The sequence below is a fragment of the Catellatospora coxensis genome (assembly GCF_016862635.1).
Taxonomy (GTDB): domain Bacteria; phylum Actinomycetota; class Actinomycetes; order Mycobacteriales; family Micromonosporaceae; genus Catellatospora; species Catellatospora coxensis.
Window position 1 is genome coordinate 113,215 of the sequence record NZ_BONI01000008.1, and the last position, 56,849, is coordinate 170,063.

The 56,849-nt window shown below is 72.2% G+C and carries 55 protein-coding genes and 1 pseudogene (2 of these 56 only partly in view); 48 read left to right on the forward strand and 8 right to left on the reverse strand.

What is annotated here, in order from left to right:
• From mltG (Cco03nite_RS06940) to aroQ, 9 genes are all read left to right on the forward strand, one after another.
• Positions 1-981: the 3' portion of an endolytic transglycosylase MltG gene (gene mltG, locus Cco03nite_RS06940; protein ID WP_203689935.1), read on the forward strand. The gene continues 264 nt to the left of window position 1, outside the view; only the last 981 of its 1,245 coding nucleotides appear in the window; its start codon lies beyond the left edge, outside the window; it ends in the stop codon at positions 979-981.
• Complete coding sequence (locus Cco03nite_RS06945) at positions 981-1,787, forward strand: shikimate dehydrogenase (RefSeq protein WP_203689936.1); 807 nt, start codon at positions 981-983, stop codon at positions 1,785-1,787. The genes mltG (Cco03nite_RS06940) and Cco03nite_RS06945 overlap by 1 nt, the downstream gene beginning before the upstream one ends.
• Before the next feature lie 37 nt (positions 1,788-1,824).
• Positions 1,825-3,042 (forward strand): endolytic transglycosylase MltG, encoded by a 1,218-nt coding sequence (mltG, locus tag Cco03nite_RS06950; RefSeq protein ID WP_203689938.1) that lies wholly within the window; start codon positions 1,825-1,827, stop codon positions 3,040-3,042.
• Between the two features lie 115 nt (positions 3,043-3,157).
• Positions 3,158-4,276, forward strand: coding sequence for a glycerophosphodiester phosphodiesterase (locus tag Cco03nite_RS06955; RefSeq protein ID WP_203689940.1), 1,119 nt, complete (start codon positions 3,158-3,160; stop codon positions 4,274-4,276).
• A gap of 143 nt (positions 4,277-4,419) precedes the next feature.
• Entirely contained in the window at positions 4,420-6,501 is a 2,082-nt protein-coding gene (locus Cco03nite_RS06960; protein WP_203689942.1) for a PQQ-dependent sugar dehydrogenase, read from the forward strand.
• A gap of 115 nt (positions 6,502-6,616) precedes the next feature.
• Positions 6,617-7,795: a chorismate synthase gene (gene aroC / locus Cco03nite_RS06965; protein WP_203689948.1), complete on the forward strand. Its 1,179-nt coding sequence runs from the start codon at positions 6,617-6,619 to the stop codon at positions 7,793-7,795.
• A gap of 43 nt (positions 7,796-7,838) precedes the next feature.
• A complete protein-coding gene (locus Cco03nite_RS06970) occupies positions 7,839-8,345 on the forward strand; it encodes a shikimate kinase (protein WP_239167173.1) in 507 nt (168 codons plus the stop codon).
• Between the two features lies 1 nt (position 8,346).
• Positions 8,347-9,423 (forward strand): 3-dehydroquinate synthase, encoded by a 1,077-nt coding sequence (aroB, locus tag Cco03nite_RS06975; protein WP_203689958.1) that lies wholly within the window; start codon positions 8,347-8,349, stop codon positions 9,421-9,423.
• Between the two features lie 11 nt (positions 9,424-9,434).
• Entirely contained in the window at positions 9,435-9,869 is a 435-nt protein-coding gene (aroQ, locus tag Cco03nite_RS06980; protein ID WP_203689959.1) for a type II 3-dehydroquinate dehydratase, read from the forward strand.
• Between the two features lie 111 nt (positions 9,870-9,980).
• Here aroQ and Cco03nite_RS06985 read toward each other — a convergent pair whose 3' ends face one another.
• Together Cco03nite_RS06985 and Cco03nite_RS06990 are read right to left on the reverse strand one after the other, a co-directional pair.
• The gene (locus tag Cco03nite_RS06985; RefSeq protein ID WP_203689960.1) at positions 9,981-10,631 is read right to left on the reverse strand and encodes a hypothetical protein; all 651 of its coding nucleotides are present in this window, start codon (positions 10,629-10,631) and stop codon (positions 9,981-9,983) included.
• Positions 10,632-10,654: 23 nt separating this feature from the next.
• Positions 10,655-11,806 (reverse strand): branched-chain amino acid ABC transporter substrate-binding protein, encoded by a 1,152-nt coding sequence (locus Cco03nite_RS06990; protein ID WP_239167174.1) that lies wholly within the window; start codon positions 11,804-11,806, stop codon positions 10,655-10,657.
• A gap of 58 nt (positions 11,807-11,864) precedes the next feature.
• Between Cco03nite_RS06990 and Cco03nite_RS06995 the strand changes: the two genes are divergently transcribed.
• Positions 11,865-12,386 carry a hypothetical protein gene (locus tag Cco03nite_RS06995; RefSeq protein WP_239167175.1) on the forward strand — a complete coding sequence of 174 codons (522 nt, stop codon included), beginning with the start codon at positions 11,865-11,867 and terminating at the stop codon, positions 12,384-12,386.
• Positions 12,387-12,485: 99 nt separating this feature from the next.
• On the opposite strand, the gene Cco03nite_RS07000 is transcribed toward Cco03nite_RS06995, so the two are convergent.
• Together Cco03nite_RS07000 and Cco03nite_RS07005 are read right to left on the reverse strand one after the other, a co-directional pair.
• Positions 12,486-13,757: a sensor histidine kinase gene (locus tag Cco03nite_RS07000; RefSeq protein ID WP_203689962.1), complete on the reverse strand. Its 1,272-nt coding sequence runs from the start codon at positions 13,755-13,757 to the stop codon at positions 12,486-12,488.
• Between the two features lie 13 nt (positions 13,758-13,770).
• Positions 13,771-14,439: a response regulator transcription factor gene (locus Cco03nite_RS07005; RefSeq protein WP_203689963.1), complete on the reverse strand. Its 669-nt coding sequence runs from the start codon at positions 14,437-14,439 to the stop codon at positions 13,771-13,773.
• A gap of 183 nt (positions 14,440-14,622) precedes the next feature.
• On the opposite strand from Cco03nite_RS07005, the gene efp reads away from it, so the two are divergent.
• Positions 14,623-15,180: an elongation factor P gene (efp, locus tag Cco03nite_RS07010; protein ID WP_203689964.1), complete on the forward strand. Its 558-nt coding sequence runs from the start codon at positions 14,623-14,625 to the stop codon at positions 15,178-15,180.
• A gap of 54 nt (positions 15,181-15,234) precedes the next feature.
• Positions 15,235-15,648, forward strand: coding sequence for a transcription antitermination factor NusB (nusB, locus tag Cco03nite_RS07015; protein ID WP_203690101.1), 414 nt, complete (start codon positions 15,235-15,237; stop codon positions 15,646-15,648).
• A 71-nt stretch (positions 15,649-15,719) separates the two neighbouring features.
• Here the strand turns inward: nusB and bldD are convergent, their stop codons facing one another.
• A complete protein-coding gene (gene bldD, locus Cco03nite_RS07020; RefSeq protein WP_203689965.1) occupies positions 15,720-16,208 on the reverse strand; it encodes a transcriptional regulator BldD in 489 nt (162 codons plus the stop codon).
• Between the two features lie 325 nt (positions 16,209-16,533).
• On the opposite strand from bldD, the gene pyrR reads away from it, so the two are divergent.
• The 24 genes and pseudogenes from pyrR to Cco03nite_RS07140 all read left to right on the forward strand — a co-directional run bounded on the left by pyrR (position 16,534) and on the right by Cco03nite_RS07140 (position 43,561).
• Positions 16,534-17,124, forward strand: coding sequence for a bifunctional pyr operon transcriptional regulator/uracil phosphoribosyltransferase PyrR (gene pyrR, locus Cco03nite_RS07025; protein WP_203689966.1), 591 nt, complete (start codon positions 16,534-16,536; stop codon positions 17,122-17,124).
• Positions 17,121-18,029, forward strand: a complete 909-nt coding sequence (locus Cco03nite_RS07030) for an aspartate carbamoyltransferase catalytic subunit (RefSeq protein ID WP_203689967.1) — start codon at positions 17,121-17,123, stop codon at positions 18,027-18,029. Before pyrR ends, Cco03nite_RS07030 begins: the two co-directional genes overlap by 4 nt.
• Before the next feature lie 20 nt (positions 18,030-18,049).
• On the forward strand, positions 18,050-19,348 hold the full coding sequence (locus Cco03nite_RS07035) for a dihydroorotase (protein WP_373314217.1): 1,299 nt from the start codon (positions 18,050-18,052) through the stop codon (positions 19,346-19,348).
• Positions 19,345-20,484 carry a glutamine-hydrolyzing carbamoyl-phosphate synthase small subunit gene (gene carA, locus Cco03nite_RS07040; protein ID WP_203689973.1) on the forward strand — a complete coding sequence of 380 codons (1,140 nt, stop codon included), beginning with the start codon at positions 19,345-19,347 and terminating at the stop codon, positions 20,482-20,484. Before Cco03nite_RS07035 ends, carA begins: the two co-directional genes overlap by 4 nt.
• Before the next feature lies 1 nt (position 20,485).
• Positions 20,486-23,824, forward strand: coding sequence for a carbamoyl-phosphate synthase large subunit (gene carB, locus Cco03nite_RS07045; RefSeq protein ID WP_203689981.1), 3,339 nt, complete (start codon positions 20,486-20,488; stop codon positions 23,822-23,824).
• Positions 23,825-23,939: 115 nt separating this feature from the next.
• Positions 23,940-25,049, forward strand: a complete 1,110-nt coding sequence (locus tag Cco03nite_RS07050; RefSeq protein ID WP_203689983.1) for a quinone-dependent dihydroorotate dehydrogenase — start codon at positions 23,940-23,942, stop codon at positions 25,047-25,049.
• Positions 25,050-25,117: 68 nt separating this feature from the next.
• Positions 25,118-26,377 carry an adenosylmethionine--8-amino-7-oxononanoate transaminase gene (locus tag Cco03nite_RS07055; protein ID WP_203690103.1) on the forward strand — a complete coding sequence of 420 codons (1,260 nt, stop codon included), beginning with the start codon at positions 25,118-25,120 and terminating at the stop codon, positions 26,375-26,377.
• Positions 26,378-26,452: 75 nt separating this feature from the next.
• Positions 26,453-27,298, forward strand: a complete 846-nt coding sequence (gene pyrF / locus Cco03nite_RS07060; protein WP_203689985.1) for an orotidine-5'-phosphate decarboxylase — start codon at positions 26,453-26,455, stop codon at positions 27,296-27,298.
• Between the two features lie 212 nt (positions 27,299-27,510).
• The gene (mihF, locus tag Cco03nite_RS07065) at positions 27,511-27,825 is read left to right on the forward strand and encodes an integration host factor, actinobacterial type (RefSeq protein WP_120320109.1); all 315 of its coding nucleotides are present in this window, start codon (positions 27,511-27,513) and stop codon (positions 27,823-27,825) included.
• 390 nt (positions 27,826-28,215) lie between these two features.
• Positions 28,216-28,830 (forward strand): guanylate kinase, encoded by a 615-nt coding sequence (gmk, locus tag Cco03nite_RS07070; RefSeq protein WP_203689988.1) that lies wholly within the window; start codon positions 28,216-28,218, stop codon positions 28,828-28,830.
• A gap of 34 nt (positions 28,831-28,864) precedes the next feature.
• On the forward strand, positions 28,865-29,131 hold the full coding sequence (gene rpoZ / locus Cco03nite_RS07075) for a DNA-directed RNA polymerase subunit omega (RefSeq protein ID WP_203689990.1): 267 nt from the start codon (positions 28,865-28,867) through the stop codon (positions 29,129-29,131).
• 10 nt (positions 29,132-29,141) lie between these two features.
• Positions 29,142-30,335, forward strand: a complete 1,194-nt coding sequence (coaBC, locus tag Cco03nite_RS07080; RefSeq protein ID WP_203689999.1) for a bifunctional phosphopantothenoylcysteine decarboxylase/phosphopantothenate--cysteine ligase CoaBC — start codon at positions 29,142-29,144, stop codon at positions 30,333-30,335.
• 133 nt (positions 30,336-30,468) lie between these two features.
• On the forward strand, positions 30,469-31,659 hold the full coding sequence (gene metK / locus Cco03nite_RS07085) for a methionine adenosyltransferase (RefSeq protein ID WP_155370367.1): 1,191 nt from the start codon (positions 30,469-30,471) through the stop codon (positions 31,657-31,659).
• Positions 31,660-31,934: 275 nt separating this feature from the next.
• Positions 31,935-33,836 (forward strand): primosomal protein N', encoded by a 1,902-nt coding sequence (locus tag Cco03nite_RS07090; protein WP_203690105.1) that lies wholly within the window; start codon positions 31,935-31,937, stop codon positions 33,834-33,836.
• A gap of 165 nt (positions 33,837-34,001) precedes the next feature.
• Positions 34,002-34,559, forward strand: a complete 558-nt coding sequence (gene def, locus Cco03nite_RS07095; RefSeq protein ID WP_203690001.1) for a peptide deformylase — start codon at positions 34,002-34,004, stop codon at positions 34,557-34,559.
• Between the two features lie 3 nt (positions 34,560-34,562).
• Entirely contained in the window at positions 34,563-35,489 is a 927-nt protein-coding gene (fmt, locus tag Cco03nite_RS07100) for a methionyl-tRNA formyltransferase (RefSeq protein ID WP_203690003.1), read from the forward strand.
• Positions 35,486-36,943 (forward strand): RsmB/NOP family class I SAM-dependent RNA methyltransferase, encoded by a 1,458-nt coding sequence (locus tag Cco03nite_RS07105; protein ID WP_203690005.1) that lies wholly within the window; start codon positions 35,486-35,488, stop codon positions 36,941-36,943. Before fmt ends, Cco03nite_RS07105 begins: the two co-directional genes overlap by 4 nt.
• A gap of 143 nt (positions 36,944-37,086) precedes the next feature.
• Positions 37,087-37,794, forward strand: coding sequence for a ribulose-phosphate 3-epimerase (rpe, locus tag Cco03nite_RS07110; protein ID WP_203690007.1), 708 nt, complete (start codon positions 37,087-37,089; stop codon positions 37,792-37,794).
• A pseudogene (locus Cco03nite_RS07115) lies at positions 37,791-38,738 on the forward strand (GGDEF domain-containing response regulator); the annotation flags it as partial. The gene rpe and the pseudogene Cco03nite_RS07115, both read left to right, overlap by 4 nt.
• A 277-nt stretch (positions 38,739-39,015) precedes the next feature.
• A complete protein-coding gene (ribD, locus tag Cco03nite_RS07120) occupies positions 39,016-40,104 on the forward strand; it encodes a bifunctional diaminohydroxyphosphoribosylaminopyrimidine deaminase/5-amino-6-(5-phosphoribosylamino)uracil reductase RibD (protein ID WP_203690009.1) in 1,089 nt (362 codons plus the stop codon).
• A 40-nt stretch (positions 40,105-40,144) separates the two neighbouring features.
• Complete coding sequence (locus Cco03nite_RS07125) at positions 40,145-40,747, forward strand: riboflavin synthase (protein WP_203690010.1); 603 nt, start codon at positions 40,145-40,147, stop codon at positions 40,745-40,747.
• Positions 40,748-40,832: 85 nt separating this feature from the next.
• Positions 40,833-42,065, forward strand: a complete 1,233-nt coding sequence (locus tag Cco03nite_RS07130; protein WP_203690012.1) for a bifunctional 3,4-dihydroxy-2-butanone-4-phosphate synthase/GTP cyclohydrolase II — start codon at positions 40,833-40,835, stop codon at positions 42,063-42,065.
• Positions 42,065-42,538, forward strand: coding sequence for a 6,7-dimethyl-8-ribityllumazine synthase (ribH, locus tag Cco03nite_RS07135; RefSeq protein ID WP_203690014.1), 474 nt, complete (start codon positions 42,065-42,067; stop codon positions 42,536-42,538). Before Cco03nite_RS07130 ends, ribH begins: the two co-directional genes overlap by 1 nt.
• 114 nt (positions 42,539-42,652) lie before the next feature.
• Positions 42,653-43,561, forward strand: coding sequence for a GerMN domain-containing protein (locus Cco03nite_RS07140; protein WP_203690022.1), 909 nt, complete (start codon positions 42,653-42,655; stop codon positions 43,559-43,561).
• A gap of 37 nt (positions 43,562-43,598) precedes the next feature.
• Here Cco03nite_RS07140 and Cco03nite_RS07145 read toward each other — a convergent pair whose 3' ends face one another.
• On the reverse strand, positions 43,599-44,546 hold the full coding sequence (locus tag Cco03nite_RS07145) for an NADP-dependent oxidoreductase (protein ID WP_239167176.1): 948 nt from the start codon (positions 44,544-44,546) through the stop codon (positions 43,599-43,601).
• A gap of 94 nt (positions 44,547-44,640) precedes the next feature.
• Between Cco03nite_RS07145 and Cco03nite_RS07150 the strand changes: the two genes are divergently transcribed.
• From Cco03nite_RS07150 to Cco03nite_RS07205, 12 genes are all read left to right on the forward strand, one after another.
• Positions 44,641-44,904, forward strand: a complete 264-nt coding sequence (locus Cco03nite_RS07150; RefSeq protein WP_275412010.1) for a phosphoribosyl-ATP diphosphatase — start codon at positions 44,641-44,643, stop codon at positions 44,902-44,904.
• A 113-nt stretch (positions 44,905-45,017) separates the two neighbouring features.
• On the forward strand, positions 45,018-45,863 hold the full coding sequence (hisG, locus tag Cco03nite_RS07155; protein ID WP_203690026.1) for an ATP phosphoribosyltransferase: 846 nt from the start codon (positions 45,018-45,020) through the stop codon (positions 45,861-45,863).
• A gap of 206 nt (positions 45,864-46,069) precedes the next feature.
• A complete protein-coding gene (locus tag Cco03nite_RS07160; RefSeq protein WP_203690027.1) occupies positions 46,070-46,534 on the forward strand; it encodes a PH domain-containing protein in 465 nt (154 codons plus the stop codon).
• A gap of 346 nt (positions 46,535-46,880) precedes the next feature.
• Positions 46,881-47,456, forward strand: a complete 576-nt coding sequence (gene infC / locus Cco03nite_RS07165; RefSeq protein WP_203690111.1) for a translation initiation factor IF-3 — start codon at positions 46,881-46,883, stop codon at positions 47,454-47,456.
• Between the two features lie 71 nt (positions 47,457-47,527).
• Positions 47,528-47,722, forward strand: a complete 195-nt coding sequence (rpmI, locus tag Cco03nite_RS07170) for a 50S ribosomal protein L35 (RefSeq protein ID WP_120320124.1) — start codon at positions 47,528-47,530, stop codon at positions 47,720-47,722.
• A gap of 41 nt (positions 47,723-47,763) precedes the next feature.
• Entirely contained in the window at positions 47,764-48,135 is a 372-nt protein-coding gene (rplT, locus tag Cco03nite_RS07175; RefSeq protein ID WP_120320125.1) for a 50S ribosomal protein L20, read from the forward strand.
• Between the two features lie 8 nt (positions 48,136-48,143).
• Complete coding sequence (locus tag Cco03nite_RS07180; RefSeq protein WP_239167177.1) at positions 48,144-48,977, forward strand: TrmH family RNA methyltransferase; 834 nt, start codon at positions 48,144-48,146, stop codon at positions 48,975-48,977.
• 361 nt (positions 48,978-49,338) lie between these two features.
• Positions 49,339-50,430: a phenylalanine--tRNA ligase subunit alpha gene (pheS, locus tag Cco03nite_RS07185; protein WP_203690029.1), complete on the forward strand. Its 1,092-nt coding sequence runs from the start codon at positions 49,339-49,341 to the stop codon at positions 50,428-50,430.
• Positions 50,431-50,432: 2 nt separating this feature from the next.
• Positions 50,433-52,913 carry a phenylalanine--tRNA ligase subunit beta gene (gene pheT / locus Cco03nite_RS07190; protein WP_203690031.1) on the forward strand — a complete coding sequence of 827 codons (2,481 nt, stop codon included), beginning with the start codon at positions 50,433-50,435 and terminating at the stop codon, positions 52,911-52,913.
• A complete protein-coding gene (gene folP / locus Cco03nite_RS07195; RefSeq protein ID WP_203690033.1) occupies positions 52,913-53,803 on the forward strand; it encodes a dihydropteroate synthase in 891 nt (296 codons plus the stop codon). The genes pheT and folP overlap by 1 nt, the downstream gene beginning before the upstream one ends.
• A 9-nt stretch (positions 53,804-53,812) precedes the next feature.
• On the forward strand, positions 53,813-54,526 hold the full coding sequence (locus tag Cco03nite_RS07200; RefSeq protein ID WP_203690035.1) for a pyrimidine reductase family protein: 714 nt from the start codon (positions 53,813-53,815) through the stop codon (positions 54,524-54,526).
• Between the two features lie 155 nt (positions 54,527-54,681).
• Entirely contained in the window at positions 54,682-55,047 is a 366-nt protein-coding gene (locus Cco03nite_RS07205; RefSeq protein ID WP_203690037.1) for a YciI family protein, read from the forward strand.
• A 1-nt stretch (position 55,048) separates the two neighbouring features.
• On the opposite strand, the gene Cco03nite_RS07210 is transcribed toward Cco03nite_RS07205, so the two are convergent.
• Together Cco03nite_RS07210 and Cco03nite_RS07215 are read right to left on the reverse strand one after the other, a co-directional pair.
• Positions 55,049-56,311: an MFS transporter gene (locus tag Cco03nite_RS07210; RefSeq protein WP_203690039.1), complete on the reverse strand. Its 1,263-nt coding sequence runs from the start codon at positions 56,309-56,311 to the stop codon at positions 55,049-55,051.
• Positions 56,308-56,849: the 3' portion of a winged helix-turn-helix domain-containing protein gene (locus Cco03nite_RS07215; protein WP_203690041.1), read on the reverse strand. It continues 64 nt past the right edge of the window; the window shows 542 of its 606 coding nt (coding positions 65-606); its start codon lies beyond the right edge, outside the window; its stop codon occupies positions 56,308-56,310. The genes Cco03nite_RS07210 and Cco03nite_RS07215 overlap by 4 nt, the downstream gene beginning before the upstream one ends.

A 56,849-nucleotide genomic window follows, 5' to 3' on the forward strand; every position in this document is an offset into this window, starting at 1 on the left:
GTCGAGATCAAGCAGGGCTCCCGCGGCCTGGACATGGCCGAGGTGCTCAAGCAGCACGATGTGATCAAGAGCGAGCAGGCGTTCATCGAGGCGTGGGAGCAGAACCCCGATGCCAAGAAGATCCAGCCCGGCCTGTACAAGCTGCGCGTGCAGATCAGCGCCGCCGACGCGATCACGATGCTGCTGGACACCAAGAACCGCCTCGTGAACGGCATCCTCATCGCCGAAGGCATGTCCACCTTCAAGATCTACAAGGTGTTGTCGGAGAAGCTGGGCATCCCCGAGGCCGATTTCAAGGCCGCCGCCAAGGACCCGATCGCGCTCGGCGTGCCGGCGTGGTGGTTCAAGCGGGAGGACGGCAAGAAGGAGAGCCGCTCGATCGAGGGCTTCCTGTTCCCCGACACCTACGAGTTCCCGAAGAACGTGACCGCCAAGTCGGCCCTGTCGATGATGGTCGAGCGGTTCATGAAGGTCACCGGGGACATGGGCTACGCCGACGCGGCCGCGAAGCTGAACATCTCGCCCTACCAGGCGCTGATCGTGGCGTCGCTGGCCCAGGCCGAGGCGGGCAACGCCGACGACCTCGGCAAGGTCGCCCGGGTGTCCTACAACCGCGTGTTCAGTGACAAGGCCGTCGCCGAGATCGGCACCTGCCACTGCCTGCAGTTCGACGTGACCGTCAACTACTCCCGTGAGATCGCCGGCAAGGACCCCAAGCCGTCCAGCGGGCTCACCCAGGCGGAGCTGACCGACCCGAAGAACCCCTACAACCGCAACGCCAAGGGCCTGCCGCCCACCCCGATCAACAACCCGGGGCAGAAGGCGCTGGAAGGTGCGGCCAACCCGCCCAAGGGTGACTGGATCTACTTCGTGGCCATCGACAAGGAGGGCCACTCGGCCTTCTCGGCGACCCACTCCCAGTTCTGCAGGGACAACAACACGGCCGTGAAGAACGGCGTGCTCAAGCAGAGCTCCTGCTGATGCGCGCCGCGGTCCTCGGCAAGCCGGTCAGCCACTCGCTGTCGCCCGTCCTGCACAACGCGGGCTACGCGGCGGCGGGACTGACCGGCTGGTCGTACACCGCGATCGAGTGCGCCGAGGCCGACCTGCCCGCCTTCGTGGCGGGCCTGGGGGCCGAGTGGGCGGGGCTGTCGCTGACCATGCCGCTCAAGGAGGTGGGGCTGACCGTCGCGACGGCGGTCAGCCCGGTCGCCGCCGCGGTCGGAGCCGCCAACACGCTGGTCCACCAGCCGGACGGCAGCTGGCGGGCGGACAACACCGACGTGCCCGGCATGGTCGCCGCGCTGGGCGAAGCGGGCGTGACCACGGCGGCGCGGGTCGCCGTGCTCGGCGCGGGCGGCACCGCACGGGCCGCCGTGGCGGCCGCGGCGCGGCTCGGAGCCGAGTCCGTCATCGTGTACGCCCGCCGTCCCGAGGCGATCGACGAGCTGCGCCCGGTGGCCGACGCGCTCGGCGTGCCGCTGACCGGCGCGGGCTGGGCGGCGGCGGAGGAGTGCGCCGCCGCCGACGTGGTGATCTCGACGGTGCCCAAGGGCGTCGCCGACCACCTGCAGGTGCCATGGCGGCCCAAGACGGTGCTGTTCGACGCGCTCTACGACCCGTGGCCGACCCCCCTGGCCGCCTCGGCGCAGCGCGCCGGCAACCGCATCGTGTCCGGATTGGACCTGCTGCTGAATCAGGCTCTGGGCCAGTTCGAGCAGTTCACGGGGGTTGCCGCGCCGGTCGAGGCGATGCGCGGGGCACTGCGGGATGCCCGTCGCGGTTAGCCTGTCCGGGTCGGTGCGACCCTGGGGAGGCAAGCCGGTGACGGAGGAATTCTTCATCGCGTTCGGTGACGAGCCCGAACCGCGCAGGGCGCGCCGCCCGGCCGGCGGACGCGGGCCGCGCAAGCGCCGAAGGCGCCGCCGCAATCGCGCCGTGCTGGCCGTGATGCTCACCCTGTTCCTGCTCGCCGGCGCCGGAGGCGCGCTGTATCTGGGCTACGACAGGATCAAGGGCTGGTTCGGCACACCGGACTACACCTCCGCCGACGGCACCGCCGAGGTGACCCTGGAGATCCCGGAGAAGGCCACCGGGGTGCAGATGGCCAAGGTGCTGAAGGCCAAGGACGTGATCGCCAGCGAGCAGGCGTTCCTCGACGCGTGGGACAAGAATCCGAAGGCTGCGACGATCCAGGCGGGGCACTACCGGCTGCGGTTGCGGCTCAGCGCCGCCGACGCGATCACGATGCTGCTCGACCCGGCCCGGCGCATCGTCAAGGGTGTCACCGTCCGCGAGGGGATGTCCTCGTTCGGCATCTACCGGCTGCTGGCGGAGAAGCTGGGCATCCCCGAGGCGGACTTCAAGGCCGCAGGCGCGGATCCGGTGAAGCTGGGTGTCCCGGAGTCGTGGTTCGACCGCGACGGCAGGAAGGTCACGAAGTCGGTCGAGGGCTTCCTGTTCCCGGACACGTACGAGTTCCCGCCGGACGTCACCGCCCGGTCCGCGCTGGAGACGATGGTGCGCCGGTTCCTTGCCGTCACCGGCGAGCTGAAGTTCGCCGAGTCGGTGCGCGGCGGGCTGAAGGTCGCCCCGTACGAGATGCTGATCGTCGCCTCGCTGGCCCAGGCGGAGTCGGGCACCGCGGCCGACCTGCCGAAGGTGGCCCGGGTCGCCTACAACCGCATCTTCCAGCCGAAGGCGGGTGTCTGCACCTGCCTGGAGTTCGACGTGACCATCAACTACTGGCGCGAGCTGAAGGGGCTGCCGATCAAGGCCTCGGGGGACATGACCGGGGCGGAGCAGAACGACAAGAAGAACCCGTACAACCACAACGTGCTGCTGCTGCCCACGCCGATCAACAACCCCGGCCGGGCGGCGCTGGCGGGCGCGGCGAAACCGGCGAAGGGCGGCTGGTACTTCTTCGTCGCGATCGACAAGAAGGGCAACTCGGCCTTCTCCACGAACTACGAGCAGTTCTGCCGGGACAACGAGCTCGCCGTGCGCAACAAGGTGCTGCCCCGCAACTCCTGCCGCAACTGAGCAGGGCCGGTGCGGTGACATCGCGCCGAATTCGCCCCGATGTCACCGCGCCGTCGATCACCGGCCGCCCGCGACCGCTGGACTCCTCCGCGAAGCACTCATGGAGGAGCAGACGATGGACCGACGTGACCTTTTCATCGCCGGGGCGCTGGGCGCCGCGGTGGCGACCCCCGCCCTGATCGGCGTGCCCGCGTGGGCGTCCGGCGAGGACCGCGACAATGAGCCGGTGCGTGCTCACGATCGCGACCGGACGCTGGTGGTCGGCCACCGGGGCGCCAGCGGCTACCGGCCCGAGCACACCCTCGCGTCGTACGAGCTGGCGGCCCGGATGGGCGCGGACTTCATCGAGCCCGACCTGGTCAGCACCCTCGACGGGGTGCTGGTGGCTCGGCACGAGAACGAGATCTCCGGCACCACCGACGTGGCCGCGCGACCCGAGTTCACCACCCGCCGGGTCACCAAGACGATCGACGGCGTGGCGGTGACCGGCTGGTTCACCGAGGACTTCACCCTCGCCGAGCTGAAGACGCTGCGCGCGGTGGAGCGGCTGCCCGCGGTGCGCCAGCGCAACATGGTCTACAACGGCCTGTTCGAGGTGCCGACCTTCACCGAGGTGCTGGAGCTGCGCGAGCGGCTGTCCAAGGAGCTGCGCCGGGAGATCGGCGTCTACCCGGAGACCAAGCACCCGACGTACTTCCAGGACGCCGGGCTGCCGCTGGAGCGGCCGCTGGTGGCGGCGCTGCGCCGGTTCGGCCTGGACCGCCGGGACGCGCCGGTGTTCGTGCAGTCCTTCGAGGCGGCGAACCTGCGCGAACTGCGCTCGGCTCACCGTCTCAAGGCCCCGCTGGTGTTCCTGGCCGGGGCGGGCAGCCCGTTCAACGACCCGCGCTCGTACGCCGAGTACCTGAGCCCGGCGGGTCTGCGCGAGCTGGCCGGTGTGATCAACGGGATCGGGCCGGAGAAGGGCCTGGTCATCCCGCGGGCGGCCGACGGCTCGCTGGCCACGCCGACGTCGCTGGTCGCCGACGCGCACCGGCAGGGCCTGAAGGTGCACCCGTACACCTTCCGCGCGGAGAACCAGTTCCTGCCGGTGAACCTGCGCAACGGCGCGGTGCCCGCCGAGTACGGCCGGATCCTCGACGAGCTGGCGGCGTACCTGGCCGCGGGTGTGGACGGCTTCTTCACCGACAACCCGGACCTGGGCGTGCTGGCCCGCGCGCTGCACCGGGCCTGAGCGGCGGCGCACGGCCACCGGACCGGCGAGCGCCGCGGTGGCCGTGCGCATCTTAGCGATATCAGCGTGTTTAGTCCCTAATATCCGATTTTTCCCGATACCCTGGCGCGGTTGTCGTTGCCGAAGCCGATCGGGAGTCGAGGATGAGCGCGCGCAAGGTCGCCATGGCCGGTGAGGTGGCGCTCGCCATCGTGGTGATCGCGGTCGCCGGGCTGCTGTCGTTCGTGAGCCCGGCGAGCCCGGCCGTGGTGGCGTCGATCCCGCCGCTGGCCCCGGAGATCAGCGAGCCGTCCACGGACGGCCAGCTGCTCAACGGGGCCGACGTGCACATGGAGGCGCAGCCGTTCGCCGACGCGGACGTGCGCGACGAGCACGCCTGCAGCGACTGGGAGATCTGGTCGGCCGCGCCCGACCCGGTCGAGCGGGTGTGGGCCGCCGAGTGCGTGCACGGCGCGTCGCGACTGCACACCCACCTGGGCAACGGTAAGTTCACCGGCTCGCTGGCCGGGGCGGCCGAGCTGCCGCCGGGCCGCGCGTTCGAGGTGCGCGCCCGCTTCCGGTCGTCCTCGGCGGACCCGGGCACGCAGTGGAGCCCGTACTCGGTCCGCCCGTTCCGCACCGACGTGCAGCTCGAACCGCTGCCCGGCGCGCCGCAGTGGCGCACCATGCAGGACGGCTACGTGGTGGAGGAGGTCGCGTCCGGGTTCGCGCTGCCGGTCGGCATCGCCATGGCGGCCACCCCGCCCGCCACGCCCGACGCCCCGCGCTTCTACGTCAACGAGCTCTACGGCCAGATCAAGGTGGTCCGCGGCGACTTCAGCGTCGCGACGTACGCCAAGGATCTGCTGAACTTCGACCCGACCGACAAGTTCCCCGGCGACGGCGAGCTGGGCCTCGGCGGCATCACGGTCGAGCCGCAGACCGGCGACCTGTTCGCCGCGATGGTCTACCGGACGGGCGGCAAGCTCTACCCGAAGGTGGTCCGGCTGACCAGCTCCGAGGACGGGATGAGCGCGACCAAGGTCACCACGGTGCTGGACATGAAGGGCGAGGACATGGTGGCCTCGCACCAGATCTCCAACCTCACCATCGGCCCGGACGGCAAGCTGTACGTGCACGTCGCGGACGCGTTCGAGCCGAAGACGGCCCGGGACAAGGACTCCTTCCGCGGCAAGGTGCTGCGGGTGAACCTGGACGGCAGCGCCCCCGCCGACAACCCGTTCTACAAGGCCGGCGGCGGCGACAAAGCCAGGGACTACGTCTACGCCCTGGGCCTGCGCAACCCGTTCGGCGGCGCGTGGCGGGCCGCCGACGGGCAGCACTACTCGGTGGAGAACGGACCCTCGGTGGACCGGTTCGCCCGGGTCACCCGGGGCGCGGACTTCGAGTGGTACGTCGGCGACAGCGCGATGAAGAAGAAGGCGCTCTACAACTGGACCGTGGCGCACGCGCCGGTCGGGGTGACCTTCGTACAGGAGGAGAACAACCAGGGGGCGGGCTTCCCGAAGGAGCTGTACGGCAACGCGTACATCTCCGAGAGCGGCCCCACCTACGCCACCGGCCCGCAGGTGCGCGGCAAGCGCATCGTGATGTTCGCCTTCGACGACAAGGGCAAGGTCACCGGTCCGAAGACCCTGGTGGAGTACAACGGCAACGGCAAGTCGACCATCGCCGGCCTCGCCGCCGGGTCGGACGGGCTGTACTTCAGCGCGCTCTACCCCGACGACGCCAAGCTCGGCCCGTACGCGCCGAAGGCGAAGCTCTACCGGGTGCGGTACGCCGAGCAGGCCGGCGCGGCGCCCAAGAACGCCACGGTGGACAAGAAGCTGTGCACCGACGACGAGTTGAAGATCACCGCGGCGCCCGCGAAGACGACCGTCGCCCGCAAGACCTCGCTCACCATCGGCCTGAAGGTGCAGAACACGTCGAAGCGCTCCTGCCTGCGCGACGTCGGCGCCGATCTGCAGGAGCTGCAGCTGCTACGCGACGGGGAGAAGCTCTGGTCGTCCGACGACTGCGGGCCGCTGCGCGGCAGCCAGGTGGTCCGCCTCGGGCCGGGCCAGTCGCGCAGCTACAGCGCGACCTGGAACGGCAAGGCCAGCAACACGTGCGAGAAGAAGGGCCGCCGGGTGCCGGCCGGGGCGTCGCCCGCCGCGGGGGTGTACGAGATCGTCGCCCGCGTCGGCAGCGACCGCAGCGAACCCGTGACGATCACGCTGAAGTGACCCGGCCCGCCTGGTGGGACTGGACCCGACCAGCTCACGTGACCTACGTCCCGTCTGGTGACACCGGCGGGGCGTGGCGGGCAGGCGGCCCGGCCGCCGTGACAGACTGGTGATCGTGTTGCGTTGGCTGACCGCAGGGGAGTCGCACGGGCAGGCGCTGGTCGCCGTGCTCGACGGCGTGCCCGCCGGAATCGAGATCACCAGTGACGAGATCGGCCACGAGCTGGCCCGCCGCCGCCTCGGCTACGGCCGCGGCGCGCGCATGGCCTTCGAGCGCGACGTGGTGACGATCCTCGGCGGCGTGCGCCACGGGCGCACCCTGGGCAGCCCGGTCGCGATCCAGGTCGGCAACTCCGAGTGGCCCAAGTGGCAGACCGTCATGTCGGCCGACCCGGTCGACCCGGACCTGCTGGCCGCGCAGGCCCGCAACGCGCCGCTGACCCGCCCCCGGCCCGGCCACGCCGACCTCGCCGGCATGCAGAAGTACGGCCACGACGACGCCCGGCCGATCCTGGAGCGCGCCAGCGCCCGGGAGACCGCCGCCCGCGTCGCCGTCGGCACCGTCGCCAAGGCCCTGATCAAGCAGGCGCTGGGCATGGACGTGCTGTCCCACGTGGTCGAGCTCGGCTCCGTGGTCGCCAAGTCCGGCCTGGTGCCGGTGCCCGGCGACACCGAGCGCATCGACGCCGACCCGCTGCGCTGCCTGGACCCGCAGGCCAGCGAGCGCATGGTCGCCGAGGTCGACGCGGCCAAGCGCGACGCCGACACCCTCGGCGGCATCGTCGAGGTGCTGGTCTACGGCGTGCCGCCGGGCCTGGGCACGCACACCCAGTGGGACCGCAAGCTCGACGCCCGCATCGCCACCGCGCTGATGTCCATTCAGGCCATCAAGGGTGTCGAGATCGGTGACGCGTTCACCCAGGCCCGCTCGCGCGGTTCGGTGGCGCACGACGAGATCGTGCCGACGCCCGACGGCGTGAAGCGGGTCACCGACCGGGCCGGCGGCCTGGAAGGCGGCATCACGTCCGGCGAGCCGCTGCGGGTGCGCGCCGCGATGAAGCCGATCTCGTCGCTGAACCGGGCGCTGTCCACCGTGGACGTCACCACCGGCGAGGTCGCCACCGCCATCAACCAGCGCTCCGACGTGTGCGCGGTGCCCGCGGCGGCGGTCGTCGCCGAGGCGATGATGGCGCTGGTGCTGGCCGAGGCGGCGACGGAGAAGTTCGGCGGCGACTCGGTCGCCGAGATCCGCCGCAACGTCGCCGGCTACCTCGACAACCTGCTGATCCGCTGACAGACCGCCGGGTCCGCGCCGCGGACCGGGGGAGGGGAACACCGTGAGCAAGCCGTTGTGCGTCCTGGTCGGGGCGCCCGGGGCCGGCAAGTCGACCGTCGGGCAGCTGCTGGCGCAGGCGTACGGGGTGCCGTTCCGCGACACCGACGCCGACGTCGAGGCCACCGCCGGCAAGCCCATCTCGGAGATCTTCATCGACGAGGGCGAGCCGCACTTCCGGGCCATGGAGACGGCCGCGGTCGCGGCGGCGCTGGCCGAGCACGAGGGCGTGCTGGCGCTGGGCGGCGGCGCGGTGCTCGCCGAGGACAACCGGGCGCTGCTGGCCGGGCACACCGTGGTCTACCTGAGCGTGGACCTGTCCGACGCGGTGTCGCGGGTCGGGCTGGGCCAGGGCCGCCCGCTGCTGAACTTCAACCCGCGGGCCACCCTGCGGTTCCTGCTCGACCAGCGGCGGCCGCTGTACGAGCAGGTCGCGACGCACACCGTGGGCACCGACGGGCGCACCCCGGAGGAGATCACCGCCGAGCTCGTCGAGCTGCTGAAGGGCTGACATGTCGGAGCTGACCCGGATCGCCGTGGGCGGCGACCAGCCGTACGACGTGCTGGTCGGTCCCGGCGTGCTCGCCGAGCTGCCCGCCCTGGTCTCCGGCGCCGACCGGGCCGCGGTGCTGTACGCGCCGCCGGTACGGGCGTACGCCGAGCAGGCCGCCGCGCACCTCGTCGACGCGCGGATCCAGCCGGTGCTGATCGAGGTGCCCGACGCCGAGGCCGGCAAGTCCATCGCCGTCGCCGAGCGCTGCTGGGACGAGCTGGGCCGGGCCTCGTTCACCCGCAACGACGTCGTGGTCGGCGTCGGCGGCGGCGCGGTCACCGACCTGGCCGGCTTCGTCGCCGCCTGCTGGCTGCGCGGGGTGCGCTGGGTGCCCGTCTCCACCAGCATCAACGGCATGGTCGACGCGGCCGTCGGCGGCAAGACCGGGGTGAACACCGCCGCGGGCAAGAACCTGGTCGGCGCGTTCTACCCGCCCGCCGGGGTGCTCTGCGCCACCGAGGCGCTGGCGACGCTGCCCACCGCGCAGCTGCTGGCGGGCATGGCCGAGGTGGTCAAGGGCGGCTTCATCGCCGACCCGGTGATCCTCGACCTGATCGAGCGCGACCCGAAGGCCGCCGTCGACCCGGCCGGCCCGGTGCTGCGCGAGCTGATCGAACGCAAGATCGCGGTGAAGGCCCGGGTCGTCGGCGAGGACCTGCGCGAATCCGGGCTGCGCGAGATCCTCAACTACGGCCACACGCTCGGCCACGCCATCGAGCGCCGCGAGAACTACCGCTGGTCGCACGGGCACGCGGTCAGTGTCGGCCTGGTGTACGCCGCCCGCCTGAGCGTGCTCACCGGCCGCCTCGACGAGGCCGCCGCCGCCCGCCACGCCGCCATCCTGCGCTCGCTGGACCTGCCGGTGTCCTATCCCGCCGACGCCTGGGACGACCTGCGCGCCACCATGTCGGTGGACAAGAAGGCCCGCGGCAAGGCGCTGCGCTTCGTGCTGCTCGACGGCATCGCCGAGCCGGTCACCGTGCCCGTCGACGACGAGGCCCTGCTCGCCGAGGCCTACCTGTCCGTCGCCTCCTGAAGGAGACCGCCATGAAGGTGTACGTGCTCAACGGGGTCAACCTCGGCCGGCTCGGCACCCGCCAGGTCGACGTGTACGGCGTCACCACGTACGCGACGCTGGTGGAGCTGTGCCAGAAGACGGGCGCCCTGCTCGGCCTGGACGTGGAGTGCCGGCAGACCGACCTGGAGGGCGAGCTGGTGGGCTGGCTCCACCAGGCCGCCGACGAAAACGCCGCCGTGGTCCTGAACCCCGGCGCGTGGACCCACTACTCCTACGCCGTCCGCGACGCCTGCGCCATGCTCAACGCCCCCCTCATCGAGGTCCACATCTCGAACATCCACACCCGCGAGGAGTTCCGCCACCACTCGGTCGTCTCCGCCGTAGCCACCGGCGTCATCGCCGGCCTAGGCGTCGACGGCTACCGCCTGGCCCTCGAACACCTCTTCCACCGCCTCACCGACTGACCCCGCTCCCGCCACCCACCGAAGCGGCGATCTTGCGCGAAGTGTGGGTGCGACACGGGTGAAACGGGCGAAAAGGCAACAGTTCGCGCAAGATCGTCGTGATCTTCGGGGTCAGCGCTGGCCGGTGGCTTCGGTGAGGAGTTGGTAGACCTGGGCGCGGCCGGTGACGCGGACCGGGTGGCCGCCCTCGCGGGGGCGGTCGGCGGCGGCGGGCATGCCGAGGATGGCGGCGGCGGTGACCAGGGACTGGGCGGCGGCGGGGGAGCCGGCGCGGACGGTGAGCTGGCCGGCGTGGGCGTCGACGCCGCCGGTGAGCATCGCCATCCGCCACAGGCCGAGCGCCGCCTGCCGCGACTCCGGCAGGGTGGGCGACGCCGCCAGCAGCTGGGTCCGGCTGCGCCAGGCCCCGGTCAGGGCCCGCACGATCCGGTTGTACGCCCCCGCCGACACCTCCACGCGCAGCCCGTCACGTTCGGTGCGGACCACGTTGGCCCAGGTCAGCGTGGACAACAGGCTGGCCAGCCGGGCCGCCGCGGCGGGCGAGGAGGTCGACGCGATGGCGGTCGCCGCCGCGGGGCGGTGCCACCCGGACGGGCGCAGCTCCTGCCAGCCGAAAGCCGCTTCGAGCAGCGGGTACGCCCCCAGCGGGGCCTGGGACAGGGCGCGGTCCAGCGGGGCCATCTCGGCCCGGGAGGTGTCCGCGGGCGCGGTCTCCGCCGGGGCGGCGAGCGGGGGGAGGTCCGTGAGCAGGGTCGCTGACATGGGACGGTCTCCTCTCAGGCAGGTCAGGTGCGGGGGATCTCGCGGTCGGTGACCACGGCGCCGTCGGCGACCCGGTAGGCCCAGACCACGATGGCGTTGTCCACGAGCTCACCCTGCGGGGTGAACTGCAGCCGCCCCGTGACGCCGTCGTGGGCGTACGTGTCCACGAAGGCCTCCATGTCGCGGCGGGTGGTGCGACCGGCCTCGAAGCCGGCCAGGAAGATCGACGCGGCGTCGTACCCCTCCGCGCTGTAGGTGCCGGCGTCCTTGCCGAATCCGGCGCGGTACTGCGCCGGGAAGTCTCGTGCCGCGCGCTCGGGCGGCAGGCAGGCGCAGGTGATGACGGCCCCCTCGGCGGCGCGCACCCCCGCGGCGCGGATGAAGCCCGCGTCCTTGACCCCGTCGCCGCCCACGAACGTGGCGGTCAGCCCCGCATCGCGCATCGCCTTGAGCAGGGCCCCGCCGCTGGCGTAGTAGCCGCCGTAGAAGACGACGTCGGCTCCGGCGGAGCGGATCTGGCTGACCACCGAGGAGAAGTCGACCTGGCGGGGCGGCACCGCGGCCCGCTGCACCACCTTGCCGGACAGCGTCGCGGCGACCTCGTCGGCCAGGCCGCGGCCGTACGCCCCGGTGTCGTCGATGACGAACGCCTTGCGGGCGTGCAGCACGGTGTCGATGTAGCGGGCGGCCGCCGGGCCCTGCGCGGCGTCGTTGCCGATCACGCGGTGGAACGTCGACCAGCCGCGCTGGCTCAGGTTGGTGCGGGTGGCCGACGGGCTGACGATGGTGACGCGGCCCTGGTCGAGCAGCGGCAGGGCGGCCGCGGTCTCGCCGGAGAAGGCCGGCCCGACCACACCCATGATCTTCGGGTCGGCGACTATCGACTGCGCCAGCGCGGTGGCCTGCTTCGGGTCGCTCTGCGAGTCGAAGTCGTGCAGCGTCACCGGGCAGTCGGGATGCCGCCCGTTGTACTGCTCGACCGCCAGCGCGGCGCCGAAGCGGATGTTGGTGCCCAGGTCCGCCGAGGCCCCGCTGAGCGGGCCGATGACGGCGATCTTCAGCCCGCACGGTCCGGCCGGCGGGGCCGCGGTGCCCGCTGTCGCGTCGCAGCCGGGCGTCGCCGCCAGCGCGAGCAGCGCCAGCGTCGTGACAACCCGTGCGTACGGCCCTCGCAACAGCCGACCTCCTCGACGTAGGGTGCGCCTATCCTGCCCGGATGAGCGTGAGGATTGCATGAGTAACCCGGTGGAAACGGCGTGGCCGGCTGCCCGCAAGCGCATGGCGGCCGTGTTTGTGCTGGTCGCGACCCTACTGGGTGCCTGTACCAGCGGCCAGGTGACCGGCCGGCCCACCCTCGCGCCCGCCCCCGGCCGCCCCTCCGACCTGCAACCCGCCCTGTTCGGCATCAGCTCCGACACCCTCGGCTGGATAGTGATCGACGAACAGGGCTACGTCCTCTATCGCAGCGAACTCGACGCCAACCGCCCCTCCCGCACCGCCTGCACCGGCACCTGCACCCAGCAGTGGCTCCCTGTCCCCGCCGCCGACCCCATCCGCGTAGAGGGCATCGACCGCCAACTCATCGGCACCCTCACCCGCCCCGACGGCACCCGCCAACTAACCCTCGCCGGCTGGCCCCTTTACGGCTACACCGGCGACCGCATGCCCGGCGACACCAACGGCCACGGCCTCAACGGCCACTGGTACGCCGTCACCCCCATCGGCACCCGCGCCGGCCCCACCACCCCCGCCTGACCAAGATCGCGTTGATCTTGCGCGGACTGTGGGTACGACACGCGCAAAACGGGCAAAAGAGCAACAGTTCGCGCAAGATCAACGTGATCTTGGGGGGTGTCAGGGGGTGGGGAGGGTGAGGGTGGCTTCGGTGCCGCCGCCTTCGGCGGGGCGCAGGGTGAGGGAGCCGTCGTGGAGGTCGGCTACCCAGCGGGCGATGGCCAGGCCCAGGCCGGTGCCGTTGGGGGAGCCGGGGCGGAAGCGCTCGCCAGCGGCGGTGGGCAGGTCGGCGCCGGGGCCGGGGCCGGCGTCGCGGACGACGACCGAGCCTGGTTCGACGGTGAGGGTGATGGTGGCGGGGGACTCGCCGTCGCGGCCGTGCTGGACGGCGTTGTGGATCAGGTTGCGCAGGGCTATGCGGACCAGGGTGGGGTCACCCAGGGCGACGGCGGCGCGGGTGTACGCCGTGGCGGTGTGCGGGGGCTGCACCGTGTCGGCCAGCACCTCCTCGGCGAGCTGGTCCAGCCGGAACCGCTGGCGCTCCAGGTGGCGCAGGCCCGCGACCAGCCGGGCCCGGGTGAGCAGCGCGGCGACCGCGTCGGTGAGCCGGTCGGTGGCCGCGATGACCCGGCGCAGCGCGTCCGGCTGCCGGGCGGGCGAGTCCAGCGCCGACTCCGACACCGCCCGGATCACCGTCAGCGGGGTACGCAGCTCGTGGGCGGCGTCGGCGACGAAGCGCTCCTGCTGGGTGAGCGCGTCCGCGATGGGCTGGGTGCCGCGGCGGGCCAGCAGGTAGCCGCCGACGCAGGTCATCACCGTGAACGCGGTGCCGCCGACGACCAGCGCGAGGGCCAGCCGCTGGTGTGCGGCCTGCCCCGGCCCCGGGTCGGCGACCGCGACGACGGTGCCCGCGATCGCCCCGGTCTCGGCGTGCCGGAACGGCACCGCGAGCAGGTGTACGACCTCCTGCCGCTCGTCACGCACCGCCTCGCTCAGCTCGCCGCCCACCGAGCGCACCTGCCGCGCGGGCCCGAGCAGCGTCGGCGGCGCGATCACGGCCAGCCGCGCCGGATGCGCGAACACCAGCGTGACATCGGTCCGATCGGCCTCATATACATAGACCGCGGTGGAGCCCTGCGCTATGGCGTTGTCGTACAGCTTGTCCAGCAGCAGCGCACCCGAGTCGTAGTACAGCAACGCCACCGCGGTCCCCGCCGTGCGATGCAGGTCGGCCGCCACCGCCTCCGCCCGCTGCCGCTCATCGACGACGAGCGCCACCGCCCCCATCCCCGCCAACCCGATGATGTTCAGCGCCAACAGCAGCGCCGTCAACCGCATCCGCAACCCCGCCAGCCGCTCCGCGGTCTGCAGCTGCCGCGTCTCCCGCCTCATACCGCTTCCTCGTTCATCGGCCGGCCAGGTCGACGCGGTAGCCGGTGCCGCGGACGGTGGTGATGACGGGAGGGTCGCCCAGTTTGCGGCGGAGTTGGCCTACTACGACGTCTACGACGTTCGAGGTGGGGTCGGCTTGTTCGTCCCAGCAGTGTTCGAAGAGGTCGGCTCGGGTGACGACGGCGGGGCGGCGGACCAGGAGCATCTCCAGGACGGAGAACTCCTTGGGGGTGAGGGTCAGCAGGACGCCGTCGCGGCGGACCTCGCGGCGGGCGGTGTCGACCTCGACGTCGCCGGCGCGCATGACCGGGGGGAGCGTGGTGCCGCGGCGGCGGCAGAGGGCGCGTACCCGGAGCACGAGCTCGGCGGCGACGAAGGGTTTGACGACGTAGTCGTCGGCGCCCGCCTCGAAGCCGGCGACGCGGTCGGTGACGTCGTCCAGGGCGGTCAGCATGAGGGCGGGCACGCCGAGGCCGGCCTCGCGGCGGCGGCGCAGCTGGCCGGCGGAGTCGCCCTCGGGCAGGATGCGGTCCAGGACCAGGCAGTCGTAGTCGTTGACGCTCATGTTGACGTCGGCCTGGCTCCAGTCGGCCGCCTGGTCGACGGCGAAACCGACCGCGCGCAGGGCGGTCACGACCACCCCACGCACCTCAGGATCGTCCTCGACCACCAGCACCCGCACGGCGGCGAGGCTAGCAACCAAGGTGCTCGTCCGGCTAGCGCGGCCGCTGGGAGCGGGTCGCCGGGACCGGCGGTCGTCACAGCGTGTCCCCGGCCACCCGCGCTCCCTGCCTGAGATCACGGGCCGGTAAAGTAGTCAGGTCTGTTCTTTGTCAAGTATCTGATCATGTACGGGAGCCTGGCTGTGGCTAGCACGAACGACCTCAAGAACGGCATGGTGCTCAACCTCGACAAGGAGCTCTGGGCCGTCGTCGAGTTCCAGCACGTGAAGCCCGGCAAGGGTCCGGCCTTCGTGCGGACGACCCTCAAGCACGTGCTCACGGGCAAGGTCGTCGACAAGACCTTCAACGCCGGCACCAAGGTCGAGACCGCGAACGTCGACAAGCGTTCGATGCAGTACCTGTACGTCGACGGCGAGGACTACGTCTTCATGGACCTGGACACCTACGACCAGATCCACGTCAGCGGCGAGACCGTCGGCGACGGTGTGAACTACCTGCTGCCCGAGGCCGAGGTCGTCGTCGCCACGCACGAGGGCGTGCCGCTGTACGTCGAGCTGCCGACCTCGGTGATCGTCAAGGTCACCTACACCGAGCCGGGCCTGCAGGGCGACCGCTCGACCGGCGGCAACAAGCCGGCCACCATCGAGACCGGCGCGACCGTGCAGGTGCCGCTGTTCATCGTCACCGACGAGAAGATCAAGGTCGACACCCGCGACGGCCGTTACCTGGGCCGGGCCTGATGGGCCTCGTGCCCGTCCGGGGGACTGCTCGTGGCTGAGGGACCGAAGTCGCAGATGCCCGCGCGCCGCAAGGCACGCAAGCGGGCGCTCGACGTGCTTTACGAGGCGGATCTGCGCGACCTGCCGGTGCGCACCGTGCTGGCGGCATACCTGGAGCGCATGGAGTCGCCGCGCCCGGAGCACCTGCCGTACGCGGTCTCGCTGGCCGAGGGTGTCAACGAGCACCTGGACGACATCGACGAGACGATCGCCACCTTCGCCGAGGGCTGGACGATCGACCGGATGCCGGTGGTCGACCGCAACCTCGCCCGCATCGCGGTGTACGAGCTGCTCTACGTGCCCGAGATCGACGACCCGGTGGCCATCACCGAGGCGGTCGAGCTGGCCAAGGAGCTGTCCACCGACGATTCGCCGCGCTTCCTCAACGGCCTGCTCGGCCGTATCGCGGACTACGCGCCGCGCCACTGAGCACACACCACGCGAAAGCGGCCTTCCACCCCGGCGGGGGTGAAAGGCCGCTTTCGTCGTGCGGGAGAGTGTCAGCTCGCGAAGAACGCGCGCGGGTCGGCGACGAGCACGCCGTGGTCGGCCAGCCGCTCGATCAGCTCGGAGGGGGTGCAGTCGTAGAAGACGGCCAGCGCCTGCAGGTCGACGGCGCGGATGGAGAGCACCCGGCCGTTGTAGTCGCCGCGCTGCTGCTGGATGGCGCGCGCGTAGCGGGCGACGGAGGCGAGGTCCTCCTTGGCGCCGTCGTAGAGGCGCTCCAGGTCGAGGACGATCTTGCTCGTCGCCTCCTGGCGCGGGGCGGGGCCGTCGGGCAGCAGCTCGCCCACGGGCACCCGGTAGAAGTCGGCCAGCTCGGCCAGTCGGGACACCGTGACAGCACGGTCACCACGCTCGTACGAGCCGACGACCACAGCCTTCCAACGCCCGTTCGACTTCTCCTCCACGCCCTGCAGGGACAGGCCCTGCTGCTGGCGGATGGAGCGCAGTCGCGCACCGAGGGACTTGGCGTAATCAGACGGCATTCCGACACTCCCAGCTATATGCCGGGGCGGGTTCCCCGACGATCGCTACGCAGCGTGACGGTACGGCGCGGAAGACACGCGGTCAAGTGCTCGTTGACCACCAAGTTGAGACAACCTCATCCGACTAGCTTGATCAACTGAACTGATCCGCCAGTGTCAACGGTATGACCTGCGGATTGACTCACCCCCGCGCGTCGCCGCCACTCGCCACGCTGCTAAGTTTACTGATCAGATGGTCGCCGGCCACGGCCGACGATCATGACCTTGACATCCTTTAACGACCCGTCCGGTGAGGCGGGGAAGGAGGTCTGCCTTGGCGCGCCCAATGACAGACGAGTCGCACCAGCAGCAGCCGGCCGGGCCGGCTCCCACGAAGACCGTTCTCTCCGCCGCGGACGTCTCCCGCGTGCTGGACCGCATCGCGCACCAGATCCTGGAGAAGACCTCCGGGGCCTCCGACGTGGTGCTGATGGGCATCGCCACCCGCGGGGTCCCGATCGCCCGCCGCCTCGCCGAGCGCATCCACGCCTTCGAGGGCGTACAGCTGCCGGTCGGCATCCTCGACATCACGCTCTACCGCGACGACCTGCGCAGCAGCTCCGTCCGCGCGGTCGGGCGCACCGAGGAGCCCGCAGGCGGCGTGGACGGCCGCAAGGTCATCCTGGTCGACGACGTGCTCTTCTCCGGCCGCACCATCCGGGCCGCCCTCGACGCCCTGTCCGACCTCGGCCGCCCCGCCGCCGTGCAGCTGGCCGTGCTCGTCGACCGCGGCCACCGGCAGCTGCCGATCCGGGCCGACTATGTCGGCAAGAACATCCCCACCGCCCTGTCCGAGCAGGTCAGAGTAAAGCTGGTGGAGATCGACGGGAACGACGAGGTGGTCCTCGCCACCGGTGGAAAGGGCGGCATCCGATGAAGCACCTGCTGTCGACGGCCGACCTGGACGCGGCCACGGCGACCGAGATCCTGGACATCGCCACCGAGATGGCCAGCGTCTCCGGCCGCGAGATCAAGAAGCTGCCCACCCTGCGCGGCCGCACCGTGGTGAACCTCTTCTACGAGGACTCCACCCGCACCCGGATCTCCTTCGAGGCCGCCGCCAAGCGCCTGTCCGCCGATGTGATCAACTTCTCGGCCAAGGGCTCCAGCGTGGAGAAGGGCGAGAGCCTCAAGGACACCGCCTGGACGCTGCAGGCCATGGGCGCCGACGCGGTCGTCATCCGGCACCCCGCCTCCGGCGCGCCGCACCGGCTGGCCAACTGGGTCAGCGGCAGCGTGCTCAACGCCGGCGACGGCACCCACGAGCACCCGACGCAGGCGCTGCTGGACGCGTACACGATCCGCTCGCGGATGGGCCGCATCGACGGCCTGCACGTCGCGATCGTCGGCGACGTGCTGCACAGCCGGGTGGCCCGGTCCAACGTGCTGCTGCTCAACACCCTCGGCGCGAAGGTGACCCTGGTCGGCCCGCCGACCCTGGTGCCGACCGACCTCAACGCCTCGGTCCAGGTCGCCTACGACCTCGACGCGGTGCTGCCGCAGGCCGACGTGGTGATGATGCTGCGGGTGCAGCGCGAGCGCATGACCGACTCCTACTTCCCCTCGGCGCGGGAGTACTCCCGCCGCTACGGCCTCGACGGCGCGCGGCTGCGCCGCATGCCCGCGCACGCGATCGTCATGCACCCCGGTCCGATGAACCGGGGCATGGAGATCACGCCCGAGGTGGCCGACTCGCCCCGCTCCACCATCGTCGAGCAGGTCACCAACGGCGTCTCCGTGCGCATGGCCTGCCTCTACCTCCTGCTGGGCGGTGCCCGATGACGCAGCCCGCCAGCAGCCCGATGACCGTCCGGAGGACGCCCGTGCCCGACATCCTGATCCGCAACGCCCGCGTGCTCGGCGGCGAGCCGACCGACCTGCTGCTGCGCGACGGCGTGATCGCCGAGATCGGCGCGGGCCTGGCTGCCGACGGTGCCGAGGTGGTCGACGGCACCGGCTTGGTCGCCCTGCCCGGCCTGGTCGACCTGCACACCCACCTGCGCGAACCGGGCCGCGAGGACGCCGAGACGGTGTACACCGGTTCCCGCGCCGCGGCGCTGGGCGGCTACACCGCGGTCTGCGCCATGGCCAACACGTCCCCGGTGGCCGACACCGCGGGCGTGGTCGAGCAGGTGTACCGGCTGGGTCAGGAAGCCGGACTGGTCGACGTGCAGCCGATCGGGGCGGTCACCGTCGGGCTGGCCGGCGAGCGGCTGGCCGAGCTGGGCGCGATGGCCGACTCGGCGGCGCGGGTGCGGGTCTTCTCCGACGACGGCTTCTGCGTGGCCGACCCGCGGCTGATGCGCCGGGCACTGGAGTACGTCAAGGCGTTCGACGGGGTCATCGCCCAGCACGCCGAGGAGCCGCGGCTCACCCAGGGCGCGCAGATGCACGAGGGCGACGTCTCCGCGCGGCTCGGCCTGACCGGCTGGCCCGCCGTCGCCGAGGAGTCGATCATCGCGCGGGACGTGCTGCTGGCCGGCCACGTGGGCGCGCGCCTGCACGTCTGCCACGTGTCCACCGCGGGCAGCGTCGAGATCATCCGGATGGCCAAGGCCCGCGGCGTCCGCGTCACCGCCGAGGTCACCCCGCACCACCTGCTGCTGACCCACGAGAAGGCGGAGTCCTACGATCCCGTCTACAAGGTGAACCCGCCGCTGCGCACCGACGCCGACGTCGAGGCGCTGCGCGAGGGCCTGCGCGACGGCACCATCGACATCGTGGCCACCGACCACGCCCCGCACGCCGCGGAGGACAAGGAGTGCGAGTGGGCGTACGCCCGCCCCGGCATGCTCGGCCTGGAGACCGCGCTGCCGATCGTGCTCGACGTGCTCGGCGACGACTGGGAGCTGATCGCCGAGCGCATGTCGTACGCGCCCGCCCGCATCGCGGGCCTGGACGGGCACGGCAACGCGATCGTCGCGGGCGCGCCCGCGAACCTGACCCTGGTCGACCCCACGGTGCGGTGGAGCGTCGACCCGACCGGGCTGGCCAGTCTCAGCCACAACACGCCGTACGCCGGGATGACCGTGCCCGGCCGGATCGTCGCCACCTTCCTGCGGGGCGTGCCGACGGTGCTCGACGGAAAGGTGCAGAAGTGACAGAGGCGATCTTGGTCCTGGAGGACGGTCGCGTCTTCCGGGGCGAGTCCTACGGGGCCGTCGGCGAGACCTTCGGCGAGGCGGTCTTCACCACCGGCATGACCGGCTACCAGGAGACCCTCACCGACCCGTCGTACCACCGCCAGGTCGTGGTGCAGACCGCGCCGCACATCGGCAACACCGGCGTCAACGACGAGGACGACGAGTCCGACCGGATCTGGGTCGCGGGCTACGTGGTGCGCGACCCCGCTCGGGTGCCGTCGAACTGGCGCTCGACCGAGGACCTGGGCACCCGGCTGGAGCGCTCCGGCGTGGTCGGCATCAGCGGCGTCGACACCCGGGCGCTGACCCGGCACCTGCGCGAGCGCGGCGCGATGCGCGTCGGCGTGTCCAGCGTCGAGCGCGACCCGCAGGCGCTGCTGGCCCGCGTGCTGGAGCAGCCGCAGATGACCGGTGCCGACCTGTCCGCCGAGGTCACCACCCCGGAGGCGTACACCGTCGACGCGGTCGGCGAGCACCGCTTCACCGTCGCGGCCCTGGACCTGGGCATCAAGCGCAACGTGCCCCGGCGGCTGGCCGCGCGCGGCGTGACCACGCACGTGCTGCCCGCCAACTCCACGCTCGGCGACCTGCTGTCGGTCGGCGCGGACGCGGTGTTCTTCTCGCCCGGCCCCGGTGACCCGGCCACCGCCGACCACGCGGTGATGCTGGCGCAGGAGGTGATGAAGCGGAGCCTGCCGCTGTTCGGCATCTGCTTCGGCAGCCAGATCCTGGGCCGCGCTCTCGGCTTCGGCACGTACAAGCTGGGTTATGGACACCGCGGCATCAACCAGCCGGTGATGGACCGCGGCACCGGCAAGGTCGAGGTCACCTCGCACAACCACGGCTTCGCGGTCGACGCGCCGCTCGAGGGCGTGGCCGACACCGGTTTCGGCCGGGTCGAGGTGTCCCACGTGTGCCTGAACGACAACGTGGTGGAGGGCCTGCGCGCGCTCGACGTGCCCGCCTTCACCGTGCAGTACCACCCGGAGGCGGCAGCGGGGCCGCGCGACGCCGACTACCTGTTCGACAGGTTCGTGGAATTGGTCGAACGGCCCGGCCAGGTCCGTGCGCAACTCATCAACGGAGGCAAGTGAGATGCCGAAGCGGACCGATCTCAAGCACGTGATGGTCATCGGCTCCGGGCCGATCGTCATCGGCCAGGCCTGCGAGTTCGACTACTCCGGCACCCAGGCGTGCCAGGTGCTGCGCAGCGAGGGCCTGCGGGTCAGCCTGGTCAACTCGAACCCGGCGACGATCATGACCGACCCGGAGTTCGCCGACGCCACCTACATCGAGCCGATCACGCCCGAGTTCGTGGAGAAGGTCATCGCGGCCGAGCGCCCCGACGCGCTGCTGCCCACCCTGGGCGGCCAGACCGCGCTGAACACCGCGGTCGCCCTGCACGAGTCCGGGGTGCTGGAGAAGTACGGCGTCGAGCTGATCGGCGCCGACATCGAGGCGATCCGGCGCGGCGAGGACCGGCAGCTGTTCAAGGACATCGTCGCCAAGGCCGGGGCCCGGCTCGGGCTGACCGGTGACCTGGTGCCGCGCAGCCGGGTCTGCCACTCCATGGCCGAGGTCCGCGACACCGTCGCCGAGCTGGGCCTGCCGGTCGTCATCCGGCCGTCGTTCACCATGGGCGGCCTCGGCTCGGGCATGGCGCACACCCCGGAGCAGCTCGACCTGATCGCGGGCAGCGGCCTGGCCGCCTCGCCGGTGACCGAGGTGCTCATCGAGGAGAGCGTGCTCGGCTGGAAGGAGTACGAGCTCGAGCTGATGCGCGACAAGCACGACAACGTCGTGGTCATCTGCTCGATCGAGAACATCGACCCGATGGGCGTGCACACCGGCGACTCGGTGACCGTCGCCCCGGCGATGACCCTCACCGACCGCGAGTACCAGGACATGCGCGACCTCGGCATCGCCGTGCTGCGCGAGGTCGGCGTCGACACCGGCGGCTGCAACATCCAGTTCGCGATCCAGCCGGACACCGGCCGCATCGTGGTCATCGAGATGAACCCGCGGGTCTCGCGCTCGTCGGCGCTGGCGTCCAAGGCGACCGGCTTCCCGATCGCGAAGATCGCGGCGAAGCTGGCCATCGGGTACACCCTCGACGAGATCCCGAACGACATCACCCTCAAGACGCCGGCCGCGTTCGAGCCGACGCTCGACTACGTGGTCGTGAAGATCCCGCGCTTCGCGTTCGAGAAGTTCCCCGGCGCGGACCCGGAGCTGACCACCACCATGAAGTCGGTCGGCGAGGCGATGAGCCTGGGCCGCAACTTCCCCGAGGCGCTGAACAAGGCGATGCGCTCGATGGAGACCAAGGCCGCCGGCTTCTGGACCGCCCCGGACCGCTTCGGCTCCGTCGAGGAGGCCCTGGACGCGCTGCGCACGCCGCACGACGGCCGCCTGTACGCCGTCGAGGAGGCGCTGCGCCACGGCGCGACCGTCGCCCAGGTGACCGAGGCGTCGGGCGGCATCGACCCGTGGTTCGTGGACCAGATCCTCGGCCTGGTCGAGCTGCGCGCGCAGATCCTCGACGCGCCCGTGGTCGACCTGGCGCTGCTGCGCAAGGCCAAGCGGGCCGGCCTGTCCGACCGGCAGCTCGCCGCGCTGCGCCCGGAGTTCGCGGGTGAGGACGGGGTGCGCACCCTGCGCCACCGCCTCGGCGTACGCCCGGTCTACAAGACGGTCGACACCTGCGCCGCCGAGTTCGCCGCCGCCACGCCGTACCACTACTCCTCCTACGACGAGGAGACCGAGGTCGCCCCGAGCGACCGGCCCAAGGTGCTGATCCTGGGCAGCGGCCCGAACCGCATCGGCCAGGGCATCGAGTTCGACTACTCGTGCGTGCACGCCGTCATGGCCCTCAAGGGCCGGTACGAGACCGTCATGGTCAACTGCAACCCGGAGACGGTGTCGACCGACTACGACACCGCCGACCGCCTCTACTTCGAGCCGCTGACCTTCGAGGACGTCCTCGAAGTGGTGCATGCCGAGCACAGCTCCGGCGTCGCCGCGGGCGGCCCGGGTGTCATCGGCGTCATCGTGCAGCTCGGCGGGCAGACGCCGCTGGGTCTGGCGCAGCGGCTCAAGGACGCCGGCGTGCCGATCGTGGGCACCAGCCCCGAGTCGATCCACCTCGCCGAGGAGCGGGGCGCGTTCGGCCGGGTGCTGGCCGAGGCCGGGCTGCGGGCTCCCGCGCACGGCACCGCGACGTCGTACGCCGACGCCAAGCGCATCGCCGACGAGGTCGGCTACCCGGTGCTGGTCCGGCCGTCGTACGTGCTCGGCGGGCGCGGCATGGAGATCGTCTACGACGACGCCACGCTGCGCGACTACATCGCCCGCGCCACCGACATCTCGCCCGAGCACCCGGTGCTCGTCGACCGGTTCCTCGACGACGCCATCGAGATCGACGTGGACGCGCTCTGCGATGCCGACGGCGTCGTCTACATCGGCGGCGTGATGGAGCACATCGAGGAGGCCGGCATCCACTCCGGCGACTCGGCGTGCGCGCTGCCGCCGATCACCCTGGGCGGCCGCCACCTGGACGTGGTGCGCGAGTACACCGAGGCGATCGCCCGCGGCGTCGGCGTGCAGGGCCTGCTCAACGTGCAGTACGCCCTCAAGGACGACATGCTCTACGTGCTGGAGGCGAACCCGCGCGCCTCGCGTACCGTGCCGTTCGTCTCCAAGGCGACCGCGGTTCCGCTGGCCAAGGCCGCCGCCCGGATCATGCTCGGCGCGACCGTCGCCGAGCTGCGGGCCGAGGGCATGCTGCTGGCCGAGGGAGACGGCGGCCTGCTGCCGGAGAACTCCCCGGTCGCGGTCAAGGAGGCGGTGCTGCCGTTCAAGCGCTTCCGCACCCCCGCCGGCAAGGGCGTCGACACCCTGCTCTCCCCGGAGATGAAGTCCACCGGCGAGGTCATGGGCATCGACATGGCGTTCGGCCACTCCTTCGCCAAGTCCCAGGCCGCGGCGTACGGCACCCTGCCGACCAGAGGCAAGATCTTCGTCTCGGTGGCCAACCGCGACAAGCGCGGCATGATCTTCCCGGTCAAGCGCCTGGCCGACCTCGGCTTCGAGATCGTAGCCACGGTAGGCACCGGCGAGGTCCTCCGCCGCCACGGCATCGTCTGCGAGGTGGTCGGCAAGCACAGCGACGACGCCGACCGCGACGCGGTAAGCCTCATCGCCTCCGGCGAGGTCAAGATGGTCATCAACACCCCCCAGGGCTCCGGCGCGAAGGCCCGCTCCGACGGCTACGAGATCCGATCCGCCGCCGTCTCCGCCGACATCCCCTGCTGCACCACCGTCCCCGGCGCAGCGGCAGCGGTGATGGGCATCGAAGCCCTGATCCGCGGCGACATGACCGTCCGCCCCCTCCAACACCTCCACGCCGTCATCCGCCCGGAGCTCTCCGCGTGACCGCCCCCCTCACCGCGACGATCTTGCGTGAACTGTGGGTACGACACGCCCATGCCGCCCAAAAGGGCAACAGTTCGCGCAAGATCGTTGTGATCATGACGCGGGGTGGTGTGGGGTGACGGTGTTTGAGAGGGTGGTGCGGCCTCGGTTGTTTCGGATCGGGGGCGGGGATGCCGAGCATGCGCATGAGTGGACGTTGCGGCGGCTGGCCGGGATCGCCCGGCAGCCGGCGGTGTTGGGTCTGCTGAAGCGGCGGTATGCGGTCGAGCGGCCGGTGGACGTGTTCGGGGTGCGGTTTCCGAATGCGGTCGGGCTGGCGGCGGGGATGGACAAGAACGGGGTCGCGCTGAAGGCGTGGCCTGCGCTCGGGTTCGGGTTCGTCGAGGTCGGCACGGTCACCGCGTTGGGGCAGCCGGGTAATGAGCGGCCTCGACTGTTCCGGTTGCCGGACAGTCGGGCGATCATCAACCGGATGGGGTTCAACAACGAGGGCGCCCACGCGCTCGCGTCGCGGCTGGCCGCGTTGGGGCCGCTGGGGGTGCCGTTGGGGATCTCGCTGGGCAAGTCCAAGGTGACGCCGCTGGAGGAGGCTGTCGCGGACTACCGGGCGTCGTACGACGCGCTGAAGTCCTATGGCGACTACTTCGCCGTCAACGTGTCCTCGCCGAACACCCCGGGTCTGCGCAGTCTGCAGGATCGCGACCAGCTGGACGCGATCCTGGCGGCGTTGACCGAGCCACGTGCGTCCCTGCCGGACGGATCGGCGGCCTCCGGTGGCGCGGAGCCGCCGGCGGCGCCCGGGGCGGCGGGCGGTGTGGGGCAGGGCAAGCCGGTGCTGGTGAAGATCGCGCCGGATCTGACCGACCATGCCATCGCCGAGCTGCTCGAAGTGTGCCTGGCGCGGGGCGTGGCGGGTCTGATCGCGACGAACACCACGCTCAGCCGCGACGGCGTCGCCCGAGCGGACCAGGGCACGGCGGCGCAGGCGGGCGGGTTGTCCGGGGCGCCGCTGACCGAGCGGGCGAACAAGGTCGTGTCGTTCGTGCACGGCGAGACGGGCGGACGGCTGCCGATCATCGGCGTCGGCGGCCTGATGAGCGCCGACGACGCGGCCCGCATGTTCGACGCGGGCGCGAGCCTGGTGCAGCTCTACACCGGATTCATCTACCACGGCCCCGCGCTCGTGCGCGCCGCCGCACGACGGGCCCCGGAGGGCACACGGTGACCGACGAGGTTGAGAAGGGCACCTTCCACAACGCGGAGCGTTGGGAAGGTGCCCTTCCTTTCACTGAGCTGCTGGAGCTGGACCGGGCGCACGTGTGGCACCCGTACGGGCCCATGCCGGGGCGGCAGACGCCGCTCGTCGTGGACAGCGCACAGGGCACGCGGCTGAGGCTGGCCGACGGGCGGGAGCTGATCGACGGGATGTCGAGCTGGTGGGCGGCGATCCACGGCTACCGGCACCCGGTGCTCGACGCCGCGGTCACCGACCAGCTCGGGCGGATGAGTCATGTCATGTTCGGCGGGCTCACCCACGAGCCGGCGGTACGGCTGGCCGGCAAGCTCGTCGACATCACCCCGCCCGGGCTGGAGCACGTGTTCCTGGCCGACTCGGGCTCGGTGAGCGTCGAGGTCGCCATCAAGATGTGCCTGCAGTACCAGGTGTCGCGGGGCCGCCCGGCCAAGCGGCGGCTGGCGACGTGGCGCGGCGGCTACCACGGTGACACGTGGCAGCCGATGAGCGTGTGCGATCCCGAGGGCGGCATGCACTCCCTCTGGGGCGGCGCGCTGCCCCGCCAGGTGTTCGTGGACGCGCCTCCGGCGGAGTACGACGAGTCCTATGTGACCGTGCTCAAGGAGGCGCTGGCGGCGTACGCGCACGAGCTGGCCGCGGTCATCGTCGAGCCGGTGGTGCAGGGCGCGGGCGGCATGCGCTTCCACGACCCGCGTTACCTGCGCGCGCTGCGCGACCTGTGCGACGAGTTCGACGTGCTGCTGGTGTTCGACGAGATCGCCACCGGCTTCGGGCGCACCGGCGAGCTGTTCGCCGCCGACCACGCCGGGGTGACACCCGACGTGATGTGCCTCGGCAAGGCGCTCACCGGCGGATATCTGACACTCGCCGCGGCGCTGTGCACCGGTGAGGTGGCCCGGGGCATCTCCGAGGGCGCGGTGCCGGTGCTCGCGCACGGGCCCACGTTCATGGGCAACCCGCTGGCCTGCTCCGTCGCCAACGCCAGCATCGAGCTGCTGCTGTCGGGTGACTGGCGGGCGGACGTACGCCGGATCGAGGCAGGGCTGCGGGCCGGCCTGGCACCGGTGCGCGAGCTGCCCGGCGTGGCCGACGTGCGGGTGCTGGGCGCGATCGGTGTGGTGCAGCTCGACCACGACGTGGACATGGCGGCCGCCACGGCCGCCGCGGTGGAGCACGGCGTGTGGCTGCGCCCGTTCCGCGATCTGATCTACACGATGCCGCCGTTCGTCAGCTCCGATGAGGATGTGTCGGCGATCACCAAGGCGATGTGTGCGGCCGCGGCGGCCTGTTCGTCGTGACCTGTCGCCCGCGCGGTCGCCGTGCGCGACCGTGCGGGTGCGACGGTCACATCCGAGAGTGAGTGAGGAGTTTTCATGGAGCCGTTCGGTGCGCGCCTGGCGCGGGCGATGGATGAGCGCGGTCCGCTGTGCGTCGGGATCGACCCGCACAGCTCGTTGCTGAAGGCGTGGGGCCTGCCCGACGACGCCGACGGGGTGGCGACGTTCTGCCGGATCACGGTCGACGCGCTGGCCGGCCGGGTCGCGGTCGTCAAGCCGCAGTCGGCCTTTTTCGAGCGATTCGGGTCCCGCGGGGTGGAGATTCTTGAGTCAACTATCCGACAGTTTAGGCAGGCCGGAACCCTTGTGCTCCTCGACGTGAAGCGGGGCGACATCGGTTCGACGGCCGCCGCGTACGCCGACGCGTATCTGAACCCATCGAGGCCCATGTATGTCGACGCGATCACCGCGAGCCCGTTTCTCGGTCTCGGATCGCTCGCGCCGATGTTCGACATGGCGGCTGAGCACGGCGGGGGCGTCTTCGTTCTGGCTCTCACGTCCAACCCGGAGGGTCCGGCCGTGCAGCACGCTCGGGGTATCGACGGCCGTACCGTCGCGCAGACGATCATCGACGAGATTTCCCAGCTCAACAAGGGTGCGGAGCCGCTCGGCAGCCTCGGACTCGTGGTCGGCGCGACCATCGGCGAAACCGGTCACGACCTCTCCCAGGTGAACGGCCCGTTCCTCGTTCCGGGCCTCGGCGCGCAGGGCGGAACGGCCGACGATCTTCGCCGGATCTTCGCCGGGAACCTCGGCGCGGTGCTGCCGTCGTCGTCACGCGAGGTGCTCGGCGCGGGCCCCGACGTGGCCGCGCTGCGGGCTGCGGCATCTCGGACTCTCGATGCCTGCCGCGACGCATTGGGACGTCCGGGCCGGTCGTGACCTTTCCGTGATCATGCGCGGTGACGTTGCCGAAAACGCCGTCGACCGCTAGGTTTCCCCGCGCTGGGCTGATCTGCTCGCGTGGCCCACCAGTCACGCGGGTTTTCACCAGCAACGGGTGCCGAAGGTTAGCCGCCGAGTCCGGTGGGGAACCCGACGCACCACACGCCGGCGATCCCGCCGGCGTGACCAAGAGGACCTGAGGAGAACTGGTGCCGCTCCCGTCACTGACCCCAGAGCAGCGCGCTGCCGCGCTGGAGAAGGCCGCGGAGGTCCGCAAGGCTCGGGCTGAGCTCAAGGAGCAGCTCAAGCAGGGCAAGACCACCCTGGCCGCCGTCCTTGACCGTGCCGAGGGCGACGATGTCGTCGGCAAGCTCAAGGTTTCGGCCGTGCTGCAGGCGCTCCCCGGCATCGGCAAGATCCGGGCCACGCAGATCATGGAGAAGCTGAAGATCGCCGACTCCCGCCGCCTGCGCGGGCTGGGCGACCAGCAGCGCAAGGCGCTGCTGGCCGAGTTCGCGGCCTGAGCCGACGAACCTCGTCAGCGGAAAGACCCCGGAACAACGCGTGTCCCGGCGCGCCGCCGCTCCTGGCGGCGCGCCACGGTGCTCGCCACGTTCCGCGCCGCGGGCGGACGCCCCGTCCGCGGTGACCGGGCAGCGGTGTGCCGAGGCTCCACCGCATGCCCACCGCAACGGCCTGCCACTTCGGCGTGAGTGACACTCACACCATCGGGTGAGCGGGACGTTGCGCAGATCGTCGCCCGGCGGCGCTGTCGAAACGGCAGCGCCGCTGGTTCGTTTATGCGGGCAGGAAGGCCCCATCCGGGCCGGAACCCCCTGTTAAGACTTGGTGACGTACTGCTCAAACAGGGGCCCGGCTCCCACCTCCGCTCCGCGATTGGGTAGAACTTGAGAATGGAAGACGACGTACCGCTCGCCGCCAGAGCGGCCGCGCCCGCCCGCCTTACCGTGCTCTCCGGTCCCTCAGGTGTCGGCAAGGACGCCGTCATCGAGGTCATCCGCAAGCGTTCACCCTGGGTATGGCTGTCCGTCTCGGTCACCACCCGCAAGAAGCGCGACTACGAGATCGACGGCAAGCACTACACGTTCGTCAACCGCACCGAGTTCGAGCGCCTGGCCGACACCGGCATGCTGCTGGAGTGGGCCGAGTTCGCCGGCAACCTCTACGGCACGCCGCGCGCCGCGGTCGAGGGCCGGATCGCCGCCGGCATCCCGGCCCTGCTGAAGATCGACCTGCAGGGCGCCCGCCAGGTCCGCGAGACCTGGCCGGACGCCCAGCTCGTGTTCCTCGCCCCGCCCAGCCGCGAGGAGCTGCGCCGCCGGCTCATCGGCCGGGGCACCGAGAGCCCGGAGACCATCCGCCGCCGCCTGGCCCACGCCGACGAGGAACTGGCCGCGGAGTCCGAGTTCGACGTGACTGTCGTGAACGACTACCTCGAGCGCGCCGCGGACGAGTTGGTAGGATTGCTCGGTTCGCCGGCGCTCGCTGCCGCACGCCCGCGCGTTTAGCGCCCGGCACACTCTCTGAGACAAGGACTGGAACGTGGCTGGAACCGTCGCCCAACCCGAAGGCATCACCAACCCGCCCATCGACGAGCTGCTCGACAAGACCTCGTCGAAGTACTCGCTGGTGATCTTCGCGGCCAAGCGTGCCCGGCAGATCAACGCCTACTACAGCCAGCTCGGCGAGGGCCTGCTGGAGTACGTCGGCCCGCTGGTGGAGACCACCCCGCAGGAGAAGGCCCTGTCCATCTCCATGCGGGAGATCAACGCCGGGCTGCTCACCGCCGAACCGACCAACGAGGCCTGAGCCTCCCGACATGGCTCGCGTCGTCCTGGGTGTAGGCGGCGGCATCGCCGCCTACAAGGCCTGCGAGCTGCTGCGCCTGCTCACCGAGTCCGGACACGCGGTGCGCGTGGTGCCCACCGCCTCCGCGCTGCGCTTCGTCGGCGCGCCGACCTGGGAGGCGCTGTCCGGTCAGCCGGCCGCCACCGAGGTCTGGTCGGACGTGCCGCAGGTGCCGCACGTCAAGCTCGGGCAGAGCGCCGACCTGGTGCTCGTCGTGCCCGCGACGGCCGACCTGCTGGCCAAGGCCGCCCACGGCATGGCCGACGACCTGCTCACCAACACGCTGCTCACCGCGCGCTGCCCGGTCGTGTTCGCCCCGGCCATGCACACCGAGATGTGGGAGCACCCGGCCACCGCCGACAACGTCGCGACGCTGCGCCGCCGCGGCGCGCTGGTCATCGAGCCCGCCGTCGGCCGGCTCACCGGCAAGGACACCGGCAGGGGCCGGCTGCCCGACCCGGAGCAGATCTTCGAGGTGGCGCTGCGGGTGCTGGCCCGCGGCGTCGCGCCGCAGGCCGACCTGGCCGGCCGCCACGTCGTGGTCACCGCCGGCGGCACCCGCGAGCCGCTGGACCCGGTGCGTTTCCTGGGCAACCGCTCCTCGGGCAAGCAGGGGTACGCCTTCGCGCGCACCGCGATCGCCCGGGGCGCCCGGGTGACGCTCGTCGCCGCCAACGTGTCGCTGCCCACACCCGCCGGAGCGGACCTGGTCCGGGTCGGCACCACGGCCGAGCTGCGCGACGCGGTGATCGGCGCGGCCAAGGAGGCCGACGCCGTGGTCATGGCCGCCGCCCCGGCCGACTTCCGGCCGGTCGCGTACGCCGACCAGAAGATCAAGAAGACCGCCGGCGGCGAGGCCCCGGTCATCGAGCTGACCACGAATCCGGACATCGCGGCCGAACTCGGCGCGAGCAAGCGCCCCGGCCAGGTGCTGGTGGCGTTCGCCGCGGAGACCCACGACGCGCTGGAGCACGCCCGCGGCAAGCTGGTGCGCAAGCGCGCCGACCTGATCGTGGTCAACGAGGTCGGCCCGGACAAGGTCTTCGGGGCCGACCACAACGAGGCGGTCGTGCTCGGCGCGGACGGCTCGCGGCGCGATCTGCCCGCCCGCAGCAAGGACGATCTCGCCGACGCGGTCTGGGATCAGGTCGTCGCGCTGCTGTGACCGCCGTCCCGTCCTGCGGACTCTCGGGCAGGGCTTGCGCCCTCGCGGCGTTGTAGGGAACTAGACTTTCGCCAGGACGCCGATGGCCTTACGGTCCATCCATCGTCATCAAGCGCTGTATTGGAGAAATCGAGTGGCACGTCGCCTGTTCACCTCGGAGTCGGTCACCGAGGGTCACCCGGACAAGATCGCTGACCAGATCAGCGACGGCATCCTGGACGCGCTGCTCGCCCGGGACCCGCGCAGCCGCGTCGCCGTGGAGACGCTGATCACCACCGGCCAGGTGCACGTCGCCGGCGAGGTGACCACCCAGGCGTACGCCGACATCCCGACCATCGTGCGCGACACGATCCTCGGCATCGGGTACGACTCCTCCAAGAAGGGCTTCGACGGCGCGTCCTGCGGCGTGAGCGTGTCGATCGGCTCGCAGTCGCCCGACATCGCGCAGGGCGTCGACAGCGCCCTGGAGCAGCGCTCCGGCGAGGGCGCCGACAGCCTCGACGCGCAGGGCGCGGGCGACCAGGGCATGATGTTCGGCTTCGCCTGCTCGGAGACGCCCGAGCTGATGCCGCTGCCGATCGCGCTGGCGCACCGGCTGGCCCGCCGCCTCACCGCGGCCCGCAAGGACGGCGCGATCCCTTACCTGCGCCCCGACGGCAAGACCCAGGTCACCATCGAGTACGACGGCTTCAAGCCGGTCCGGCTCAACACCGTCGTGGTGTCCTCGCAGCACGCGCCGGACATCTCGCTGGAGTCGCTGCTCACGCCCGACGTGCGCGAGCACGTCATCGCGCCCGAGCTGGACGGCCTCGGCCTGGACACCGAGGGCTACCGGCTGCTGGTCAACCCGACCGGCCGCTTCGAGATCGGCGGCCCGATGGGTGACGCCGGCCTCACCGGCCGCAAGATCATCGTCGACACGTACGGCGGCTACGCCCGCCACGGCGGCGGCGCGTTCTCCGGCAAGGACCCGTCGAAGGTCGACCGCTCGGCGGCGTACGCGATGCGCTGGGTGGCCAAGAACGTCGTCGCGGCCGGGCTGGCCGAGCGCTGCGAGGTCCAGGTGGCGTACGCCATCGGCAAGGCCAAGCCGGTGAGCCTGTTCGTGGAGACCTTCGGCACCGAGACGGTGTCGGTGGAGCGCATCGAGCGGGCGATCGGCGAGGTCTTCGACCTGCGTCCGGCCGCGATCATCCGGGACCTGGACCTGCTGCGCCCGATCTACCAGCAGACCGCCGCGTACGGCCACTTCGGCCGCGAGCTGCCGGACCTGACCTGGGAGCGCACCGACCGCGTCGCCGACCTCAAGTCCGCCGTCAGCTGACCCACCCGCACCCGCACCACGGGGCGCGTCCCGCCCCCGCCTGTCCTTTCATCGACGTTGGCCTATCACATCGAATCCGAGCCGCGGATTTTCGACGTGATAGGCCAACGTCTATTTCGGGCGGGGTGCGGGGCGGAGCGGTGTTCGGCGGCCGGTGGGCCGCGGTGCGGGAGGCCGGTGGGGGAGTCAGGGGTGTCTGCTAAGACTTCCTGGTGACCCCGCGCGTGAAACGTGATCGTGAGCCGGCCGAGCGCCTGCCCGTGGCACGGGTCTGCGTGGACGTGCCCCTGCCGCACCTGGACCGGACGTTCGACTACCGCGTGCCCGCCGACCTCGACGTCACGGCGTGGCCGGGCACCCGGGTGAAGGTGCGCTTCAGCGGCCAGCTCGTCGACGGCTGGCTGCTCGACCGCGTCGAGGACACCTCGCACGAGGGGCGGCTGTCCTGGCTGGAGAAGGTCGTCTCGGCCGAGCCGGTCCTCGACCCGCAGGTGCTGCGCGCCGCCCGCGAGGTCGCCGACCGGTACGCGGGCAGCCTCGCCGACGTGCTGCGCCTGGCCGTGCCGCCCCGGCAGGCGAAGGTCGAGGCCGAACCGGTCCAGCCCGCCCCGGAAGGCCGGGTCCCGGAGCCGCCGCACGAGGGCTGGCGGCGCTACCCGGCGGGGGAGGCGTTCCTGCGGGCACTGGGCGAGGGGCGCGCGCCGCGGGCGGTGTGGTCGGCGCTGCCGGGCGAGCAGTGGCCGGACCGGATCGCCGAGGCCGTCGCCGCGACGCTGCACGCGGGCCGGGGCGCGGTGGTCGTGGTGGCCGACGCCCGCGATCTGGAGCGCCTGGACACGGCGCTGTCCGCGCTGCTGGGGCCGGACCGGCACGTGGCCCTGGCCGCGGCGCTCGGGCCCACCGAACGCTATCGGCGCTTCCTGAAGGCCCGGCGTGGCCAGGTCGCCGCGGTGGCCGGCACCCGGGCGACCGCGTTCGCCCCCGTGGCTGACCTGGGCCTGGTGGTGATCTGGGACGACGGCGACGACCTGCACGCCGAGCCGCGCTCGCCGTACCCGCACGCGCGGCAGGTGCTGCTGACCCGGGCGCGGCAGCAGGACGCGGCGGTGCTGGTGGGCGGGTTCGCGCGGACCGCCGAGGCGCAGCTGCTGCTGGCCACCGGCTGGGCGAAGGAGATCGCCGCCAACCGTGACCAGTTGCGGCGGTACGCGCCGGTGGTGCAGCCGGCCGACGACAACCAGCTCGCCCGGGACCCGGCCGCCGCGTCGGCCCGGCTGCCCAGCGCCGCCTGGCTGGCGGCCCGCGACGCTCTGGCGGCCGGTGCGCCGGTGCTGGTGCAGGTGCCGCGGCGGGGGTACGTGCCGGCGGTGTCCTGCCAGGAGTGCCGGGAGCGGGCCCGCTGCGCCCATTGCGCCGGTCCGCTGGCGCTGGGCAGCGCCAACGCGGTCGCCACGTGCCGCTGGTGTGCCCGGCCGGCCGCGGGGTGGACCTGCCCGGCGTGTGGCGGGCGGCGGCTGCGGGCCGCGGTGACGGGCGTGCGGCGGACCGCCGAGGAGCTGGGCCGGGCGCTGCCCGGCGTGCCCGTGCGCACCTCGGGTCGGGAGGCGGTGCTGACCTCGGTGCCCGCGGAGGCGGCCCTGGTGCTGGCGACGCCGGGCGCGGAGCCGGTGGCCGAGGGCGGTTACGGGGCGGTGCTGCTGCTGGACGCCTGGGCGCTGCTGACCCGGGCCGACCTGCGGGCCACCGAGGAGGCGGCCCGGCGCTGGTTCAACGCGGCCGCGCTGGCCCGGCCGGGTGGCCGGGGCGGCAAGGTCGTCGTGGTGGCCGACAGCGGCCTGGCCACGGTGCAGGCGCTGGTGCGCTGGGACCCGGCCTGGCTGGCCGAGCGCGAGCTGGGGGAGCGCCGCGAGCTGGGTTTCCCGCCCGCGGCCCGGATGGCCACGCTGACCGGCCAGGCGGACGCGGTCAACGAGCTGATCGACCTGGCCAGGCTGCCCGACGGCGTGCAGGTGCTGGGCCCGCTGCCGGTCGGCGACGACGAGGAACGGATGCTGCTGCGCACCGGCCGCGCCGGTGGCCTGGCCCTGGCCAAGGCCCTGCACGACGCCGCCGGCATACGCAGCCTCCGCAAAGCCGCCCATCCCGTCCGCGTCCAGCTCGACCCGCACGAGCTCTGACCGCGGCCGGCCGGGGGCGCGGGCATCCGTGCGATCCGCGTGAGGTGTGATGTGCGGCGTCGATAAGTGGACAAACGCCTCGCCGCACGACCGATCGTGCAGGCGGGCACGGGACACTCCGTAGACTGATCAGCACTGCCCTTCGTACTCGAGGAGACGACCCCTGTGACCGTCCAGCCCATCCGACTCTTCGGGGATCCGGTGCTGCGCACCGCCGCCGACGAGGTGGTCACGTTCGACAAGGAACTGCGCGGCCTCGTGCGCGACCTGACCGAGACCATGCGCGACGCCGGAGGCGTGGGACTGGCCGCGCCGCAGATCGGCGTCGGGCTGCGGGTGTTCAGCTTCGACGTGGACGACGTCGTCGGGCACCTGATCAACCCGGTGCTGCACTTCCCCGACGAGGAGGAGATGGACGGCGACGAGGGCTGCCTGTCCGTGCCGGGGCTGTACTACGACACCAAGCGCCGCAAGAACGTCATCGCCAAGGGCTTCAACGAGTCCGGCGACGCCCTGCAGATCGTCGGCACCGGCCTGATGTCGCGCTGCATCCAGCACGAGACCGACCACCTCGACGGCGTCATCTTCATCGACCGCCTCGACACGGCGTCGCGTAAGACCGCGCTGCGCGACATCCGCCGCGCCGACTGGTACGACCCGGCCAAGACCATCGTCAAGGTGTCCCCGCACGCCGCGCCGAGCCCGTTCGGTCTGGGGAGGTAGCCCGTGCGCCTGGTCTTCGCCGGCACGCCCGAGGTGGCGCTGCCCTCCCTGGACGCCATCGAGAAGTCCGGCCACGAGCTGCTGGCCGTGGTCACCCGCCCCGACGCGCCCTCGGGCCGCGGGCGGCGGATGGTGCGCTCGCACGCGGCCGCCTGGGCCGACGAGCGCGGCATCGAGGTGCTCACCCCGGCCCGGCCCCGTGAGCCCGAGTTCCTGGACCGGCTGCGCGAGCTGGCTCCCGACTGCGTGCCGGTCGTGGCGTACGGCGCGCTGGTGCCCCCGGTGGCGCTGGAGATCCCCGTGCACGGCTGGGTGAACCTGCACTTCTCGCTGCTGCCCGCGTGGCGTGGCGCGGCCCCGGTGCAGCACTCGGTCTGGCACGGCGACGAGTTCACCGGCGCGTCGGTGTTCCAGCTGGAGGCGGGCCTGGACACCGGGCCGGTGTTCGGCACGCTGACCGAGACGATCCGTCCCCGCGACACGTCCGGCGACCTGCTGGAGCGCCTCGCCGTGGACGGCGCGGGGCTGCTGGTGACGGTGCTCGACGCGATCGGCGCGGGTGCGGCGCGGGCCGTGGCGCAGCCGGCCGACGGCATCACTTTGGCTCCGAAGATCACCGTCGAGGACGCCGAGGTGCGCTGGGACGAGCCCGCGTTCGCGGTGGACCGGCGGGTGCGTGCCACCACGCCGGGCCCCGGCGCGTGGACGACGTTCCGGGGCGAGCGGGTCAAGCTCGGCCCGGTGCTGCCGGTGGCCGACGGCCCCGCGCTCAAGCCCGGCGACCTGCTGGTGGAGAAGCGCCGGGTGCTGGTCGGCACCGCCACCGGTCCGGTGGAGCTGGGCGAGGTACGTGCCGCGGGCAAGAAGCCCATGTCGGCGGTGGACTGGGCCCGCGGGGTCCGTGTCGAGGGTGAGGACAGCTTCTCGTGACATCGTTCCGCGGGGGCAGCAGCTCCGGTGCGGCCAAGCCGCGCCAGCACGACCGCGACGCCCGGGGCGGGCGCGGGCCACGGGCGGGGCGGCCCGCCCACGACCCGTCCCGGATGACGGCGTACCAGGCGCTGCTGGCGGTGCACCGCGACGACGCGTACGCGAACCTGGTGCTGCCGGGGCTGCTGCGCGAGGCGGGGCTGTTCGGCCGGGACGCGGCGTTCGCGACCGAGCTGACCTACGGCACGCTGCGCGCCCGGGGCACCCTCGATAAGATCATCGCCGTGGCGGCGGACCGCGACATCTCGCGCATCGACCCGCCGGCCCGCGACGCGCTGCGCCTGGGGGCGTACCAGGTGCTGCACACCCGGGTGCCCTCGCACGCCGCCGTCGCCTCCACGGTCGACCTGGTGCACTCGGTCGCGCCCGGCGCGGCCGGCTTCGCCAACGCGGTCATGCGCCGCATCGCCGAGCGCGACCTGGACACCTGGCTGGCCCAGGTGGCGCCGTCCGAGCAGGACGACCCGGTCGGCCACCTCGCGGTCACCGGCAACCATCCGGAATGGATCGTGCGGGCGTTCCGGGAGGCGCTCGGCGGCGACCTCGCCGAGACCGCGCAGCTGCTCAGCGCCGACAACGACCGGCCCGAGGTGCACCTGTGCGCGCGGCCCGGCCGCGCCGACGCGGTCGAGCTGGCAGACGCCGTCGGCGGGCAGCCCGGCGCGTTCTCCCCGTACGCGGTCTACCTCGGCGGCGGCTCGCCCGGCGAGCTGGTCGAGATCAAGACCGGCCGGGCGCACGTGCAGGACGAGGGCAGCCAGCTGGTCGCGAACGCGCTGATCGAGGCCCCGCTGGAGGGCTCCGACGAGCGCTGGCTGGACCTGTGCGCGGGCCCCGGCGGCAAGGCGGGCCTGCTGGCCGCGCTGGCCGCCCAGCGCGGCGCGCACCTGACCGCGGTCGAGGTGACCGAGCACCGGGCGAACATGGTCGCCAACGCGGTGCGCGGCCTGCCCGCCACGGTGGTCTGCACCGACGGGCGCAGCGTCGGCTCCGACCGGGACCTGCCCGAGGGCGGCTTCGACCGGGTGCTCGTCGACGCGCCGTGCACCGGTCTGGGCTCGCTGCGGCGGCGGCCGGAGTCGCGCTGGCGGCGGCAGCCGTCGGACCTGCCGCCGCTGACCAAGCTGCAGCGCGAGCTGATCGCCGCGGCGCTGCGGGCGGTGCGCCCCGGCGGCCTGGTCGCGTACGTGACCTGCTCCCCGCACCTGGTGGAGACGCAGGTCAGCGTGACCGAGGCGGTTCGCCGCTCCGGAATGGACGTCGAGTTCGTCGACGCTCGGCAGTCGCTGCCCGCCGGTATGCCCGGCCTGGGCGACGGGCCGACCGTGCAGCTGTGGCCGCACCGCCACGGCACCGACGCCATGTTCCTGGCCCTGCTGCGCCGCAGGTCCTGACCTGGTGTCCGAGGCCTGTGTCGCGCAGGCCGCAGCGCCCCGCCGCCGCAACGGCCGAACGCCTGAGAAGCCCCTCCCGTCGTGTGACGGCGGGAGGGGGACGCGGCGAGCGAATCCCGCTTCACGCTCCGTAAGCTGATCGTGTGACGCCCGACATCATCATCGCCCCCAGCATCCTCGCCGCGGACTTCGCGAATCTCGCCGCGGAGGCGCGAGCGGTCGAGGGCGCGGCGGACTGGTTGCACGTCGACGTGATGGACAACCATTTCGTGCCGAACCTGACCATCGGCCCGCCCGTGGTGGAGAGCCTGCGCCGGGCCACCGGCATCCCCTTCGACTGCCATCTGATGATCGAGGACCCGAAGCGCTGGGCGCCGGCGTACGCGCAGCTCGGGGCGTACAACGTGACGTTCCACGCGGAGGCCTGCGACGACCCGGTGGCGCTGGCCAAGGATCTGCGCGCGGCCGGCACCCTGGCCGGGCTGGCGGTGGACCGGGACACCCCGATCGAGCCGTACCTGGAACTGCTGCCGCACTTCGACACGATCCTGGTGATGACCATCAAGGCGGGCTTCGGCGGCCAGGCTTTCATGCCCGAGCTGCTGGACAAGGTGCGGGCCGCGCGACGTCACGCCAAGGCCGGCCACCTGGACATCCGCATCGAGGTCGACGGCGGCATCGCCGCGGACACCATCGAGGCGGCGGCGCTGGCGGGCGCGGACGCGTTCGTCGCCGGAACCGCGGTGTACGGAGCCGACGATCCTGCCGAAGCCTGTCGTAAACTGCGTGCTCTGGCGCAGGCGGCCGTCGCCCGTCAGACCACATCGGACAGTGGGGGCACGACAGTTTGACCACCGAGCCGCAGGCAGCCGGCCAGGCCGAGGTGATCCTGGTCGTCGACGACGACCCCGACATCGTGCGCGTGGTCGAGGTCAACCTGCGCCTGCACGGGTTCGACGTGATGACCGCGCACAGCGGCCCGGAGGCGCTTGCCCTGCTCGAAGACCGCCGTCCCGACCTGGCCCTGGTCGACCTGATGATGCCGGAGATGGACGGGCTGGAGCTGACCCGGCGGCTGCGCGCCGACCCGATGGTCACCGCGCTGCCCATCATCGTGCTCACCGCCAAGGCGCTGACCTCCGACAAGGTGGCGGGCCTGGCCGCGGGCGCGGACGACTACATCGTCAAGCCGTTCGACACCTCGGAGCTGATCGCCCGGGTGCGCGCCACGCTGCGCCGCAACCAGGAGGCGCGGGAGGTCTCGCCGCTGACCGGGCTGGCCGGCAACACCCGCATCCTGCGGGAGATCGCCGACCGGCTGAAGGCGGGCGACGACTACGCGGTCTGCTACGTCGACATCGACCGGTTCAAGAGCGTCAACGACGTGTACGGCTTCGGCCGCGGTGACCAGTTCATCAGCGCGCTGGCCCGGTCGATGCGGCGGGCCACGGTGTCGGTGGGCCTGCCCCCGGCGTTCCTGGGCCACGTCGGCGGCGACGACTTCGTGGTGGTCTGCCACCCCTCCCAGGTGCAGGAGATCACCAGCTACGCCATCTACGACTTCCAGCGGGCCGCCGACGCCCTTTACGACCCCGTCGACTCGGCGCGCGGCTACCTGGAGGTGGTCGACCGGCGCGGCAAGGTCTTCGAGGTCAATCTCGTCACACTGTCGATCGGGGTGGCCGTGTCGACCAGCCGGGTGTTCCGCCACCCGGGCGAGGTGGTCGCCGTCGCCTCGGAGATGAAGGCCGCGGCCAAGAAGCACTACGGCAACTGGGTGGCTCTTGACCAGCGCTCCGAGCGCCCGGCGGAGCCGTCGGACCCGCAGGACCCGGCCGGGCCCCTGCCCCGGCGGCGGCCCCCGGCGGACCCGTCGCCCGCGCTGCCCCAGCAGCGCGTCACAGAGAGCGACACCGCCGCCGAAACCGGCCCGCACGCGTGACACACTGGCGTGCCGGTCAGGCACACGTCGCCTGCTGGAGCAGCCGTTCGGCGCCGTCCGCAGCGAGGCGGGGGGCCCAGGTCGGTCACGGCTGCAGGCGAGCACGACATCTGCAGGGAGGTACGAGCGGATGGGGCAGCTACCCACGGTGAGCCCGGCCGAGGACAAGGCCATGGCGCGGGCGATCGAGCTGGCGGCGCGCGGACTGGGCACCACCAGCCCGAACCCGGTCGTCGGCTGCGTGCTGCTGGACTCCGCCGGCCACGTCGTCGGCGAGGGCTTCCACGCGTACGCGGGCGGACCGCACGCCGAGATCGTGGCCCTGGCCCAGGCGGGCGAGAAGGCGCGCGGCGGCACCGCCGTGGTGACCCTGGAGCCGTGCAACCACACCGGCCGCACCGGCCCGTGCGTGCAGGCGCTGATCCGCGCGGGCGTGTCCCGCGTCGTGATCGCTGTGGACGACCCCAACCCCCTGGCCGCGGGTGGCGAGCAGACCCTGCGCGACGCCGGCGTCGAGGTGCTGACCGGGGTGCGCACCGCCGAGGCCGAGGAGGGCAACATCGCCTGGCTGACCTCGGTGCGCCGGGGGCGGCCGTACGTGATCTGGAAGACCGCCGCCACGCTCGACGGGCGCTCCGCGGCCGCCGACGGCACCAGCATGTGGATCACCTCCGAGGCGGCCCGCATGGACGTGCACCGGCTGCGCGGCACCGTCGACGCGATCATGGTCGGGGTCGGCACGGTGCTCGCCGACGACCCTCGCCTGACCACCCGTGACCTGCGTACCGGCAGCCTGGCCATCCGGCAGCCGCTGCGCGTGGTGATCGACTCGCACGGGCGTACGCCCGCCGGCGCCCGGGTGCGCGACGGCGCCGCGCCGACGCTGATCGCCACCACCGCGCTGCTCGGCGGCGACGCCGAGGGCCGGGTGGACCTGCGCGCGGTGCTCAGTGAATTGCACCACCGCGGCATCCGCAGCGTGCTGCTCGAAGGCGGCCCCCGGCTGGCCGGCGCGTTCCTGGCCGCGGGGCTCGTCGACCTGATCGTTTCGTACGTCGCGCCGAAGTTGCTCGGCGACGGCCCGGCCGCGCTCGTCGGCGCGGGGGTGACAACCATCACGGACGCCATCGACCTCGAGGTGCTAGATGTTGACCGTGTCGGGCCCGATCTGCGCCTGACCGCCCGCCCGCGCGTGAGCGCGGACAGCGGCACTTTGTGACACGGCCGGACGCCAGTCGCCGGCACGCGAGGAGGAACGAGTGTTCACCGGCATCGTGGAAGAGCTCGGCGAGGTGGTGAGCCTGGCCTGGGAGGGCGACGGGGCCACGGTCACCGTACGCGGCCCGCTGGTCGTGTCCGACGCCAAGCACGGGGACTCGATCGCGGTCAACGGCGTATGCCTGACCGTCATCTCCACCTCGGGCGACACCTTCGAGACCGAGGTCATGAAGGAGACGTTCGACCGCAGCTCGCTCGGTTCCATCGCCCCCGGCGAGCGGGTGAACCTGGAGCGCGCGGTCACCGCGGCGACCCGCCTGGGCGGGCACATCGTGCAGGGCCACGTGGACGGCGTGGGCACGATCGCCTCGAAGAACCCCGGCGGCGGCTGGGAAGATGTCCGGATCCTGCTCCCGGAGGGCATGTCGCGGTACATCGTGGAGAAGGGGTCGATCACCGTTGACGGGATCTCGCTGACCGTGGTCGCGGTCGACGACGAGTCCTTCACGGTGAGCCTGATCCCGACCACGCTGGAGCTCACCACGCTCGGCCGCAAGCAGCCCGGCGCGCTGGTGAACCTGGAAGTCGATGTCATCGCCAAGTACGTCGAGAAGCTGGTCGCAGCGCAGCGGGGAGCGAAGTGAACATCATGAGTGAGCGAAGCGAACGAATCGGGCAGCTCAGCCTGGTCAAGGCTCAGGTCGCCGGCGAGCGCAGCGAGGTGGCGGCATGAGCCTCAACACCATCGAAGACGCCATTGCGGCGATCAAGGCCGGTAAGCCGGTCATCGTGGTCGACGACGAGGACCGCGAGAACGAGGGCGACCTGATCTTCGCCGCCGAGCTGGCGACGCCGGAGCTGGTCGCGTTCACCGTGCGCTACACCTCGGGCTACATCTGCGTGGCGATCACCGAGGAGGAGGCCGACCGCCTCGAACTGCCGCCGATGTACTACACCAACCAGGACCGCCGCGGCACCGCGTACTGCGTGACCGTCGACGCCCGCGAGGGCGTGTCGACCGGCATCTCCGCCGCCGACCGCGCCCGCACCCTGCGCCTGCTCGGCGAGGCCGCCACCAAGCCCACCGACCTGGCCCGGCCCGGCCACGTGGTGCCGCTGCGCGCCAAGACCGGCGGCGTGCTGCGCCGCCCCGGGCACACCGAGTCCGGCGTCGACCTCGCCCAGCTCGCCGGCCTGCACCCGGCCGCCGCGATGTGCGAGATGGTCAACGACGACGGCACCATGATGCGCCTGCCCGACCTGCAGCGCTTCGCGGCCGAGCACGAGCTGGTGCTGGTCAGCATCGCCGACCTGATCGCCTACCGCCGCCGCACCGAGCAGCTGGTCAGCCGGGTCGTGGAGGCCCGCCTGCCCACCGAGTACGGCGACTTCACCGCCGTCGGCTACCACGCCACGCACGACAACGCCGAGCACGTGGCGCTGGTGTACGGCGAGCTCGGCGACGGCCAGGACGTGCTGGTCCGGGTGCACTCGGAGTGCCTGACCGGCGACGTGTTCGGCTCGGTGCGCTGCGACTGCGGCCCGCAGCTGCAGGCGGCGCTGCGCAAGGTGGCCGAGGAGGGCCGCGGCGTGGTGCTCTACGTGCGCGGGCACGAGGGGCGCGGCATCGGCCTGCTGCACAAGCTGCAGGCCTACCAGCTGCAGGACGCCGGCCGGGACACCGTCGACGCGAACCTGGACCTGGGCCTGCCCGCCGACGCCCGCGACTACGGCACCGGCGCGCAGATCCTCTACGACCTGGGCGTGCGCACGATGCGCCTGCTCACCAACAACCCGGCCAAGCGCGCCGGGCTGGACGGGTACGGGCTGAAGGTGACCGGCCGCGAGTCGCTGCCGATCCGGCCGCACCCGGAGAACCTGCGCTACCTGCGTACCAAGCGCGACCGGATGGGCCACGAGCTTGACCTGTCCGAGCTGGACGACCTGGAAGGGCTGAGCTGATGGCCGGTCACGGCGCCCCCGAACTCTCGACCGTGGACGCGACCGGGCTCAGCCTCGGCATCGTGGCCACCCGCTGGCACGCCGACCTGGTGGAGCAGATGCTCGACCGGGCGCAGGCCGCGGCCAAGGCGTGCGGCGTGGCCGACGTGCAGGTCGCGCACGTCGCGGGCTCGGTCGAGCTGCCCGTGGTCGCGCAGGCCCTGGCCCGCCGGCACGACGCGGTGGTGGCCCTCGGCGTGGTGATCCGCGGCGAGACCGCCCACTTCGAGTACGTCAGCTCCTCGGTCACCGAGGGCCTGACCCGCATCGCCCTCGACGAGTCCACCCCCGTCGCCCACGGCGTGCTGACGGTGGACACGGTGGAGCAGGCCCGCGACCGCGCCGGCCTGCCCGAGTCCAGCGAGGACAAGGGCTGGGGCGCGGTCGTCGCCGCCCTCGACGCCGCCGTCACCCTCCGCCACCTCACCCGCTGACCCCAAAGCAAGGAAGGGCACCTTCTTAACGGACGTCCGTGTAGAAGGTGCCCTTCCTTGCTTTCGCCTTAACGGTGGGTGGTGAAGGTGGCGGGGGAGTCGTACACCTGAGGTATGTCTGCGCTGAGGTTCCGCGTGCTGTCGTCGGTGGCGCTCGTCGCGCTGACCGCGGCGTGCACCCCCACCACACCCTCACCGGACCCCACGGGGTCAGCGGCGCCGTCGGCCTCGGCCGCGCCGGGCACCACCGCACCCTCGCCCAGCGCGCCGACCTCCACCGAGGAACCGGCCCCGCCCGCGGACACCAGCGGCGCGCTGGCCGTGTACTACCTGGCCAACGACCGGGGTGAGCCGAAGCTGGTCCGCGAGTTCCACCGCCTGGCCACCGGCGACGGCTCGGCCGCGGCGAAGGTGAAGGCCGCGGTCGCCGAGATGCTCGACGGCCGCACCGCGTACGACCCGGACTACTCCAGCATGTGGCCGGCCAGTGCGAAGGTGCGCGGGGCGAGCGTCAGCGGCGACACGGTCACCGTCGACCTGTCCGGGGCGCGCGTCAACGGCGACGCCGGCTCGTTCGCCGCCCACCAGGCGGTGCAGCAGCTCGTCTGGACCGTCACCGCGGTCAGCGGCAAGCCGAAGGTGCGCATCCACCTCGACGGCAAACCCGTCGACGAGCTGTGGGGCCACGTGGGCACCAAGGACCCGCTGCGCCGGGCCCCGGCCGCGACGACGCTGCTGCCGGTGTGGCTGATCGACCCGCAGGAGGGCGCGACCGTGCCCAAGGACTTCACCCTGCACGTCGCGGGCATGGTCTTCGAGGCCACCATGAACTACGAGATCCGCCGGGGCAGCACCGTGGTGCGCGAGGGCTTCATCACCCTCGACGCGGGCGGCCCGGCCCAGGGCGAGGCGAAGCTGCGCGTCTCCCTGCCCACCGGCACGTACGTCATCGAGGTCTTCGACATCTCCGAGAACGACGGCGCGAAGATGTTCGTCGACAACCACACGGTCACCGTGAAGTGATCCGCAGGGACCGCGCCGCCCGCGCGGCGCGGTCCGTTCAGTCCACGGTCAGCACGATCTTGCCGATGGTGTGGCCGGTCTCGCCCAGCTCGTGCGCCTTGGCGGCCTCGGCGAGCGGGAACGTCGCCACCACGAGTGGGCGCAGCCGGCCCGCCTCGACCAGTGCCGCGATCTGCTCCAGCGTGGCGTGGTCGGGCTCGACGAGCATGCCGGTGCCGCGTACGCCCAGGGCCTGCGCCTTGCGCGCCGTCTCCGCGGCGCTGCCCGCGTTCAGGATGCCGACCAGGATCCCGCCGGGGCGCAGGGTGCGCAGCGAGCGGTCCTCGTACTCGCCGCCGACGGTGTCCAGCACCGCGTCGACGTCGGTGGCGACCTGCTCGAAGTCGACCGCGGTGTAGTCGATCGGCTCGTCGACGCCCAGCTCGCGCAGCAGGTCGTGCTTGTCGGCGCGGGCGGTGCCGAAGACGTGCGCGCCCCGGGACTTGGCCAGCTGCACGGCCAGGTGGCCGACCCCGCCCGCGGCGGCGTGCACCAGCACCCGCTGGCCCGCGGCCACCCGGGCCGTGTCGATCAGGGCCTGCCAGGCGGTGAGCCCGGCCAGCGGCAGCGCCGCGGCGTGCACGTGGTCCAGGCCGGGCGGCTTGCGGGCCAGCTGCCGCGACGGGGACGTGACGTACTGCGCGTAGGCGCTCGCGGCGTGCGGGAAACGCGGCATGCCGAACACCTCGTCGCCCACCGCGAACCGGGTCACCCCGGCCCCGAGCTCCACGACCTCGCCGGAGACGTCCCAGCCGACCGTGAACGGCGGGTCGCCGAAGACGCCGCCGCGGCGGCGCACCTTCCAGTCCACCGGGTTCACCCCGGCGGCCCGCACCCGCACCAGGACCTCCGTCGGGCCGGGGGAGGGGCGGTCCACCTCGGCCAGCCGGAGCACCTCCGGCCCGCCCAGGCTGTCCTGGCGTACGGCGAGCATGCGTTCGGTCATCCCTCCATGATCCTCGTTCGGCGGCCGTCCCAGCATGTGCCGCGCGGGCCGGGCGCTGCGGGCGCCGGGGCCGGGATCGGGCAGAATGACCGGCGTGAAGACGTTCGAGGAGCTGTTCGAGGAGCTGCAGGCCAAGGTGGCCGCGGGTGACCCGGCCTCCGGCACCGTCAAGGCGGTCACCGCCGGGGTGCACGCGGTCGGCAAGAAGGTGGTCGAGGAAGCGGCGGAGTCCTGGATGGCCGCCGAGCATGAGGGTTCCGAGCGGGCCGCCGAAGAGATCTCCCAGCTTCTCTACCAGACCCAGGTCCTGATGCTCGCCGCCAACCTCACCCTCAAGGACGTCTACCGACATCTGTGATCCCGCCCGTGTCTTTTCCGGGTTGATCATGAACTTGTGGCACGGCTCGACGGTGTGTCGCCGCCACAACTTCATGATCAACTAGCTTTGATCACAGAGACGAGTCGAGAGAGATGCTTCGCATTGCCGTGCCCAACAAGGGCACTCTGTCCAAACCTGCCTCCGACATGCTGCGCGAGGCGGGATACCGCCAGCGGGGCGACGACCGCGACCTGGTGTGCGTGGACGCCGACAACGGAGTGGAGTTCTTCTACCTGCGGCCGCGGGACATCGCGGTGTACGTCGGCTCCGGCGACCTCGATCTGGGGATCACCGGGCAGGATCTGCTGGTCGACTCCGGGGCGCCGGTGAGCGAGCTGCTGCCGCTGGGGTTCGCGCCGGCCACGTTCCGGTTCGCCGCGCCGCCGGAGACGGTGCGGGACGTGCCCGACCTGGCCGGGCGGCGGGTCGCCACCGCCTACCCGGGGGTGGTCGAGCGGTACCTCGCCGAGCACGAGATCAAGGCCGACGTCGTCAAGCTCGACGGGGCGGTGGAGAACGCGGTGCGCCTCGGCGTGGCCGACGTGATCGCCGACGTCGTCGCCACCGGCGGCACGCTGCGCCAGGCCGGCCTCGTCCCGGTCGGCGAGCCGATCCTGGTGTCGGAGGCCGTGCTGGTCGGCCGGCCCGAGGGGGAGCGCAACGGCGCGGTCAGCCAGCTGCTGCGCCGGCTGCAGGGCGTGCTGGTGGCCCGGCGGTACGTGATGCTCGCCTACGACGTGCGCGCCGACCGGCTGGAGGGCGCGGTGGCGCTGACCCCGGGCATCGAGTCGCCGACGGTGTCGCCGCTGCACCGCGAGGGCTGGGTCGCCGTGCAGGCGATGGTCCAGCGCACCGAGGTGCACCGGATCATGGACGAGCTGTACGACCTGGGCGCCCGCGCCATCCTGGTCACCGACATCCACGCCTGCCGCCTCTGACCGGCGGTGACCGGGCCGCGGGGCGCACCCCCACGCCCGGGCCACCTGACCCACCACGTCCCAACCGGGTGGACGGCTGCCCTGCGGCATCGACGTTGGCCTATCACATCGACTCCGATCGCGGAGAAATCGATGAGATAGGCCAACGTCGATGGCAAACCGTGGCGGTGGGAGCCGTCGGATGAGCGCGTGGCAGACTCGGCGGGGTGAGCAGCGAGGGACAGCGTGTCAGTTTCCGGCCCCAGCGCACCCGGAAGGTCTGCATCGTCGCCGCGGTCGCGGTGCTGGTGCTCTTCACCTTCATCGGCACCGCGCTGACCGAGGTCGGCGAGGGCGTGTTCCGCACGGGCGACCAGTACGCCATGATCGGCCTCGGTGTGGTCTTCGCGCTGGCCATCATGGCCGTGGCCCGGCCGCGGGTCGACGCGGACGCCGACGGCGTGCGGGTCCGCAACATCATCGGCGGGTACGAGCTGCCGTGGGGCGCCGTGCGGGCGGTCAACATCGAGCGCAACCAGCCCTGGATGAGCCTGGAGCTGGAGAACGACGACACCGTCTCGGTGCTCGCCGTGCAGGCGGTGGACCGGGCGTACGCCCTGCAGGCGGTGCAGTCGCTGCGCGCGCTGCGGGCCGCCGCCCGCGCCGAGGAGCCCGCGCCGGCCGTGAGCTGAGCCATACCCTGCCCGTCCCGGGGGCGCAATCCCGGGTTGTGGTAATCTTTGCGAGTCGACCTTTCCGGTTGTCTGTGATCATGCCCAGCGCGTGATCCGGCACTCCGGAGGCAAGCGGAGCGCCTGCTCCCACCCGTTCGCCACCGAGCGATTCGGGTCCGGTCACCTGATGAAGGACGTTTCCTGTCCTGATCTCAGGTCGTGCACTTGGCGTGCACCCAGACCGGTCGAGCGGGCCCAGGCTGTCGCCTGGGCCTTCTGCTTTCGGTCAGACGCCAAGCGCATCGCCGCGAATCCGGCGGTGCGGAACACGATTGAGGGAGGCCACATCAGCGTCGAGCCACGCATCAACGATCAGATCAGGGCACGTGAGGTCCGACTGGTCGGCCCCGAGGGCGAGCAGGTGGGCATCGTCCCGCTGGAGCGCGCCCTGCAGCTGGCCGCCGATGTCGATCTGGATCTGGTCGAGGTTGCGCCCATGGCACGCCCGCCGGTCTGCAAGCTCATGGACTTCGGCAAGTTCAAGTACGAGAGCGCGCTCAAGGCCAGGGAAGCCCGGCGTAACCAGCAGCAGACGGTCATCAAGGAGATGAAGCTCCGGCCGAAGATCGACTCGCACGACTACGAGACCAAGAAGGGTCACGTCGTGCGGTTCCTGAAGGCCGGGGACAAAGTCAAGGTGACGATCATGTTCCGCGGTCGCGAGCAGAGCCGCCCGGAGCTGGGCTTCCGCCTCCTGCGCAAGCTGGAGGAAGAGGTCGCGGAGGTCGGTTTCGTCGAGTCGTCGGCGAAGCAGGACGGGCGAAACATGATCATGGTGCTCGCGCCGCACCGCAGTGCCAAGATCGCCGCCCGCAAGGGCGACGAGGGCGGCCCGGCGGAGGCCGAGGAGGCTGTCGCCGAGCCCTCGGCGCAGGCCTGACGACGCTCGATGGGCACCTGCCGCACAGCCCCCGCTGTGCGGCGAGATTCTGCAACAGGGGAGAACTTCCTATGCCGAAGATGAAGAAGCACAGTGGCATGGCCAAGCGGGTCAAGGTGACCGGCTCTGGCAAGATCATGCGCGAGCAGACCGGTCTGCGCCACCGCCTGGAGGTCAAGTCCTCCAAGGAGACCCGGAGCCTGAGCGGCACGGTCCCGGTGGCCAAGGCCGACGAGAAGCGCATCAAGAAGATGCTCGGCCGCTGACGCGCGCCTTTTAGCCAAGAACTTTTAAAGGAGAAGCTGATATGGCACGCGTCAAGCGGGCGGTCAACGCCCAGAAGAAGCGCCGTACCCTGCTCGAGGCCGCCAGCGGTTACCGCGGCCAGCGCTCCCGCCTGTACCGCAAGGCGAAGGAGCAGATCCTCCACTCGATGCAGTACGCCTACCGCGACCGCAAGGACCGCAAGGGCGACTTCCGGCAGCTGTGGATCACCCGCATCAACGCGGGCGCTCGTGCCAACGGCATGACGTACAACCGCCTCATCCAGGGCCTCAAGCTCGCGGGTGTCGAGGTGGACCGCAAGATCCTGGCCGACCTGGCCGTCAACGACGAGGCCGCGTTCGCCGGCATCGTCGCGGTGGCCAAGAAGGCCGTCGCCGAGGCTCAGGCCGCCTGAGCCCGTCGGTGACGCAGCACTTCCAGCGACCCGGGGACCCGCTGTTCACGCAGCGGACTCCCCGGGTCGTTGCCGCTGTCAAGCTGCACCGCCGCCGCGACCGCGAGAAGGCCGGCCGCTTCCTGGCCGAGGGCCCGCAGGCGGTGCGGGAGGCCCTCGAAGCCGGCGCGGTGCGCGAGATCTTCGTGACCGAGGACGGCCGCGCCCGCCACCGCACGCTGCTGCGCGGCGCGACCTTCTCCGTGGTGACCGACGAGGCCATGCAGTCGCTGGCCGACACGGTCACCCCGCAGGGCGTCATCGCCGTCTGCGACCTGCTCGACGTGCCCCTCGAAGCGGCTTTGGCCCGCGCGCCGCGGCTGGTCGCGGTGGCCGTCGAGATCCGCGACCCCGGCAACGCCGGCACGGTGCTGCGCACCGCCGACGCCGCGGGCGCCACCGCCGTGATCTTCGCCGGCGACGCCGTGGACCCCTTCAACCCCAAGTGTGTACGCGCCTCCGCCGGCAGCCTGTTCCACCTCGACGTGGTACGCGCCCCCGACGCCGCCGCGACCCTGGCCGCCCTGCGCGAAGCGGGCCTGCGCACCCTGGCCACCTCCGGCTACGGCGCGACCGACCTCGACGACCTCGCCGACGACGGCTCCCTCGCGCAGCCGACCGCGTGGCTGTTCGGCTCCGAGGCGCACGGCCTGCCCGACGAGCTGCGCGACGCCGCCGACGCCGCGGTCCGCGTCCCCATCCACGGCCGCGCCGAGAGCCTCAACCTCGCGGCGGCAGCCGCGGTCTGCCTCTACGCCTCCGCCCGCGCCCAACGCCGCCTCACCGAGCCCCGCCCCGCATAGCCGGCCCGACCCCGCCACCCCCCACCCGGCCGGCCGGCCCCGCCCGTCATCGACGTTGGCCTATCACGGCGACTTTTCGCGTGCCGGATTCGATGTGATAGGCCAACGTCGATCAAAAGCGGGCGGCGGGGAACGGGAGCGCGGAGGGAGCGCGCCGCGGGGTATGCTCCGGGGCGAGACGATGTCCGAGAGGGAGCCGACGATGAAGCGCCGTTCCTTTAGCCAGCCCGCCGGTGGCGGGCGGCGGAACTGACTGCGCTCAGCTCTTCCTCTCAGGTCGCACCGGTGGGCGGCGGCGAAGCCGCGCGTGCCCGTCCTGGCCCTACGCCTAGACTGTTCCGGTTGCCGATCTGGAGTTCTGATGACATACCGTCACGATCCGTACGACCCCAAGCAGGCCGCGATGCTCGATCCGGCCGCCCTCGACGACGCCGTCACCGCGGCGGACAAGGCGTTCGCGGACGCCGGTGACCTCGACGCGCTGGCCGTGCAGAAGGCCGCGCACCTGGGCGACCGCTCGGCCGTGTCGCTGGCCCGCCGCGAGATCGGCGCGCTGCCGCCCGCCGCGAAGTCCGACGCGGGCAAGCGCGTCAACGAGGCCCGCACCGCGATCCAGGCCGCATACGACGCGCGCCACGTGATCCTGGAGGCCGAGCAGGCCCAGCGGGTGCTGGAGACCGAGGCCGTCGACGTCACGCTGCCCTGGGACCGCCGCCCCCGCGGTGCCCGCCACCCGCTGACCACGCTGATGGAGCGGGTCGGCGACCTGTTCATCGGCATGGGCTACGAGATCGCCGAGGGGCCCGAGGTCGAGCTGGAGTGGGCGAACTTCGACGCCCTGAACATCTCGCCCGACCACCCGGCCCGCGGCCTGATGGACACCTTCTGGGTGAAGGCCGCCGAGTCGGCGACCGGCGCGACCGAGTCCGGCCTGGTGCTGCGTACGCACACCTCGCCGGTGCAGGCCCGGACCATGCTCACCCGGCAGCCCCCGATCTACGTGGTGGTGCCGGGCAAGGTGTACCGCACCGACGAGCTCGACGCGACCCACTCGCCGGTCTTCCACCAGGTCGAGGGCCTGGTCGTGGACAAGGGCATCACCATGGCGCACCTGAAGGGCACGCTGGACCACTTCGCCCGCGCGATGTTCGGCCCGGACGCGCGCACCCGCTGGCGGCCGCACTACTTCCCGTTCACCGAGCCGTCGGCGGAGTTCGACGTGTGGTTCGCCGAGCACCGCGACGGCCCGCGCTGGGTCGAGTGGGGCGGCTGCGGCATGGTGAACCCGAACGTGCTGCGGGCCTGCGGCATCGACCCGGAGGTGTACTCCGGGTTCGCGTTCGGCATGGGCATCGAGCGGACCCTGATGTTCCGCAACGGCCTGAGCGACATGCGGGAAATGATCGAAGGCGATGTGCGGTTCACCCGCGCGTTCGGCATGGAGGTGCACTGACCATGAAGGTCGGACTGTCATGGCTGCGTGAGCATGTCGAGCTGCCCGCGGACCTCACCGAGGCCGATCTCGACCTCGCGCTGAACAACCTCGGCATCGAGGTCGAGGAGATCGCGGACCAGCGCCACTCGGTGCAGGGTTCGCTGGTGGTCGGCAAGGTGCTGACCATCGAGGAGCTGACCGAGTTCAAGAAGCCGATCCGCTTCTGCACCGTGGACGTGGGCCAGGCCAACGGCTCCGGCGCGCCGCAGGAGATCGTCTGCGGGGCCCGCAACTTCGCCGAGGGCGACCGGGTCGTGGTGATCCTGCCCGGCGGCGTGCTGCCCGGCGGCTTCGCCATCGGCGCGCGCAAGACGTACGGCCGCAACTCGCACGGCATGATCTGCTCCGCGGCGGAGCTGGGCCTGTCCGGCGACCACGACGGCATCATCGTGCTGCCCGAGTCGGTGACCGCGCAGCCGGGCGACGACGCGCGCCCGGTGGTCGGCCTCGACGACATCGAGGTGCACGTCACGGTCACGCCCGACCGCGGCTACCAGATGTCGGTGCGCGGCCTGGCCCGCGAGCTGGGCCACGCCTTCCAGGCCCGGTTCACCGACCCCGGTCTCGCGCCCGCCCCCGGCGGCACCGCGGCCCCGGCCTGGCCGGTGACCATCCAGGACACCCAGGGCTGCGACCGGTTCGCCGCCCGGCTGGTGCGCGGGATCGACCCGTCCGCGCCGACCCCGGACTGGATGGCCAAGCGCCTGCTCACCGCGGGTGTCCGCACCCTCGGCCTGGCGATCGACATCACCAACTACGTGATGCTCGAACTCGGCCAGCCGATGCACGCCTTCGACGCCGACCGGATCACCGGCGGCCTCGTGGTGCGCCGGGCGACCGAGGGCGAGAAGCTCACCACTCTCGACGGCCAGGCCCGTGTGCTGTCCGCCGAGGACATGGTGATCTGCGATGACACCGGCCCGGTCTCGCTGGCCGCCGTGATGGGCGGCCAGACGTCCGAGGTCGTCGACGGCACGGTGAACGTGCTGTTCGAAGCGGCGCACTGGGACCCGACGATGGTCGGGCGCACGGCGCGGCGGCACAGGCTGTTCAGCGAGGCCGCCAAGCGCTGGGAGCGCGGCGTCGACCGGCAGCTGTGCCTGGTCGCCATCGAGCGCGCGGTGCAGCTGCTGGTCGAGCACGGCGGCGGCACGGCGGGCGAGGAGATCCTCGACCTGAACCACCCCGGCGACCCGGTCATGATCTCGATGGCGGCGACCGAGCCCAGCCGGCTGATCGGCGTGGACTACCCCGTCGACCGCGTCGGTGACCTGCTCACCGAGGTGGGCTGCGACACCGCGGTGTACGACGACCGCGTCGACGTGATCACCCCGTCCTGGCGGCCCGACCTGCGCCAGCCCGCTGACCTGGTCGAGGAGGTCGTCCGCCTGGACGGCTTCGAGAACGTGCCCAGCGTGCTGCCGATCGCCCCGCCCGGCAACGGCCTCACCCCGGCGCAGCGCCGCAAGCGCTCGGTCGGGCGCTCGCTGGCCGAGCAGGGTTACGTCGAGGTGCTGTCGTACCCGTTCGTGTCCGCGACCGCGCTGGCCACCCTCGGCCTGCCGACGGACGCGGTGCGGCTGGCCAACCCGCTGTCCGACGAGGAACCGCTGATGCGGACCAGCCTGCTGCCGCCGCTGCTGACCGCGCTCAAGCGCAACGTCGGCCGCGGGCAGCGGGACGTGGCGCTGTTCGAGCAGGGCCTGGTCTTCCTGCCCGACCTGTCCGCCGGCGTGCCGCCGGTGCTGGGCGTGGCGGGCCGGCCCGACCCGGCGCTGTGGGAGAAGGCGAACGCCTCCGTGCCGGTGCAGCCGTGGCACGTGGCGGTCGTGCTGGCCGGCGAGTTCGAGCGCTCCGGCTGGTGGGGTCCCGGCCGCGCGGCGTCCTGGTCGGACGCCGTGCAGGCGGCCCGGGACGTGCTGGCGGCCTCGGCTGTGCCGGACGCGTCGGTCGGTGTCGCCGCGGCGCAGCGGTCGCCGTGGCACCCGGGCCGGTGCGCCGCGATCTCCGTCGACGGCGTCGTCGTCGGGTACGCGGGCGAGCTGCACCCGGCCGTGTGCGCCGCGCTGGAGCTGCCCAAGCGCACCTGCGCGATGGAGCTGAACCTGGACGCGGTGCCGCTGCCCAAGCCGACCCCGCCGCCGGTGTTCTCGACGTACCCGCCGGCGCTGATCGACGTGGCCCTGGTGCTGCCCTCGGAGGTGCCGGCGGCGCAGGTGGAGGCGGCGCTGGCCGAGGGCGCGGGTGCGCTGCTGGAGTCGGTGCGGCTGTTCGACGTGTACACGTCCGAGCAGCTCGGCGCGGGTCAGCGCTCGCTGGCGTACAAGCTGACGTTCCGCGCGCCGGACCGGACCCTGACCGTCGAGGAGGCGGTCGCGGCCCGGGACGCGGCGGTGGCCGTCACGGCGCAGCGCTTCGGCGCGGTCCTGCGCGGCGCCTGATGTTCGTCCCCGACATCGCCGCTGCGAAGCGGGTCATCGCCGGACGCGAGTTCGACTTCGACCGCCAGGTCGCGGTGATGGCGGTGGTGAACCGGACCCCGGACTCGTTCTACGACAAGGGGGCCACGTACGCGCTCGACGCGGCGGTCGCGGCAGTGGATGCCGCGGCCGCCGCGGGGGCGGACTGGGTCGACATCGGCGGGGTGAAGTTCTCCCCCGAGGGCGGCGAGGTCCACGCCGACGTGGAGCTGGAGCGGGTGCTGCCGGTGGTGCGGGCCACCGCCGAGCGGCACCCGCACCTGGTGATCAGCGTGGACACGTTCCGCGCCGACGTCGCGCAGGCCTGCCTGGACGCGGGCGCGCACGTCGTCAACGACACCACCGGCCTGCACGACCCGACCCTGGCCGACCTGGTGGCGCAGCGCGCGCACACCCAGCTGATCGTCACGCACAGCCGGGCCAGGCCGCGCACCCACTTCCCGCGGCCGCAGTACGCCGACGTGGCGGGGGAGATCGCGGAGTTCCTGCGCTCGCGGGTGGCCGTCGCGCTGGAGCGCGGGGTGCGCCCCGACCAGATCGTCATCGATCCGGGCCACGACCTGAACAAGAACACGTTCCACACGCTCGAACTGACCCGGCGGCTGCCGGAGATCGCCGCGGTCGGATACCCGATGCTGGCCGCGGTCTCCAACAAGGACTTCGTCGGCGAGACGCTGGACCGCCCGCAGGGGGAGCGGCTGTCCGGCAGCCTCGCCGCCGCGGTGGCCTCGATCATGCTCGGGGCCCGGATCGTGCGCATGCACAACGTGCGCGAGTCCGTGGACGCGGTACGCATGACCGAGGCGATCCTGGGCTGGCGGCAGCCGGCCTACACCGTGCACAACATGTGAGGTCCGCGTATGCGCAGGCTGTCGCCCGAACCCGCCGCCGAGCTGTCCGAGTCCGAGCTGCTCGCCGCCTATCCGCGCACGGACGGGCCGCTGCTGCGGGTCAACATGATCACCTCGTTGGACGGGGCGGCCACCCTGGCGGGCCGCTCCGGTTCACTGGGCAGCCCCGCCGACCAGGACCTGATGAAGCGGCTGCGGATGCAGGCCGACGCGGTCGTGGTCGGCGCGGGCACGATCCGGGTCGAGGGTTACGGCGCGACCCTGCTCGACGAGCCCGCTCAGGCGTGGCGGGTCGCCCAGGGGCTCACCCCGCACCCGCGCTTCGCCGTGGTGACCCGCGGCGGTGACATCCCGGACAAGTTCTTCGCGGACCCGCCCGCGCGGCCGATCGTGCTCACGTACGCCTCCGCGCCGCACGCCTACCCCGACGCCGCCGAGGTCGTCGACTGCGGGGACTCCTCGGTCGACCCGGGTGTGCTGGTCGCCGAACTGGCGGCCCGCGGCCTGTCCCAGGTCCTCTGCGAGGGCGGCCCGCACCTGCTCGGCAGCCTGGTGGCCGCCGACCTCGTCGACGAGCTGTGCCTCACGGTCAGCCCGACACTGGCCGGACCCGGCTCGGTCCGCATCGTCGCCGGCCCGCCGTCGGCTCCGCACCGGCTGCGCCCCGCCCACGTCCTGACCGACGGCACCCACCTCTTCCTTCGCCACGTCCGCGCCCGCTGACGCGTGAACCCGCGCCTGGTGTCCGGCATCGCCGGGTCCGGGTGGCGAAGACGCCGGCGAAATTTCCTCCGGCACCGTGTCCGATCCGGGGCGGGCCGTTCGTAGCGCAGGCAGGAGGCGGCCGGCCCAGGCCGCCCGGACCAGGGAGTGACGGCATGACGCGGTACTTGATCTCGTTCAACGACGGCGCGATGGACCACATCTCCGCCGGTGACCTGCCCGAGGTGGGCAAGGCGGCGCACGCGGTGTGCCAGGACGCGGTGAACGCGGGCGTGTTCGTGTTCGGCGCCGGACTCGAACGCCAGCAGGCGAGCGTCGTGGCCACGGACGGGATGGTCACCGACGGCCCCTACCCGGAGACCAAGGAGGTCATCGGCGGGTTCGTGGTCGTCGACGTGGCCACCCGCGAGGAGGCGCTGGAGTGGGCTGCCAAGATCGCCGCCGCCTGCCGCTGCGCGCAGGAGGTCCGCGAGCTCCTGCCCGATCCCGAGCTGGACGCGCTGCTGCGCCGGGCCGGCTAGGTCAGGCGGCGGCGGGCTCGGGGACCCGGGCGGTCGGGGTGACGGGGGTGTCGGCGCGCAGGTGGCGTACGCCGCGGTTGGTGAGCATGCCGACCACCCCGAGCACCATCACCCCCGCCGAGCAGAGCAGGGCGTTGCGGGTGCCGATCCACTCGGCCAGCGGACCCGCGGCGACCTGCCCGACCGGCATGGCCAGGAACGAGCCGAGCATGTCGTACGAGTAGACCCGGGCGAGCCGGTCCGCGGGCACGTGCCGCTGCAGCGCCGAGTCCCAGGCGATGGCGAACTGCTCGACGGCGAACCCGGCGATGAACCCGCAGGCCACCAGCACGGGCAGCGTCGGCAGCTCGGCCAGGGCCAGGGTGGGCAGCGCGAAGGCGAGCGTGCTGACGCAGCCGACCAGCAGCGGCCGGCGCAACCGCACCCGCAGCGCCAGCACCGCCCCGGCGACCATGCCGGCGGTGCTCGCGGCCAGCACGGTGCCCCAGCCGGACCGGCCGATGGTGGTGTCGGCGACGGTGGGACCGAGCACGCTCATGCCGCCGCTGTGCGCCGCGTTGATGAACATGAACGCCAGCACCACCGACCAGACCCAGCTGCGCGAGACGAACTCGGTCCAGCCCACGCGCAGCTCGCGCAGGGTGCTCTCGCGCGGTGTGGCGCGGTCGCGAACGTCGGGCACGCGGACCAGCGCGAACGCGATCGCGCTCAGCGCGAAGGTGGCGGCGTCGGCGGCCAATCCCCAGCCGGGGCCGACGACGGCGACGAGCACCCCGCCCAGCGACGCTCCCGCGATCATGGCGGTGTTGCCGCCGAGGCGGTTGAGGGCGTTGGCGGGGGTGAGCAGGTCGGCGGGCACGGTCTGCGGCACGAGCGCGGCGGTCGCGGGCATGGCGATGGCGCTGACCATGCCGTTGACGGCGCTCAGCCCGATCAGCAGCGGGACGGTCGCGGTGCCGGTGAGCACCAGCGCGGCGACCGCGGCCTGGGTGAGGGCGGCCAGCGCGCTGGAGCCGACCATGACCAGGTGCCGGGGGAGCCGGTCGGCGAGCACGCCGCCGAACAGCACGAACAGCACGTTGGCCAGGGACCGCGCCCCGACGATCAGCCCCAGGGCGATGGGGGAGCGGGTCAGGTCGAGCACGGCGAAGGCCAGCGCGATCGGCGCGGCGGCGTTGCCGAGCAGGCTGACCACGCGGCCGGTGACCAGATGGCGGAACGGGGCGTGGCGCAGCGGCGCGAACGAGTCGCGGAAGGTGGTCATGCCTGCTCCTCGGCGGGGGTGGGGGATGCGCTCGTGGCGCGGGCGGCGTCGTCCTGCAGGCGGAACAGGGCGATGGTGGCGCTGACGGGCACGGTGCCCGGGGTGTGCGGGCGCTGGGCGATGCGGTGCATGTGCTCGCTGGCCTGGGCGATCCGGTCGCGGATGCCCTTCCACTCGTCGAGGTCGACCCACAGTTCGGCGTCGGTGAGGGTGCCGACGGCGGCGGGGCCGGTGACGATGGAGCGGGCGCGGCGCTGGAGTTCGGCGGCGAGGGCGGCGTACACGATCTGGACGTCGTCGGGCTGCGGGTGTGCCTGGTCGCCGCGCGGGGTGAACGCCTTGCCGACGTCGTACCGGTAGCGCTTGGCCTGCCCGCCGCGGATCTTCTCCTCCCCGGCGACCTCGATCGAATGCGCGTTGAGCAGCAGCCGCAGGTGGTAGCTGGCGTTGGCGTGGGTGATGCCCAGCTCGCGGGCGATCTCGGCGGCGGTCATCTCCGCTCCGGTGAGCAGCGACAGGATGCGCAGCCGGATGGGGT

Excerpts from the sequence above, each read along its gene's own strand:
- Cco03nite_RS07200 (WP_203690035.1), top strand. The coding sequence starts at position 53,813 with ATGCGCAGGCTGTCGCCCGAACCCGCCGCCGAGCTGTCCGAGTCCGAG.
- Cco03nite_RS06955 (WP_203689940.1), top strand. The coding sequence starts at position 3,158 with ATGGACCGACGTGACCTTTTCATCGCCGGGGCGCTGGGCGCCGCGGTG.
- bldD (WP_203689965.1), bottom strand. The coding sequence starts at position 16,208 with ATGCCGTCTGATTACGCCAAGTCCCTCGGTGCGCGACTGCGCTCCATC.
- rpmI (WP_120320124.1), top strand. The coding sequence starts at position 47,528 with ATGCCGAAGATGAAGAAGCACAGTGGCATGGCCAAGCGGGTCAAGGTG.
- Cco03nite_RS07030 (WP_203689967.1), top strand. The coding sequence starts at position 17,121 with ATGAAGCACCTGCTGTCGACGGCCGACCTGGACGCGGCCACGGCGACC.
- Cco03nite_RS07130 (WP_203690012.1), top strand. The coding sequence starts at position 40,833 with ATGAGCCTCAACACCATCGAAGACGCCATTGCGGCGATCAAGGCCGGT.
- Cco03nite_RS07145 (WP_239167176.1), bottom strand. The coding sequence starts at position 44,546 with ATGACCGAACGCATGCTCGCCGTACGCCAGGACAGCCTGGGCGGGCCG.
- pheT (WP_203690031.1), top strand. The coding sequence starts at position 50,433 with ATGAAGGTCGGACTGTCATGGCTGCGTGAGCATGTCGAGCTGCCCGCG.
- pyrF (WP_203689985.1), top strand. The coding sequence starts at position 26,453 with ATGGAGCCGTTCGGTGCGCGCCTGGCGCGGGCGATGGATGAGCGCGGT.
- rplT (WP_120320125.1), top strand. The coding sequence starts at position 47,764 with ATGGCACGCGTCAAGCGGGCGGTCAACGCCCAGAAGAAGCGCCGTACC.
- Cco03nite_RS06985 (WP_203689960.1), bottom strand. The coding sequence starts at position 10,631 with ATGTCAGCGACCCTGCTCACGGACCTCCCCCCGCTCGCCGCCCCGGCG.
- pheS (WP_203690029.1), top strand. The coding sequence starts at position 49,339 with ATGACATACCGTCACGATCCGTACGACCCCAAGCAGGCCGCGATGCTC.
- Cco03nite_RS07205 (WP_203690037.1), top strand. The coding sequence starts at position 54,682 with ATGACGCGGTACTTGATCTCGTTCAACGACGGCGCGATGGACCACATC.
- Cco03nite_RS06945 (WP_203689936.1), top strand. The coding sequence starts at position 981 with ATGCGCGCCGCGGTCCTCGGCAAGCCGGTCAGCCACTCGCTGTCGCCC.
- nusB (WP_203690101.1), top strand. The coding sequence starts at position 15,235 with ATGCCCGCGCGCCGCAAGGCACGCAAGCGGGCGCTCGACGTGCTTTAC.
- pyrR (WP_203689966.1), top strand. The coding sequence starts at position 16,534 with ATGACAGACGAGTCGCACCAGCAGCAGCCGGCCGGGCCGGCTCCCACG.
- Cco03nite_RS06960 (WP_203689942.1), top strand. The coding sequence starts at position 4,420 with ATGAGCGCGCGCAAGGTCGCCATGGCCGGTGAGGTGGCGCTCGCCATC.
- Cco03nite_RS06995 (WP_239167175.1), top strand. The coding sequence starts at position 11,865 with ATGAGTAACCCGGTGGAAACGGCGTGGCCGGCTGCCCGCAAGCGCATG.
- gmk (WP_203689988.1), top strand. The coding sequence starts at position 28,216 with ATGGAAGACGACGTACCGCTCGCCGCCAGAGCGGCCGCGCCCGCCCGC.
- ribD (WP_203690009.1), top strand. The coding sequence starts at position 39,016 with ATGGGGCAGCTACCCACGGTGAGCCCGGCCGAGGACAAGGCCATGGCG.
- aroQ (WP_203689959.1), top strand. The coding sequence starts at position 9,435 with ATGAAGGTGTACGTGCTCAACGGGGTCAACCTCGGCCGGCTCGGCACC.
- folP (WP_203690033.1), top strand. The coding sequence starts at position 52,913 with ATGTTCGTCCCCGACATCGCCGCTGCGAAGCGGGTCATCGCCGGACGC.
- Cco03nite_RS07035 (WP_373314217.1), top strand. The coding sequence starts at position 18,050 with ATGACCGTCCGGAGGACGCCCGTGCCCGACATCCTGATCCGCAACGCC.
- Cco03nite_RS07140 (WP_203690022.1), top strand. The coding sequence starts at position 42,653 with ATGTCTGCGCTGAGGTTCCGCGTGCTGTCGTCGGTGGCGCTCGTCGCG.
- ribH (WP_203690014.1), top strand. The coding sequence starts at position 42,065 with ATGGCCGGTCACGGCGCCCCCGAACTCTCGACCGTGGACGCGACCGGG.
- carB (WP_203689981.1), top strand. The coding sequence starts at position 20,486 with ATGCCGAAGCGGACCGATCTCAAGCACGTGATGGTCATCGGCTCCGGG.
- aroB (WP_203689958.1), top strand. The coding sequence starts at position 8,347 with ATGTCGGAGCTGACCCGGATCGCCGTGGGCGGCGACCAGCCGTACGAC.
- Cco03nite_RS07000 (WP_203689962.1), bottom strand. The coding sequence starts at position 13,757 with ATGAGGCGGGAGACGCGGCAGCTGCAGACCGCGGAGCGGCTGGCGGGG.
- Cco03nite_RS07210 (WP_203690039.1), bottom strand. The coding sequence starts at position 56,311 with ATGACCACCTTCCGCGACTCGTTCGCGCCGCTGCGCCACGCCCCGTTC.
- hisG (WP_203690026.1), top strand. The coding sequence starts at position 45,018 with ATGCTTCGCATTGCCGTGCCCAACAAGGGCACTCTGTCCAAACCTGCC.
- coaBC (WP_203689999.1), top strand. The coding sequence starts at position 29,142 with ATGGCTCGCGTCGTCCTGGGTGTAGGCGGCGGCATCGCCGCCTACAAG.